Annotated in this window: 61 protein-coding genes (1 of these 61 running past the window's edge); 28 read left to right on the forward strand and 33 right to left on the reverse strand. The window is 73.5% G+C overall.

From position 1 onward, the window contains the following. Positions 1–224, forward strand: the end of a protein-coding gene (locus tag ACN27B_RS23250; protein WP_422746047.1) for a cupin domain-containing protein. It extends 1,048 nt beyond the left edge of the window; the window shows 224 of its 1,272 coding nt (coding positions 1,049–1,272); its start codon lies beyond the left edge, outside the window; its stop codon occupies positions 222–224. Positions 225–234: 10 nt separating this feature from the next. On the opposite strand, the gene ACN27B_RS23255 is transcribed toward ACN27B_RS23250, so the two are convergent. The 5 genes from ACN27B_RS23255 to ACN27B_RS23275 form a co-directional block, all read right to left on the reverse strand. Next, positions 235–900 (reverse strand): hypothetical protein, encoded by a 666-nt coding sequence (locus ACN27B_RS23255; protein ID WP_091575303.1) that lies wholly within the window; start codon positions 898–900, stop codon positions 235–237. Beyond that, positions 897–3,569, reverse strand: coding sequence for an FtsK/SpoIIIE domain-containing protein (locus tag ACN27B_RS23260; protein ID WP_422741521.1), 2,673 nt, complete (start codon positions 3,567–3,569; stop codon positions 897–899). The genes ACN27B_RS23255 and ACN27B_RS23260 overlap by 4 nt, the downstream gene beginning before the upstream one ends. Further along, a complete protein-coding gene (locus tag ACN27B_RS23265; RefSeq protein WP_422741522.1) occupies positions 3,562–4,440 on the reverse strand; it encodes a hypothetical protein in 879 nt (292 codons plus the stop codon). The genes ACN27B_RS23260 and ACN27B_RS23265 overlap by 8 nt, the downstream gene beginning before the upstream one ends. 9 nt (positions 4,441–4,449) lie before the next feature. Beyond that, positions 4,450–4,710 carry a hypothetical protein gene (locus ACN27B_RS23270; RefSeq protein ID WP_091575295.1) on the reverse strand — a complete coding sequence of 87 codons (261 nt, stop codon included), beginning with the start codon at positions 4,708–4,710 and terminating at the stop codon, positions 4,450–4,452. Positions 4,711–4,900: 190 nt separating this feature from the next. Continuing rightward, a complete protein-coding gene (locus ACN27B_RS23275) occupies positions 4,901–5,278 on the reverse strand; it encodes a hypothetical protein (protein WP_098745057.1) in 378 nt (125 codons plus the stop codon). Positions 5,279–5,391: 113 nt separating this feature from the next. Here ACN27B_RS23275 and ACN27B_RS23280 point away from each other — a divergent pair, with 113 nt between their 5' ends. The 3 genes from ACN27B_RS23280 to ACN27B_RS23290 all read left to right on the forward strand — a co-directional run bounded on the left by ACN27B_RS23280 (position 5,392) and on the right by ACN27B_RS23290 (position 8,527). After that, positions 5,392–7,941, forward strand: a complete 2,550-nt coding sequence (locus tag ACN27B_RS23280) for an ATP-dependent Clp protease ATP-binding subunit (protein WP_422741523.1) — start codon at positions 5,392–5,394, stop codon at positions 7,939–7,941. Between the two features lie 62 nt (positions 7,942–8,003). Continuing rightward, positions 8,004–8,177: a hypothetical protein gene (locus ACN27B_RS23285; protein WP_157779062.1), complete on the forward strand. Its 174-nt coding sequence runs from the start codon at positions 8,004–8,006 to the stop codon at positions 8,175–8,177. After that, the gene (locus ACN27B_RS23290; RefSeq protein ID WP_091575288.1) at positions 8,177–8,527 is read left to right on the forward strand and encodes a DUF3140 domain-containing protein; all 351 of its coding nucleotides are present in this window, start codon (positions 8,177–8,179) and stop codon (positions 8,525–8,527) included. The genes ACN27B_RS23285 and ACN27B_RS23290 overlap by 1 nt, the downstream gene beginning before the upstream one ends. A 46-nt stretch (positions 8,528–8,573) precedes the next feature. Here the strand turns inward: ACN27B_RS23290 and ACN27B_RS23295 are convergent, their stop codons facing one another. From ACN27B_RS23295 to ACN27B_RS23305, 3 genes are read right to left on the reverse strand one after another with little or no spacing between them, the layout of a single operon-like run. Next, positions 8,574–8,810 (reverse strand): hypothetical protein, encoded by a 237-nt coding sequence (locus tag ACN27B_RS23295; RefSeq protein ID WP_091575286.1) that lies wholly within the window; start codon positions 8,808–8,810, stop codon positions 8,574–8,576. Positions 8,811–8,830: 20 nt separating this feature from the next. Continuing rightward, positions 8,831–9,817: a LysR family transcriptional regulator gene (locus tag ACN27B_RS23300; protein WP_099161251.1), complete on the reverse strand. Its 987-nt coding sequence runs from the start codon at positions 9,815–9,817 to the stop codon at positions 8,831–8,833. A 47-nt stretch (positions 9,818–9,864) separates the two neighbouring features. After that, positions 9,865–10,482 (reverse strand): hemerythrin domain-containing protein, encoded by a 618-nt coding sequence (locus ACN27B_RS23305; protein ID WP_099161250.1) that lies wholly within the window; start codon positions 10,480–10,482, stop codon positions 9,865–9,867. A 114-nt stretch (positions 10,483–10,596) separates the two neighbouring features. Here ACN27B_RS23305 and ACN27B_RS23310 point away from each other — a divergent pair, with 114 nt between their 5' ends. Then, positions 10,597–11,916 (forward strand): M20/M25/M40 family metallo-hydrolase, encoded by a 1,320-nt coding sequence (locus ACN27B_RS23310; RefSeq protein ID WP_099161249.1) that lies wholly within the window; start codon positions 10,597–10,599, stop codon positions 11,914–11,916. Positions 11,917–11,977: 61 nt separating this feature from the next. Beyond that, positions 11,978–12,631: a hypothetical protein gene (locus tag ACN27B_RS23315; RefSeq protein ID WP_091575275.1), complete on the forward strand. Its 654-nt coding sequence runs from the start codon at positions 11,978–11,980 to the stop codon at positions 12,629–12,631. A 55-nt stretch (positions 12,632–12,686) separates the two neighbouring features. Here the strand turns inward: ACN27B_RS23315 and ACN27B_RS23320 are convergent, their stop codons facing one another. Both ACN27B_RS23320 and ACN27B_RS23325 read right to left on the reverse strand, forming a co-directional pair. After that, on the reverse strand, positions 12,687–12,878 hold the full coding sequence (locus ACN27B_RS23320) for a DUF5703 family protein (protein ID WP_091575272.1): 192 nt from the start codon (positions 12,876–12,878) through the stop codon (positions 12,687–12,689). A gap of 104 nt (positions 12,879–12,982) precedes the next feature. After that, a complete protein-coding gene (locus tag ACN27B_RS23325) occupies positions 12,983–13,954 on the reverse strand; it encodes an aldo/keto reductase (protein ID WP_091575269.1) in 972 nt (323 codons plus the stop codon). 164 nt (positions 13,955–14,118) lie between these two features. On the opposite strand from ACN27B_RS23325, the gene ACN27B_RS23330 reads away from it, so the two are divergent. After that, on the forward strand, positions 14,119–15,171 hold the full coding sequence (locus tag ACN27B_RS23330) for an LLM class F420-dependent oxidoreductase (RefSeq protein WP_099161248.1): 1,053 nt from the start codon (positions 14,119–14,121) through the stop codon (positions 15,169–15,171). Then, entirely contained in the window at positions 15,168–16,004 is an 837-nt protein-coding gene (locus ACN27B_RS23335; RefSeq protein WP_099161247.1) for an undecaprenyl-diphosphate phosphatase, read from the forward strand. Before ACN27B_RS23330 ends, ACN27B_RS23335 begins: the two co-directional genes overlap by 4 nt. A 61-nt stretch (positions 16,005–16,065) precedes the next feature. Here the strand turns inward: ACN27B_RS23335 and ACN27B_RS23340 are convergent, their stop codons facing one another. Continuing rightward, complete coding sequence (locus ACN27B_RS23340) at positions 16,066–16,647, reverse strand: hypothetical protein (protein WP_422741524.1); 582 nt, start codon at positions 16,645–16,647, stop codon at positions 16,066–16,068. Positions 16,648–17,054: 407 nt separating this feature from the next. On the opposite strand from ACN27B_RS23340, the gene ACN27B_RS23345 reads away from it, so the two are divergent. The 4 genes from ACN27B_RS23345 (at position 17,055) to mshC (ending at position 20,570) form a co-directional block, all read left to right on the forward strand. Next, the gene (locus tag ACN27B_RS23345; protein WP_099161245.1) at positions 17,055–17,765 is read left to right on the forward strand and encodes a histidine phosphatase family protein; all 711 of its coding nucleotides are present in this window, start codon (positions 17,055–17,057) and stop codon (positions 17,763–17,765) included. A gap of 103 nt (positions 17,766–17,868) precedes the next feature. Then, positions 17,869–18,450 (forward strand): DUF3090 domain-containing protein, encoded by a 582-nt coding sequence (locus tag ACN27B_RS23350; protein ID WP_091575261.1) that lies wholly within the window; start codon positions 17,869–17,871, stop codon positions 18,448–18,450. Next, a complete protein-coding gene (locus tag ACN27B_RS23355) occupies positions 18,447–19,265 on the forward strand; it encodes an SCO1664 family protein (protein ID WP_422741525.1) in 819 nt (272 codons plus the stop codon). The genes ACN27B_RS23350 and ACN27B_RS23355 overlap by 4 nt, the downstream gene beginning before the upstream one ends. Positions 19,266–19,331: 66 nt before the next feature. Next, positions 19,332–20,570, forward strand: coding sequence for a cysteine--1-D-myo-inosityl 2-amino-2-deoxy-alpha-D-glucopyranoside ligase (gene mshC / locus ACN27B_RS23360; protein WP_422741526.1), 1,239 nt, complete (start codon positions 19,332–19,334; stop codon positions 20,568–20,570). 102 nt (positions 20,571–20,672) lie between these two features. On the opposite strand, the gene ACN27B_RS23365 is transcribed toward mshC, so the two are convergent. Together ACN27B_RS23365 and ACN27B_RS23370 are read right to left on the reverse strand one after the other, a co-directional pair. Then, positions 20,673–21,464 carry a GntR family transcriptional regulator gene (locus ACN27B_RS23365; RefSeq protein WP_098745051.1) on the reverse strand — a complete coding sequence of 264 codons (792 nt, stop codon included), beginning with the start codon at positions 21,462–21,464 and terminating at the stop codon, positions 20,673–20,675. Positions 21,465–21,578: 114 nt separating this feature from the next. Continuing rightward, on the reverse strand, positions 21,579–22,448 hold the full coding sequence (locus tag ACN27B_RS23370; RefSeq protein ID WP_091575251.1) for a PAC2 family protein: 870 nt from the start codon (positions 22,446–22,448) through the stop codon (positions 21,579–21,581). Positions 22,449–22,700: 252 nt separating this feature from the next. Between ACN27B_RS23370 and metH the strand changes: the two genes are divergently transcribed. After that, complete coding sequence (gene metH / locus ACN27B_RS23375) at positions 22,701–26,204, forward strand: methionine synthase (protein WP_422746050.1); 3,504 nt, start codon at positions 22,701–22,703, stop codon at positions 26,202–26,204. A 230-nt stretch (positions 26,205–26,434) separates the two neighbouring features. On the opposite strand, the gene ACN27B_RS23380 is transcribed toward metH, so the two are convergent. Beyond that, on the reverse strand, positions 26,435–26,932 hold the full coding sequence (locus ACN27B_RS23380) for a HEAT repeat domain-containing protein (protein ID WP_422741527.1): 498 nt from the start codon (positions 26,930–26,932) through the stop codon (positions 26,435–26,437). Positions 26,933–27,005: 73 nt separating this feature from the next. Next, positions 27,006–27,455, reverse strand: coding sequence for a hypothetical protein (locus tag ACN27B_RS23385; protein WP_422741528.1), 450 nt, complete (start codon positions 27,453–27,455; stop codon positions 27,006–27,008). A 268-nt stretch (positions 27,456–27,723) separates the two neighbouring features. Between ACN27B_RS23385 and ACN27B_RS23390 the strand changes: the two genes are divergently transcribed. Next, a complete protein-coding gene (locus ACN27B_RS23390) occupies positions 27,724–28,155 on the forward strand; it encodes a CPCC family cysteine-rich protein (protein ID WP_422741529.1) in 432 nt (143 codons plus the stop codon). A 104-nt stretch (positions 28,156–28,259) separates the two neighbouring features. Here the strand turns inward: ACN27B_RS23390 and ACN27B_RS23395 are convergent, their stop codons facing one another. Beyond that, complete coding sequence (locus ACN27B_RS23395; RefSeq protein ID WP_099161239.1) at positions 28,260–28,754, reverse strand: SMI1/KNR4 family protein; 495 nt, start codon at positions 28,752–28,754, stop codon at positions 28,260–28,262. 214 nt (positions 28,755–28,968) lie between these two features. After that, positions 28,969–29,883, reverse strand: a complete 915-nt coding sequence (locus ACN27B_RS23400; protein WP_099161238.1) for an alpha/beta hydrolase — start codon at positions 29,881–29,883, stop codon at positions 28,969–28,971. 109 nt (positions 29,884–29,992) lie between these two features. Here ACN27B_RS23400 and ACN27B_RS23405 point away from each other — a divergent pair, with 109 nt between their 5' ends. Both ACN27B_RS23405 and ACN27B_RS23410 read left to right on the forward strand, forming a co-directional pair. Continuing rightward, positions 29,993–30,406, forward strand: coding sequence for a MarR family winged helix-turn-helix transcriptional regulator (locus ACN27B_RS23405; RefSeq protein ID WP_099161237.1), 414 nt, complete (start codon positions 29,993–29,995; stop codon positions 30,404–30,406). Between the two features lie 162 nt (positions 30,407–30,568). Beyond that, positions 30,569–31,210 carry an adenylate kinase family protein gene (locus tag ACN27B_RS23410; protein ID WP_099161236.1) on the forward strand — a complete coding sequence of 214 codons (642 nt, stop codon included), beginning with the start codon at positions 30,569–30,571 and terminating at the stop codon, positions 31,208–31,210. Positions 31,211–31,278: 68 nt separating this feature from the next. Here ACN27B_RS23410 and ACN27B_RS23415 read toward each other — a convergent pair whose 3' ends face one another. Continuing rightward, a complete protein-coding gene (locus tag ACN27B_RS23415) occupies positions 31,279–31,644 on the reverse strand; it encodes a hypothetical protein (protein WP_157779060.1) in 366 nt (121 codons plus the stop codon). Between the two features lie 83 nt (positions 31,645–31,727). Between ACN27B_RS23415 and ACN27B_RS23420 the strand changes: the two genes are divergently transcribed. After that, the gene (locus ACN27B_RS23420; RefSeq protein ID WP_422741530.1) at positions 31,728–32,231 is read left to right on the forward strand and encodes a hypothetical protein; all 504 of its coding nucleotides are present in this window, start codon (positions 31,728–31,730) and stop codon (positions 32,229–32,231) included. A gap of 285 nt (positions 32,232–32,516) precedes the next feature. On the opposite strand, the gene ACN27B_RS23425 is transcribed toward ACN27B_RS23420, so the two are convergent. Next, positions 32,517–33,908, reverse strand: a complete 1,392-nt coding sequence (locus tag ACN27B_RS23425) for a magnesium transporter MgtE N-terminal domain-containing protein (protein WP_422741531.1) — start codon at positions 33,906–33,908, stop codon at positions 32,517–32,519. Continuing rightward, positions 33,901–34,335: a hypothetical protein gene (locus ACN27B_RS23430; protein ID WP_422741532.1), complete on the reverse strand. Its 435-nt coding sequence runs from the start codon at positions 34,333–34,335 to the stop codon at positions 33,901–33,903. The genes ACN27B_RS23425 and ACN27B_RS23430 overlap by 8 nt, the downstream gene beginning before the upstream one ends. Positions 34,336–34,537: 202 nt before the next feature. Here ACN27B_RS23430 and ACN27B_RS23435 point away from each other — a divergent pair, with 202 nt between their 5' ends. Further along, a complete protein-coding gene (locus ACN27B_RS23435) occupies positions 34,538–35,215 on the forward strand; it encodes a phosphatase PAP2 family protein (protein ID WP_422741533.1) in 678 nt (225 codons plus the stop codon). A gap of 14 nt (positions 35,216–35,229) precedes the next feature. Here ACN27B_RS23435 and ACN27B_RS23440 read toward each other — a convergent pair whose 3' ends face one another. From ACN27B_RS23440 to ACN27B_RS23455, 4 genes are read right to left on the reverse strand one after another with little or no spacing between them, the layout of a single operon-like run. Next, the gene (locus tag ACN27B_RS23440) at positions 35,230–36,135 is read right to left on the reverse strand and encodes an alpha/beta hydrolase family protein (protein ID WP_422741534.1); all 906 of its coding nucleotides are present in this window, start codon (positions 36,133–36,135) and stop codon (positions 35,230–35,232) included. 5 nt (positions 36,136–36,140) lie between these two features. Beyond that, positions 36,141–36,476, reverse strand: a complete 336-nt coding sequence (locus ACN27B_RS23445; protein ID WP_099161229.1) for a YnfA family protein — start codon at positions 36,474–36,476, stop codon at positions 36,141–36,143. Continuing rightward, a complete protein-coding gene (locus ACN27B_RS23450; protein WP_422741535.1) occupies positions 36,473–36,940 on the reverse strand; it encodes a MerR family transcriptional regulator in 468 nt (155 codons plus the stop codon). Before ACN27B_RS23450 ends, ACN27B_RS23445 begins: the two co-directional genes overlap by 4 nt. After that, positions 36,937–37,284, reverse strand: coding sequence for a hypothetical protein (locus tag ACN27B_RS23455; RefSeq protein ID WP_422741536.1), 348 nt, complete (start codon positions 37,282–37,284; stop codon positions 36,937–36,939). Before ACN27B_RS23455 ends, ACN27B_RS23450 begins: the two co-directional genes overlap by 4 nt. A gap of 85 nt (positions 37,285–37,369) precedes the next feature. Here ACN27B_RS23455 and ACN27B_RS23460 point away from each other — a divergent pair, with 85 nt between their 5' ends. Together ACN27B_RS23460 and ACN27B_RS23465 are read left to right on the forward strand one after the other, a co-directional pair. Then, a complete protein-coding gene (locus tag ACN27B_RS23460; RefSeq protein ID WP_422741537.1) occupies positions 37,370–37,696 on the forward strand; it encodes an ArsR/SmtB family transcription factor in 327 nt (108 codons plus the stop codon). Next, a complete protein-coding gene (locus ACN27B_RS23465; RefSeq protein WP_099161225.1) occupies positions 37,687–38,418 on the forward strand; it encodes a cation transporter in 732 nt (243 codons plus the stop codon). The genes ACN27B_RS23460 and ACN27B_RS23465 overlap by 10 nt, the downstream gene beginning before the upstream one ends. A 114-nt stretch (positions 38,419–38,532) precedes the next feature. On the opposite strand, the gene ACN27B_RS23470 is transcribed toward ACN27B_RS23465, so the two are convergent. Continuing rightward, positions 38,533–39,192: an HNH endonuclease family protein gene (locus ACN27B_RS23470; RefSeq protein WP_422741538.1), complete on the reverse strand. Its 660-nt coding sequence runs from the start codon at positions 39,190–39,192 to the stop codon at positions 38,533–38,535. A 273-nt stretch (positions 39,193–39,465) separates the two neighbouring features. Between ACN27B_RS23470 and ACN27B_RS23475 the strand changes: the two genes are divergently transcribed. After that, on the forward strand, positions 39,466–39,645 hold the full coding sequence (locus tag ACN27B_RS23475; protein WP_091575208.1) for a hypothetical protein: 180 nt from the start codon (positions 39,466–39,468) through the stop codon (positions 39,643–39,645). 11 nt (positions 39,646–39,656) lie between these two features. Here ACN27B_RS23475 and ACN27B_RS23480 read toward each other — a convergent pair whose 3' ends face one another. Both ACN27B_RS23480 and ACN27B_RS23485 read right to left on the reverse strand, forming a co-directional pair. Then, positions 39,657–40,472 carry a class I SAM-dependent methyltransferase gene (locus tag ACN27B_RS23480; RefSeq protein WP_422741539.1) on the reverse strand — a complete coding sequence of 272 codons (816 nt, stop codon included), beginning with the start codon at positions 40,470–40,472 and terminating at the stop codon, positions 39,657–39,659. Between the two features lie 50 nt (positions 40,473–40,522). Continuing rightward, a complete protein-coding gene (locus tag ACN27B_RS23485) occupies positions 40,523–40,939 on the reverse strand; it encodes a hypothetical protein (RefSeq protein WP_099161222.1) in 417 nt (138 codons plus the stop codon). A 56-nt stretch (positions 40,940–40,995) separates the two neighbouring features. Here ACN27B_RS23485 and ACN27B_RS23490 point away from each other — a divergent pair, with 56 nt between their 5' ends. From ACN27B_RS23490 to ACN27B_RS23500, 3 genes are all read left to right on the forward strand, one after another. Next, positions 40,996–41,496 (forward strand): hypothetical protein, encoded by a 501-nt coding sequence (locus ACN27B_RS23490; protein ID WP_422741540.1) that lies wholly within the window; start codon positions 40,996–40,998, stop codon positions 41,494–41,496. A 97-nt stretch (positions 41,497–41,593) separates the two neighbouring features. Further along, positions 41,594–42,340 carry a neutral zinc metallopeptidase gene (locus ACN27B_RS23495; protein WP_099161220.1) on the forward strand — a complete coding sequence of 249 codons (747 nt, stop codon included), beginning with the start codon at positions 41,594–41,596 and terminating at the stop codon, positions 42,338–42,340. A gap of 113 nt (positions 42,341–42,453) precedes the next feature. After that, positions 42,454–43,092 (forward strand): HAD family hydrolase, encoded by a 639-nt coding sequence (locus ACN27B_RS23500; protein ID WP_099164608.1) that lies wholly within the window; start codon positions 42,454–42,456, stop codon positions 43,090–43,092. 52 nt (positions 43,093–43,144) lie between these two features. Here the strand turns inward: ACN27B_RS23500 and ACN27B_RS23505 are convergent, their stop codons facing one another. The 5 genes from ACN27B_RS23505 to ACN27B_RS23525 all read right to left on the reverse strand — a co-directional run bounded on the left by ACN27B_RS23505 (position 43,145) and on the right by ACN27B_RS23525 (position 49,187). Continuing rightward, complete coding sequence (locus ACN27B_RS23505) at positions 43,145–45,694, reverse strand: ABC transporter permease (RefSeq protein ID WP_099161219.1); 2,550 nt, start codon at positions 45,692–45,694, stop codon at positions 43,145–43,147. Then, the gene (locus tag ACN27B_RS23510) at positions 45,694–46,461 is read right to left on the reverse strand and encodes an ABC transporter ATP-binding protein (RefSeq protein WP_091575196.1); all 768 of its coding nucleotides are present in this window, start codon (positions 46,459–46,461) and stop codon (positions 45,694–45,696) included. Before ACN27B_RS23510 ends, ACN27B_RS23505 begins: the two co-directional genes overlap by 1 nt. Before the next feature lie 256 nt (positions 46,462–46,717). Beyond that, entirely contained in the window at positions 46,718–47,401 is a 684-nt protein-coding gene (locus tag ACN27B_RS23515) for a response regulator (protein ID WP_091575193.1), read from the reverse strand. A gap of 29 nt (positions 47,402–47,430) precedes the next feature. Next, complete coding sequence (locus ACN27B_RS23520; protein ID WP_422741541.1) at positions 47,431–48,192, reverse strand: sensor histidine kinase; 762 nt, start codon at positions 48,190–48,192, stop codon at positions 47,431–47,433. A gap of 77 nt (positions 48,193–48,269) precedes the next feature. Next, the gene (locus ACN27B_RS23525; RefSeq protein WP_099161217.1) at positions 48,270–49,187 is read right to left on the reverse strand and encodes a RecB family exonuclease; all 918 of its coding nucleotides are present in this window, start codon (positions 49,185–49,187) and stop codon (positions 48,270–48,272) included. An 81-nt stretch (positions 49,188–49,268) separates the two neighbouring features. Here ACN27B_RS23525 and ACN27B_RS23530 point away from each other — a divergent pair, with 81 nt between their 5' ends. The 3 genes from ACN27B_RS23530 to ACN27B_RS23540 all read left to right on the forward strand — a co-directional run bounded on the left by ACN27B_RS23530 (position 49,269) and on the right by ACN27B_RS23540 (position 52,116). Beyond that, positions 49,269–50,411 carry a M50 family metallopeptidase gene (locus ACN27B_RS23530; RefSeq protein WP_371682273.1) on the forward strand — a complete coding sequence of 381 codons (1,143 nt, stop codon included), beginning with the start codon at positions 49,269–49,271 and terminating at the stop codon, positions 50,409–50,411. Next, complete coding sequence (locus ACN27B_RS23535; RefSeq protein WP_099161216.1) at positions 50,408–51,352, forward strand: tRNA (adenine-N1)-methyltransferase; 945 nt, start codon at positions 50,408–50,410, stop codon at positions 51,350–51,352. Before ACN27B_RS23530 ends, ACN27B_RS23535 begins: the two co-directional genes overlap by 4 nt. Positions 51,353–51,543: 191 nt before the next feature. Continuing rightward, entirely contained in the window at positions 51,544–52,116 is a 573-nt protein-coding gene (locus tag ACN27B_RS23540) for a hypothetical protein (protein ID WP_091575184.1), read from the forward strand. Between the two features lie 54 nt (positions 52,117–52,170). Here ACN27B_RS23540 and ACN27B_RS23545 read toward each other — a convergent pair whose 3' ends face one another. Next, complete coding sequence (locus ACN27B_RS23545) at positions 52,171–52,464, reverse strand: ferredoxin (protein ID WP_013286103.1); 294 nt, start codon at positions 52,462–52,464, stop codon at positions 52,171–52,173. A gap of 177 nt (positions 52,465–52,641) precedes the next feature. Here ACN27B_RS23545 and arc point away from each other — a divergent pair, with 177 nt between their 5' ends. Further along, on the forward strand, positions 52,642–54,423 hold the full coding sequence (gene arc / locus ACN27B_RS23550; protein ID WP_091575179.1) for a proteasome ATPase: 1,782 nt from the start codon (positions 52,642–52,644) through the stop codon (positions 54,421–54,423). Positions 54,424–54,428 lie beyond the last annotated feature (5 nt).

Raw genomic sequence — 54,428 nt, forward strand, 5'->3', positions numbered from 1 at the left:
GGGCCGGGCTGCGCTGGCAGCTCACCCCGACCGGCGACGGGACGGTCGTCCTGCGCCTGTTCGACCGGACGCTCACGCTGCCCGGCACGTGCGAGGCGGCGCTGCGCGCGCTGCTGGCCGGCGAGGTGACCCGGGTCGGCGACCTGCCCGGTCTCGACGACGACGCGGACCGGCTGACCCTGACCCGCCGGCTGCTCAAGGAGGCGGTGCTGGTCCCCGCCTGACCACGGTGGGTCAGCGGGTGTACGTGACGGCCAGCAGGAGCAGGGTGGTGGCCAGGCCGCTGGCCGCCACCAGGATCATCGGGCGGGGGGTCAGCACCGCGTGCCGCCGGTCGGCCAGCAGGCGCGCCGGTGCCAGCCCGACCAGCGGGCCGAGCAGCGTCACCACCAGCGCCAGCACCGGCAGCCCGACCGCCAGGTCGCCGCCCGAACCCGCCCCCAGCGCCCGCGCCCCGAGCCCCAGCAGGAACGCCACCAACGCGCCGCCGACGCCGCACGCGATCAACAGCGGGTTCACCGCGCCCGGCAGCTCACCCGGCTGGCCGGTCCGCTCCAGCAGCTCCCGCACGCCGCGCAGCAGCGGCACCGGGTCACCGGCGGCGTCCCGGGCCGGCCCGGGTGGATCGCCCAGGCGCCGGACGCCGAGCCGGGCGCGCAACTGTCCCCACAGGTGGGTGACCTCGCCGTCCACCCGGTCCACCATCCGCCGTGCCTCGGCCACCTCCGCCTCGGCCCGCCGGACCTGCTCGGCCGCGTCGGCCACCGCTCGGTCGGCGGCGGCCACCTGCTCGCCGTACCACGTGTGCGCCTCGGCCCGCTGGGCGGACATCCGGGTGGTCAGCTCGGCGAGCCGGCGGATCTGCGCGCTGTACGTCTCACTGGAGACCGGTTCGTTCATCGGGTGGGACCATAAGGGATGATCACCTGTCCGGTGCGGTGCACCGCGCGGTCGAAGTAGAGACCGCGCCACGGCCGGGGATACCAGTCCGGCCCGCCGCTGCCCGGGTAGAGCGACGCGCTCAGCTCGCCGCCCTGCACGTCGAGCGCCACCCAGGCACCGATCTGGTCGGTGCGGGCGCCGGCGCCGCCCAGGTCGACGCGCATCCGCGCCACGCCCCGCCACCAGGCCAGCACGTGGGTGCGCCGCTCCGGCCCGTCGTGCAGGATCCGCCGCAGCTGCTCCAGGCCGGTCCGGGTGCCGGCCTTGCCGGCCAGCGCGCCGGCCGCCGCGTCCACCGCGAACAGCAGCAGGAAGTGCGGCGTCCGCGCGGCGCCCGGCGCGCCCAGCCCGTCGCCGACCTCGGCCATCAGCTCGGCGACGGTCTCCTCGTCGTACCAGGACGCGTCGCCGGCCAGGTCCTCGTACAGCGCGCGGGCGGCCGGGTCGGCGTCCGGGTCGAGGCAGGCGATGGAGAACCGGGCGGTGCCGGGGCGGTACTGGCGGGCCAGCGAGCGGGCGGCGGCGTCGAGCACCGCGCACGCCTCGTCCACCCGGGTGCCCAGCACGGCCAGGTTCCGCCCGGGGGCCCGGGGCAGCCGCAGCGCCGCCGACCGGGACTGTACGTCGATGATCTCGCCGAGCAGCGCCACCGGGTTGCGGGGCACCCCCTGCTCGGGCGCGGTCAGGGCGCGGAAGTCCGGCGCCTCGGTCAGCCGCGGGATGGCGTCGCCGTCGAAGAGCCGGGCCGGCGAGGCGTCCTGCGGGCGCATCCGCCACAGCCGGTGCTGCAACTCGCTCCACGTCTCCCAGTCGCTGGCCGACGGGATCCGGGCCACCTCGTTCCCCTCGGCCAGCCCCGACTCGGCGTTGACCACCGCGTGGTGGCGGGGCAGCGACTGCGCCGCGTCGTTGCGCTCGGCCAGGATGCGCAACGCCTTCGGCAGCGCGATCCGCAGCGTGAACTGGGCGACCAGGGCGGGGCGGCCCCACAGCGCCTCGATGCCGCGCACGTCCTGCGAGGCGAGCACCAGATGGATGCCCTGCGAGCGGCCCCGGCGGGCCAGGTCCTCCAGCAGGTCGGCGGCCTCCCGAGCGACCACGTCCCGGCCGGCGAGCAGCGCCTGGAACTCGTCGACCACGGCGACGATCCGCGGCCAGTGGCCGGTCGGGTCGACCACGCGCAGCTCGGCCAGCTTGGTGACCTCGTGTTTCTTCGCCGCGTCGGCCCGCCGGCGCAGCTCCTCGGCGAGGAAGCGCAACAGGGCCAGGCCGAACTCCCGGTCGGTGTTGACGTTGATCCCGACCAGCCGCATGTGCGGCAGCCAGCTCGGGTCCCGTCGCCCCTGGGCGAACCGGGCGAAGGACACCCCCTCCTTGAAGTCGAGCAGATAGAACTCCAGCTCGGCGGGGGAGTAGCGGGCGGCGAGCGCGCCGATCCAGGCGAAGATCAGGTTGGTCTTGCCGGTGCCGGACGGGCCGCCGATCAACGCGTGCGGCGGGTAGTCGCCGAGGGTGAGCAGGACCGGCCGCCCGTGCGGGCCCTCCCCGATCGGCGCGCTGAGCCCGTGCGCCGAGTCCTCCCGCCAGTAGTCGTCCGGCGGGGGGAGCAGGTCGGTGAAGGGCGTCGGCGGCGGCCCGGCGGCGACCCGGGAGGCGACCGCGCGGCAGGTCTCGGTGACCAGCGCCGCCGGGGGCGGGGCGTCGAGCACCACCGGCAGCCCGGCGATCCGGGCGTCGTCCGGGTCGACCACGATCCGGGTGACGGTCCGGTCGTCGGGCAGGTCGATGCCCCGGACCACCAGGTGCACGCCGCACGCGGCGCCGGTGCGGACCACCCGGTCGAGCTGGCCGCGTTCGTGGCGGGACAGCTCGTCGCCGCCGAGCAGCACCGCCACCCGCCACGGCTCCGGGCGCCGACCGGTGGCGGCGGCCAGCTCCCGCAGCGAGGCGTACTCCCCGGCGAGCACCGTCGCGTTGATCCGGCGGATCTGCTCCACCAGGTCGTCGAGCAGCCGACTCAGGCCGCCCGGGCCGACGAAGGTGAGCAGGCCGGCGGTGCCGAGCGGGGCGAACCCGGCCAGCCCGCCGCCCAGGTGCTCCGGGTCGTAGCCGTGCAGCCGCACCCCGCCCGGGTCGGCCCGGCCGACCGCGCGCAGCAGCAGCGCGGGCACCACCGCGGCGAGCCCGGCCGGATCGCCGCCGGCCAGGTGCACGTGCCCGGCGTCGAGCAGCGGGACCAGCGCCGGCACCGGGTCCGCGCCGGTGAGGCGTACCGTGCCGATCCGGACCGCGCCGGGCGGCTCGGCGCGCCCGGCGGGCGTCGGCTGCCACCGGTCCCACGGGGCGGACGCCGCTCCGGGTGCCTCCCGCCCGGCCGCGGCGGCGGCGCGGCGGGCCAGCTCGGCCAGGCGGGCGGTGTGCCGGGCGTCGATCTCGGCGAGCCGCCGGTCGCGCGCCGCGCCCACCCGGTCGGGCACGGCCGCGGCGGCGCGGCGGGTCCGGGCCAGCCGGTCCCGCCCGGCGGCCAGCTCGGCCTCGGCGGCGGTGAGCCGGGTCCGGGTGGCGCCCAGGGCGTCGGAGAGCATCCCCCGGACCCGCGTCACCAGTTGCGCGCGGACGTCAGCCACGGGACGGCTCCGGTTCGTCGGTGTCCTTGGGCAGGTCCCGGCCGAGCCGGTCGAGCAGCACGCCGGTGAGCACGCCGGCGGTGACCGCCGGGTCGGCCGCGTGCGGCTGCTCCTGGCCGTCGTCGCGGCGCGGCGGGGGCATCCGGCAGACCCGGGTGAGCAGCGTGTCCAGCACCGGCGGCGGCAGCCCCGGCAGCAGGTCGCGGACCCGCCCGTCCAGCTCGCGCCGCAGCCGGGCCAGGTCGTCGGACCGGGGCGGGTGGCCGAGCAGCTCGCCGGCCAGGTCACGCAGCATCGGCGGGGCGATCGCGGCCAGTCCCAGCCCCACGTCGGCGTGCGCCCGGCGCAGCTCCCGGTGCAGCCGGTCCCGGTCGCCGGAGCGGATCCCGACGACCACCCGGCGCAGCAGCTCGCGGGAGTCGTCGACCCGCTCGTCCGGCTCGTCCGGGGCGCCCTCGCGCCCGCCGGTCAGCTCCGCCACCCGGACCGCCCACCAGCGCCGCACGGCCGGCGGCTCGGCCGGCTCCGCGCCCGCGCCGGGCACCGGCGGCGCCGTGCCGCGCGGCGCGTCGTGCCGGGGCCGCCGCTCACCCGGCGGCGCCGGCGGCGCGCCGTCGGCGGCCAGCCCGATCGCGGCCAGGTACGCGGTGAGCTGCTCCTGCGCCACGCGCAGCGCGTAGCCGGCGGTCTCCGCGTGCTCGGTCGCGGAGGTCAGCTCCGGGACCCCCATCGGGTCGGCCGACTCCTGGCGCACCCAGCGCAGCCGTTCCTCGGCCTGGCCCAGCTTCTCCAGGGCGACGGCGAGCTGGCCCAGCGGCAGCTCCTCGGCGGCGGCGCGGACCTGCGCGCCGATGTCCTCGACGATGGACACGTCCGGCCCTCAGAGCGTCGCGACGTAGAGCTGTGCCTGCTCCACCGCCACCAGCGTCGCGGCGAGGCACTCCTCCAGCTCCTGGCTGGCCTGGGTCAGCGACGACTGGGCCGCCTCGACCGTCTCGTGGCCGCTGCCCTCCAGCGCGCCGGCCAGGGTCTGCTGCGCCTCGGCCAGCTTCTCGCCGGCCGCCTGCACCGCTGTCTGCCCGTCACCGATCTGCTGGAGAGCGACATCGATGGCGGCCTTCAGCTCGGCGACGCTCGCCACGGGGACCTCCTGGGGGCAAGGGAGATCTCCATTACAACTCATCCCGACGGGTGGACGAACATCCACCCTCGCGCCGTTCCTGCCCGAGTGTCCGATTGGGGCCTTGACGTGCGCGAAGACCGCGTCGGGGCGGGGCGTCCGGTCCCGTCGGCGGACGCGCGGGTCCCGACGCCGGGACCGGCGGTGGCGGTCAGCGGCCGAGCCAGCGCGGCCCGCGCACCTCCGCGCCGAGCGCGCTCACCCGCGCGCGCAGCTCCCGGTCGGCGGTGACCACCACCCGCCGGCGCTCCGGCGCGGCGGCCACCAGCTCGACCACCGTGTCGTCGCCGGAACCGGGCGCGGACACCACGTCGACCCCGTCCGTCGGGCCCACGTGCCGGGCCGCGCCCTCCACCACCAGCACCACCTGCACCGGGGGTGGCAGCTCCGGCGGCACCCCGGCGCCGGCCAGCGGCGCCAGCGCGTCGCGCAGCCGCGCCGCCGCGCCGGCCCGGTCCCGCCACCAGCCGTCCGGGCGCGAGCCCACCACGTTCGCGCCGTCCACGACCAGCAGCGGTCTGCTCTCCATGACCCCAGCCTGCCATCCGGTCGCGTTTGTCGCGCCGACCGCCGGGTAGCCACCGCCGACCGTGCCGCGCCCTGTCGCGTCCCGGCCGTGCCGACCGACTGCGGAGGACGAAGATGATGGGACCCGGTGACTTCGGCAACGACCCGTGGGACGAGTTCCTGGCCCGCTACTTCGGGCGGGGCGAGGGGGGACGCCGACCGGCCCACCGGGTGGACATCACCCGCCTGATGACCGCCGACGCGCGGGAGATGCTGGCCGACGCGGCCCGGCGGGCCGCCCAGAAGCACAGCAACGACCTGGACACCGACCACCTGCTGTGGGCGGCGTTGCAGCGCGAGCCGCTGCGGGACCTGGTCCGCCGCGCCGGCGCCGACCCGGACGCGCTGGTGAACGCGCTCGGCGGGCGCGGCGAGGGCGCGCCCGGCGGCGACGTGCCGCCGAACCTGTCGCTCACCCCGGCGGCCAAGCGGGCGCTGCTGGACGCCCACCAGCTCTCCCGGGCCATGGGCGCGAACTACATCGGGCCCGAGCACATCCTGATGGCCCTGCCGCTGAACCCCGAGTCGCCGGCCGGCCGGATGCTCGCCGCCGGCCGGATCCAGCCCGAGTCGTTGCAGGCGGCCAGCGCCGAACGCGGCGCGGCCAACGGCCCCCGCCCGGACCGGGGCACCCCCACGCTCGACCAGTACGGGCAGGACCTCACCGAGCTGGCCCGGATGGACCAGATCGACCCGGTGATCGGCCGCGCCGACGAGATCGAGCAGGCGGTGGAGATCCTGTCCCGGCGGACCAAGAACAACCCGGTGCTCATCGGCGAGGCCGGGGTCGGCAAGACCGCGATCGTCGAAGGGCTGGCCGAGCGGATCTGCGACGGCGACGTGCCGCAGACGCTGATCGGCAAGCGCGTCATCCAGCTCGACCTGGCCGGCCTGGTGGCCGGCACCCGCTACCGGGGCGACTTCGAGGAACGCCTGAAGAAGGTCATCGACGAGATCCGCGCCCACCGCGACGAGCTGATCATCTTCCTGGACGAGATCCACACCCTGGTCGGCGCCGGGGGCGCCGGCAGCGAGGGCGGGACGGACGCGTCCAACATGCTCAAACCGGCGCTCGCCCGCGGGGAGCTGCGGGTGATCGGCGCGACCACGCTGGACGAGTACCGGCGCAGCATCGAGAAGGACGCCGCGCTGGCCCGACGGTTCCAGCCGGTGCTGGTGCCCGAGCCGACCGTCGAGGACACCGTGGCCATCCTGCGCGGCCTGCGCGACCGCTACGAGGCCCACCACCAGGTCCGGTTCACCGACGAGGCGCTGGTCGCCGCCGGGGAGCTGTCCGACCGGTACGTCACCGACCGGTTCCTGCCGGACAAGGCGATCGACCTGATCGACCAGGCCGGCGCCCGGGTCCGGCTGCGCACCCGCACCCCCGCCTCCGACGTGCGCGAGCTGGAGCAGCAGCTCGACGAGGTACGCCGGGACAAGGAGCAGGCCGTCTCCGACGAGCAGTACGAGCGGGCCTCCTCGCTGCGCGACCGGCTCGCCGAGCTGGAGGACCAGATCCGCCGCGCCCGCGGCGACGAGGGACCCAACCACGTGCCCGAGGTGGGGCCGAAGGAGATCGCCGAGGTGGTCTCCCGGGCCACCGGCATCCCGGTCAACCAGCTCACCGAGGAGGAACGCGACCGGTTGCTGCGCCTGGAGGGGCACCTGCACGAGAAGGTGATCGGGCAGGACGACGCGGTCAGCGCGGTGGCCGAGGCGGTGCGCCGCTCCCGTACCGGCCTGGCCGACCCGAACCGGCCGATGGGCAGCTTCCTGTTCCTCGGCCCCACCGGCGTCGGCAAGACCGAGCTGGCCCGCGCGCTCGCCGAGGCGCTGTTCGGCGAGGCGGACCGGATGGTCCGGGTGGACATGAGCGAGTTCCAGGAGCGGCACACGGTCAGCCGGCTGGTCGGCGCCCCGCCCGGGTACGTCGGCTACGAGGAGGCCGGTCAGCTCACCGAGGCGGTCCGCCGCCGCCCGTACGCGGTGGTGCTGCTGGACGAGATCGAGAAGGCGCACCCGGATGTGTTCAACATCCTGCTCCAGGTGCTCGATGACGGGCGGCTCACCGACAGCCAGGGCCGGACGGTGAACTTCAAGAACACCGTGCTGATCATGACGAGCAACCTCGGTTCGGAGCTGATCACCGGCACCCAGCGCACCGTCGGCTTCGCCACCGGCGAGCCCGGCGAGCAGGAGTCCACCGAGCTGCGGGAGCGGCTGATGCGCCGGTTGCAGGAGAACTTCCGGCCGGAGTTCCTCAACCGCATCGACGAGGTCATCATCTTCCAGCGGCTGGAGGCCGAGCAGCTGCGCCAGATCACCGGCCTGCTGCTGGAGGAGACCCGCCGCCGGATGCACGCCCAGGACATCCAGGTCGAGTTCTCCACCGCCGGCGTCGACTGGCTCGCCGAGCACGGCTACCAGCCGGAGTTCGGCGCCCGCCCGCTGCGCCGGGTGATCCAGCGCGAGGTCGACAACCGGCTGTCCCGGATGCTGCTGGAGAACGAGATCTCGCCGGGGCAGAAGGTCACCGTGGACGCCCGGGACGACCGGCTCGTCTTCGAGGTGTCCGCCGGCGAGCGCGGCTACACGGCCGCCACCACGTCCCACCCCCGGTGAGGGGGGACGGCCCATCCCCGACGGGCCGGCGCGGCCCGTCGCCGACGGATCGGAGGGCGGACATGACCGAGCCCGAGGAGACCCGGGAGGACACCGCGGCCGGCGAACCGATCACGGTGGCCCCGACGGCCAACCCGTCCCGGGTCCGGGTGCCGCCGGAGGGACTGACCCAGCAGAGACCGGAGGGCGAGGGCGAGCCGGAGGTGTCCGGGCCGTCGCCGGGAGAGGAGGCGTGATGGTACGCGAGGCGCGACTCGACCCCGAGGTCGAGGTGATCTGGGACGACTTCCACGCCGAGGTGAACGTCCCCTCCGAGCAGCTGCGGCAGTGGCTGCTGACCCGCGGGTCGGGGGAGGAGGCGTTCGGCCCGGACCCGGACCTGGACCTGCCCGAACCGGGCCGGCAGATCCTCGCCGTGCTGCGCAAGCGCAAGGTGGACCTGACGCCGGAGGACATCGAGGTGATGCGCGACGCGATCACCCGGATCCGGGAACTCAGCGAGCAGAAGCCGCGCCGGGGCAACGCCGACGACGAGTGGCGGCACGCGCTTCTCGACCTGGGTCACGACGTGCTGGTCGAACGCTGAGCGGACGTGGCGGTGCCCGGGCGGACGACCGCCCGGGCACCGGCGTCTACTCCGACTCCAGGCTGGGCAGCAGGAGGCCGGCCGCGTCGGCCGCGGCCTGCCGGTCCGCGCGGGCCCGCTCCTCGCGGCTGAGCAGGTTGGCGTACTCGGTGACGTCGGCCGGGTCCGGCACCTCCGGCAGCCGGCGCAGGAACGCCTCCACGTCGGCGGCGGCGGCGGTGTGCGCGGTGGCCGCCTGGCGCAGCAGCTCCCGCTCGTCGGCGGCCGGATACAGATCAGTCATGCCGGCGGTGATACCCGCGTTCAGGCGGTTCGCACCCCGCCCGCCCCGGTCGGCTGCACCCCGAAGTCCGGATGGGCCAGCAGCCAGGTCAGATAGTCCGGATGGTGGGCCAGCGCGTCGGTGTACGCCGCCACCGCGCTCTCCAGCACCGGCTCGGCCACCGCCGCGGCGGGCGCGTCCGGGTGCCACCCGAGCAGCAGCCGCCAGCGCAGCGGCGTACCGGCCAGCCGGCGGGTGACCAGGCCGGCTACCGGCCGGAAGGTGGCCTGGCACAGCGCCACCGCCTCGCCCGCGTCCACCAGGTCCAGGGCGGCCCGCACGTCCGCCTCGTAGACCTTGCGCGGGGTGAAACCGGCGCGGGAGCAGGCGGCGGCGAAGCAGTCGCCGAAGCAGCCGTCGCCCGGCGCCGCCACCCACTGCTCCCGGCGCAGGTCGACCAGGTCGATCTCGCACCGGTCGGCCAGCGGGTGGGTCTGCGGCAGCAGCACGAAGACCGGGTCGACGGCCACCTCCCGCCAGCTCAACCCGAACGTCGCCGACGGCGCCGCATCACCGCACACGCCGGTCAACGCGAAGTCGAGCCGCCCGCCGGCGACCATCTGGGCGAGTTCGTCCACCGACCAGGAGGCGTAGGTGGTGATCTGCACGTCGCGACGCTCGGCGGCGAGCCGGTGCACCAGGCGGCCCAGGATCGGGCTGTTCACCCCGCCGAACCGGTAACGGCGCAGCGGATCACCCGCGCCGGCCAGCCGCGCCGCCTCGTCCTGCAGGCCCTTCATCGCCGGCAGCAGCACCCGGGCCCGGTCCAGCACCAGCTCGCCCAGCGCGGTGGGTCGGGCGCCGCGCCGGTCCCGCTCGAACAGCGGCCCGCCGAGCGCCCGCTCGATCCGCTGGAGCTGGGCGGTCAGCGCCGGCTGGGCCAGGCCGAGCGTGGAGGCGGCTTTGGTGACGCTTCCCGTCTCCGCGATCGCGCAGACCACACGCAGGTGTCGCAGCTCCAGATTCATAGGGTGACGGTAGGACCACGAACCGGTGTGCGGAAGGGGCGATCGGCTCAGGCGTCGCGGCGGTGCTCCAGGTCGGCCAGCCGGGTACGCCGACCGCTCACCGCGTCGCGCACCTTGTCCAGCACGCCCACCGCCGGCTCGACGATCTTGTTCCAGGGCGGGGTGGCCGGCGTACCCGGGTGCGGCCGGGTCGGCGCGGCCTCCTCGGCGATCTCCCACCGGTTGCCCAGCCGGATCAGCTCGGCGTCGCTGGCCACCTCGCGCAGCGGCGTGACCAGGGCGGCGACCCGGCTGACGTGCCGGCGTACCCGCTCGGCCACCTCGGCGACCGTCGGGTCGTCCGGACCGGACAGTGCCTTCAACGCGGTGAGCAGGGCGGCGTCGGCCTCGATCTCCCGCGCGACCAGCTCCGCGCTTTCCGGCACCGCGGCGCGGGCCGCCGGGAACAGGTACTGCTCCTCGGCGGACAGGTGCCGGGACACCGCGGCGGTGAGCACGTCGAGCACGGCGCGGCGGCCGGCCGGGTCCAGCGTCGGATCGGTGACCTGGTCGGCCAGCCCGAGCAGCGCGCGGTGCTCGGCGTCCACGAGGTCGGCCAGGCTCCGCCCACCCGGCCGGTACGCGTCGTCGGCGGCCGGCGGCAACGGCGGCAGGGGGACGGTCATGGTGCCCTCCTCGGGACGGGGAATCGATGTTCGGCGTTACCCGGTCGCGCGTGGCGCGAAACCGGCGCGCACCGCGCCGGCCGTCGGGTCCCGCCCGGCTGGTATAAGGAAGCGATGACGACCTCCGCCCGACCCGAGCCCACCGACGAGGTCGTGGACCTCTGCCGCGACCTGCTGCGCATCGACACCACCAACACCGGGGACAACGACACCAGCGCGGGGGAGCGGCGCGCCGCGGAGTACGTCGCGGAGAAGCTCGCCGAGGTCGGTGTGGACGCCGAGATCCACGAGTCCGCGCCCGGGCGGGCCAACCTGGTCGCCCGGATCGCCGGCACCGAGCCCGGGCGGGACGCGCTGCTGGTGCACGGCCACCTCGACGTGGTGCCCGCCGACCCCGACGAGTGGTCGGTGCACCCGTTCTCCGGCGAGATCCGCGACGGCTACCTGTGGGGCCGGGGCGCGATCGACATGAAGGACTTCGACGCCATGGTGCTGGCCGTGGTGCGCGACTGGCAGCGCACCGGCGTACGGCCCCGGCGCGACGTGGTGCTCGCCTTCACCGCCGACGAGGAGGCCGGCAGCGACTACGGCGCGCACTTCCTGACCCAGCGGCACCGCGGGCTCTTCGACGGCTGCACCGAGGCGATCGGCGAGGTCGGCGGTTTCTCCTACTCCGTGGACGAGCAGCGCCGGCTCTACCTGATCGAGACCGCCGAGAAGGGCATCGACTGGCTGCGCCTGCACGCCAGGGGGCGGCCCGGCCACGGCTCGATGGTGCACGACGACAACGCGGTGACCGCGCTCGCCGAGGCGGTCGCCCGGATCGGCCGACACCGCTTCCCGGTGGTGATGACCGACACCGTGCGGGCGTTCCTGGCCGAGGTCTCCGACGTCCTCGGCATCGAGATCGACCCGGACGACCCGGAGACGGCGATCGCGAAGCTCGGCCCGATCGCCAACATCATCGGCGCCACGATCCGCAACACCGCCAACCCGACCCGGCTCGCCGCCGGCTACAAGGACAACGTCATCCCCGGCCGGGCCACCGCCACCATCGACTGCCGCAGCCTGCCCGGGCAGAGCGAGGAGCTGGAGCGGCAGCTGCGCGAGCTGGTCGGGCCGGACATCGCCATCGAGTACGTCCAGCGCCAGCCGGCCCTGGAGACCACGTTCGACGGCGACCTGGTGGCGCAGATGTCGGCCGCGTTGCGCGCCGAGGACCCGGGCGCCCACCCGGTGCCGTACATGCTCTCCGGCGGCACCGACGCCAAGGCGTTCTCCCAGCTCGGCATCCGCTGCTTCGGCTTCGCGCCGCTGCGGCTGCCCGCCGATCTCAATTTCTCCGGCCTGTTCCACGGCATCGACGAGCGGGTTCCGCTGGACGGACTACAGTTCGGCGTGCGGGTTCTCGACCGCTTCCTCCGCAACTGCTGACCGCGCCCACCGCGGCGCCGCCGGCGCGGAACCTCCCCCCATCGCGAAGGGACTGCCTCACATGACCGACCAGCACGGTGAGCTGGACGCCGCCCTCGAGCGCGTGATCGACGCCGCCCGCGCCCACCTGGCCGCCGTCCGGGCCGCCCAGGGCCGGATCGACGACGACGCCGTCTGGCAGGCGTACGTGGCGTTGAACAACGCCTCGTTCGCCTACGACGAGCAGCTGCTCGACGCGTTCGGCGAGGTGACGCCCTGGGACGTGGAGTCGATCGACCCGGACGAGGCGGACGAGCGCTTCGGCGCCGTCGAGGGTGGCGAGCCCACCGACCCGCACCCGCGGGTGATCTCGGTGCGGCAGCGCCGCGACTACCGGGTGCCCAGCGTCGCCGCGCTGCTGCGGGCGGCCGAGGCGGCCCGCCGGGAGGGCACCCCGGAGGAGGACGAGCCGGCGCCGGTCGAGGGCGTCGGCGAGGCGGTGCTGGAGCTGCTGCAGAGCGGCGACGGCTCGCTGTCCGCGCTCGACGTGCCGGAGCTGGAGCCGCTCGACGGCGTGGTCATGGTCAGCGAGGTCGGCACCCCGGTCGACCTGGAGTCGTTCGACGACGACGACCCGGTCGGCCCGTTCCAGCCGGCCGCCGACGACCGGCTGGTCGGCCGGCTCGACGAGCACCCGTTCCTGGAACTCGACGAGGAGCACGACCACGCCCACTAGGCCGTGGCCGTCCCGGGGCCGCACCGCGCGGCGCGGCCCCGGGACGACGCCGGCGTCAGTACGACAGGCCCGGCTGCGGCTGGTTCACCCGGCGGCGCCGCAACAGCACCTGCCGCGTGCCGTCCCGGTAGAGCTGCACCCGGGCCAACTCCCAGCCGGAGAACTCCGCCTGGATCGCCAGCTGCGCCGCGGCGGTCAGCCGATCGACGTTCGACGGCAACCGCAGCGGCGCGTATTCGTAGTCCATGCCCCCTATGCTGCCCAGCTCGCGGGCCCTCCGCCACCCCCTGACGGTGACCCGGGCCGCACCGGTGCGGGCACCCGCCGCACGCCGCATCGGCGGGTCGCCGGTCAGCCGTCGCGCTCGGGGTAGCCCACCGGCACGGCCGAGACGTCGTCCAGCGCGGTGACGATCTCGTCCGGCAGCGTCACCCGCTCCACCTGCAGCGCGCCGAGCAGCTGCCCGACCGTGCGGGCGCCGAGGATCGGCGCGGTCACCCCCGGCCGGTCCCGGACCCAGGCCAGCGCCACCTCCAGCGGCGACACGCCGAGGCCGCCGGCCGCGATCGCCACCGCCTCCACGATGCTGGAGCAGCGCGGCTCCAGGTAGGTGGCCACGAAGCGCTCGAAGTGCGGCGACACCGCGCGGGAGTCCGCCGGGCGGCCGTTGCGGTACTTGCCGGTGAGCACCCCCCGACCCAGCGGCGACCAGGGCAGCACGCCCAGCCCCATCCCGGCGCAGGCCGGCAGCACCTCACGCTCGACGCCGCGCTCCAGCAGCGAGTACTCCACCTGCGCGGCGACCACCGGGGCGCGCCCCGGCCAGGCGGCCTGCCAGGCGGCGGCGCGGGCGGTCTGCCAGCCGGAGAAGTTCGACACGCCGACGTACCGGGCCTTCCCGCTGGACACGGCGTGGTCCAACGCGGTGAGCGTCTCCTCCAGCGGCGTGTCCGGGTCGTACCCGTGGACCTGCCACAGGTCGACGTGGTCGGTGCCGAGACGGCGCAGCGAGGCGTCCAGCGTCCGCAGCAGGTGCCCGCGCGACCCGTCGCGGCGGCGGCCGCTGCCCGGGCGCAGCCCGGCCTTGGTGGCGATGAGCAGCTCGTCGCGGTCCACCAGGCTGCCCAGCAGGGAGCCGATCACCGACTCGGCGTCGCCGTCGGCGTACACGTCGGCGGTGTCGACGAGGTTGCCGCCCGCGTCGAGGTAGCTCTTCAGCTGGGCGGCCGCGTCGTCGGCGTCGGTGTCCCGTCCCCAGGTCATGGTGCCGAGCGCGAGCCGCGAAACCGCCAGCCCGCTTCGGCCGAGCGGTCGCTGTTGCATGCGTGAACCTTATTTCGAACCCGGCGTCACGGATATCCTCGCCGCAGTCAACTTCCCGCGCGACCGCAGACCGGTGTGACGTGTTCGGGGCGAGCCGGTGGTCGGGGGTGCCACCCTCATTGCGTAACCTGATGCGACCTGTGGTGCGGACGGTGGGAGGACCAGTGCGACTCGGGCTCAGCCTCGGATACCAGACGGCGTGGAGCACGCCGGCCGACCACCTGGCGCTCGCCCAGGAGGCGGACCGTCTCGGCTACTCGGTGGTGTGGGCCGCCGAGGCCTACGGCTCCGACTCGCCGAGCATGCTGGCCTGGATGGCGGGGCAGACCGAACGGATCGACGTCGGGTCCGCGGTCATGCAGATCCCGGCCCGTACGCCGGCGATGACCGCGATGACCGCCGCGACCATCGACGCCCTCTCCGGCGGCCGGTTCCGCCTCGGCCTGGGCGTCTCCGGCCCGCAGGTCTCCGAGGGCTGGCACGGCGTCCGGTTCGCCAAGCCGCTGGCCCGCACCCGGGAGTACGTCGACATCGTCAAGCTCGCGGTGGCCCGCAAGGAGGTCGCGTACGACGGCGAGCACTACACGCTGCCGCTGCCCGACGGGCCGGGCAAGGCGCTGCGGCTGGGCTTCCACCCGCCGCGCGAGCACATCCCGATCTACCTGGCCGCCGTCGGCCCGAAGAACCTGGAACTGGCCGGCGAGATCGCCGACGGCTGGCTGGCCGTCTTCTACGCCCCCGAGTTCGCCGAGGAGCAGCTCGCCTCCGTCCGGGCCGGTCGGGCCAGGGCCGGCAAGGAGCTGGCCGGCTTCGACGTGGTCCCGTCCGTGCCGGTGGTGGTCGGTGACGACATCGCCACCTGCGCCGAGCTGGTCCGCTGGTACGCCGCGCTCTACGTGGGCGGCATGGGCAGCCGGCAGCAGAACTTCTACAACCAGCTCGCCACCCGGATGGGCTACGGCGACGCGGCCCGTGAGGTGCAGGACCTCTACCTGGCCAAGCGGCAGCGCGACGCCGCCGCCGCGGTGCCGATGGAGTTCATCGACCGCACCTCGCTGCTCGGCCCGAAGGAGCGCATCGCCGAGCGGATGCGGGAGTACGCCGCCGCCGGCGTCACCACCCTGTCGGTGACGCTGTTCGTGGCCGACCGGGACAGCGGCGTGCAGACGCTGCGCACCGTCGCCGAGGCCCTCGACCTGTCCGGGGTCGGCGAGTGACCTGGGTCGAGGCCATCGTCCTGGGCATCGTCCAGGGGCTCACCGAGTTCCTGCCGGTGTCGTCGTCGGGGCACCTGCGGATCACCTCGGCGATCTTCTTCGGCCGGGACGCGGGCGCGTCGTTCACCGCGGTGACCCAGCTCGGCACCGAGGCCGCCGTGCTCATCTACTTCTTCAAGGACATCTGGCGGATCGTCCGCACCTGGTGCCTCGGCCTGGTCGACCGCTCGGTGCGCTCCAGCCTCGACTACCGGATGGGCTGGTACGTCATCATCGGCACCATCCCGATCGGCATCTTCGGGCTGCTCTTCAAGGACCAGATCCGCACCGCCGGTCGTGACCTGCGGTTGGTGTCGACCACGCTGATCCTCGGCGCGATCGCGCTGGCCTTCGCGGAGTACTGGGGCCGGCAGACCCGTACGCTGGAGAACTTCCGGATGCGCGACGGCGTGGTGATGGGCTTCGCCCAGGCCGCGGCGCTCATCCCGGGTGTGTCCCGCTCCGGCGGCACCCTCACCGCCGGCCTGCTGCTCAACCTCACCCGGGAGACCGCGGCCCGGTACTCGTTCCTGCTGGCCATTCCCGCCGTGGTGATCTCCGGCCTGTTCAGCCTGCCGGACGTGTTCGAACCCTCCGCGCCGGGCACCGCCGCGCCGAGCGTGGCGCAGATGGTGGTCGCGACGGTCATCGCGTTCGCCATCGGATACGCGGCCATCGCCTGGCTGCTGCGCTACGTCGCCCACCACACGCTGTACGTCTTCGTGCTCTACCGGGTGGCGCTCGGCAGTCTGCTCATCTGCCTGCTGGCCACCGGCACCATCAGCGCCACCTGAGGGCGCCCGGACACGACGAAGGCCGGCACCCCGCTCGGGGTGCCGGCCTTCGTGGTCGGTCTCACGCGTTCCAGTGCTGGGCGACGATGTCGGCGGCCTGCTGCTCCCACTGGGCGTAGTGGTCGGGGTAGGCCGAGACCTGGACGGTCTGCGCGGCGACGGTCAGCGGCATGTCCTGCCAGCCGTCGACCTGCTTGAGGGCCTTGAGGAAGGCGGTGGTCGAGTACTCGGGGTCGGTGATCTGCTCGACCGTGCCCCAGCCACTGGAGGGGCGCTGCTGGAACAGGCCCTGGGAGTCGTGGTCGTTGCGGTCGCCGAGGTGCCCGAGGTTCTCCAGCTTCGACTCCTGCAGGCTGGTCGCGATCGAGATGACCGCGGCGCGCTCGTCCATGCCGGCCTTCTTCGTGGCGGCGATGATCGCCTTGGCGTTGGCGGTCTGCTCGTCGGTGAGGTCGATGTGGGACTGGGCGCCCTGCACGCCGTGCGGGATCAGCGTCGCGGTGTCGAGGCGGCTCTGCACGGCCACGGCGCTCTCGCGCGGCGCGGGGGTGCCGTCGGAGTGGTTGAGCGGGCCGGCGGCGAGGCCACCGGCGACGGTCAGACCGGCGATACCGAGGATGCTCTTGCGCAGCATGGTGTTCATGGGGGGCTCCGTTCGGGGGTCGACGCGCCCGGGGGTGGGCACGCGAGCAGCCGTCAGGCGCTCAGAGAAGTCTTCGGGGGAAGGATCCGACCGACTCACCGGGCCGAGGGCCTCGTGGTGGCGGCGGAACCCTGTGCAACGACCGGCGACCCGCCGTCATTCCGCGGGGTGGTGGGCGTTTCCGCTGCTCAGCCGTACACCCCGTACAACGCCTCGGCCCGCGGACCCATTCCGCCCGGCCGGTGTCCCCGACCACCCCGAACCGGACACGCCGCCCAGTCCCGACGGGATCCCGGTTCCCGTGATGTGGGACGAATGTCCCATCTTTGGCGTGCTGTGCGGTCTGCGAAGTGTGGGGGCGCCCGTCGCCGTGGCGGGGGACGGGGGCCGGGGTGGCACCGCCTAGGGTGGTCAGCGTGGCGACCCTTCTGCTTCTGCGACACGGCCGGACCACCGCGAACGCCGACGGCGGCCTGGCCGGCCGGCAACCGGTCGAGCTGGACGACACCGGGCGGGCCCAGGCCACGGCGGTCGGCGGACGGCTCGCCGGACTGCCGCTCGCGGCGGTGGTGAGCAGTCCGCTGATCCGGTGCCGACAGACCCTCGACCTGGCGCTGCCCGGCGTCGAGCCGACGGTCGAGGACGGGTTGATCGAGTGCGGCTACGGCGCCTGGGAGGGGCAGTCGCTGAAGAAGCTGGCGAAGGAGCCGCTCTGGCCGGTGGTCCAGCAGCACCCGAGCGCCGCGGCCTTCCCCGAGGGCGAGTCGATGGCGGCGATGTCCGCGCGCGCGGTCGCCGCGGTGCGGGCGTGGGACGCGCGGGTCACCGCCGAGCACGGGCCCGAGGCGGTCTGGCTGGCGTGCAGCCACGGCGACGTGATCAAGGCGATCGTGGCGGACGCGCTCGGCGTACACCTGGATCTCTTTCAGCGGATCGTGGCCGACCCGGCGTCGGTGACGGCGATCCGGTACACGCCGCTGCGGCCGTTCCTGGTCCGGCTCAACGACACCGGCGGCGACCTGTCGTCGCTGGTCCCGCCGCGCCGGCGGCGTCGGCGGACGGCCCGGCCCGCCACCTCGGACGCGGCGGTCGGCGGCGGCGCCGGGGCGGCCGGGTGAGCCGGAGGCGGCGGGAGCGGGCGCGACCGGGGCGTTGCGCTCTGGGCGGATTCGGCGTCGGTGGGCTGCGCGGTGCTTCCGCGCGCCGGATAGGGTCGTGGGTATGACGCACCAGGTGCACGCCTTCGAGCCGCCGGAGCGGTTCGTCGCCGGAACGGTCGGCCCGCCGGGGGAGCGTACGTTCTTCCTCCAGGCGCGGGGCGGCGGCCGGCTGGTCAGCGTCGCGCTGGAGAAGGTCCAGGTGTCGCTGCTCGCCGAGAAGCTCGAGGAACTGCTCTCCGAGGCGCAACGCCGGTTCGGCGTGCAGCTGCCGGAGGCGGCCCCGCCGGTGGGCGGCGACAACGAGCCGCTGGACACCCCGGTCGACGAGGAGTTCCGGGTCGGCACGCTGGGGTTGGCCTTCGACGTGGACACCGCCACCGTGGTGATCGAGGCGATCGCCGTCGGTGAGGCCGAGGTCGAGGTCGAGTTGGGCGACGCGGACGACGACGTCGAGGACGAGCCGGAGGAGCCGGACGACGACCTCGACCGGCTCCGGGTGCGGCTGACGCCCGAGGCGACCCGCGAGTTCATCGAACGGGCCAAGCGTGTGGTCAACGCCGGCCGGCCCCCCTGCCCGCTCTGCGGGCAACCGCTCGACCCGGCCGGTCACCTCTGCCCCCGGCACAACGGCTATCACCGGTGACCTCGTCGGAACTGCAGCCCCGCCAGGACGGCGCCGAGGCGCTGCGGTTGCTCGCCGACGGTGAGCTGACCCTGGAGGGGCGGCTGGTCGACGCCTCCAACGCCACGCTGCGCGGTGTCCTCGCCCTCGGCGGGCTCACCGCCCACTGCGTCTACAAGCCGGTACGCGGTGAGCGCCCGCTCTGGGACTTCCCGGACGGCACGCTCGCCGGCCGGGAGGTCGCCGCCTACCTGGTCTCGCACGCCACCGGATGGGACCTGGTGCCGCCGACCGTGCTGCGCGACGGCCCCTTCGGGCCCGGCTCGTGCCAGCTCTGGATCGACGAGCCGTCCGACGCCGAGCCGCTGGTCGGGTTCGTCCCGGCCGAGTCGGTGCCGCCGCGCTGGTTCCCGATTGCCGCGGCCCGCGACGACGACGGGACGCCGTACGCGCTGGCGCACGCCGACGATCCCCGGCTGGCCCGGCTGGCCGTCCTCGACGCGGTGATCAACAACGCCGACCGCAAGGGCGGCCACGTGCTCGTCGGGCCGGACGACCGGGTCTACGGCGTCGACCACGGCGTGACCTTCCACGTGGAGGAGAAGCTGCGCACGGTGCTCTGGGGCTGGGCCGGCCGCCAATTGCCGCCGGACGCGGTCGAGATGCTCGACGGCCTCACCGGTCAGCTCGGCGGCGCGTTGGGCGAGGAGTTGTCCGAGCACCTCACCATCGGCGAGGTGACGGCGCTGGCCGCCCGGGTGCGGCGGTTGCGCGACACCGGCCGCTTCCCGCAGCCGCCGGAGGAGTGGCCGGCGATGCCCTGGCCGCCGATGTGAGCCGCTGTCGCGTTGATCACCCGTGGGCCGGCTCCTGAGCGTCCGCGCGGTCGTTAGGCTGGCGTTATGGAGTCTTGGGTAGGGCACGAGGTGCCACGGCTGCCAGGTGAGGCCGCACCGCTGAGGTTGTACGACTCGGCGCGACAGGGGCCCCACGTCAGCCGGCCCGACAGCGCCGCCTCGATGTACGTCTGCGGCATCACCCCGTACGACGCCACCCACCTCGGGCACGCCGCCACCATGATCACGTTCGACCTGGTGCAGCGGATGTGGCGCGACGCCGGCCTGACCGTGAGCTACGTGCAGAACGTCACCGACATCGACGATCCGCTGCTGGAGCGGGCCGAGCGCGACGGTGAGGACTGGAAGGTCCTGGCCATGCGGGAGACCGCGTTGTTCCGCGAGGACATGGAGGCGTTGCGGATCATCCCGCCGGCGCACTACGTGGGCGCGGTCGAGTCCATCCCGGACATCGCCGAGAAGGTGCTCGTGCTGCTCAAGGACGGCGCGGCGTACCGGCTCGACGACGGCACCGGCGACGTCTACTTCGACATCTCCGCCGCCCCGGAGTTCGGCTACGAGTCGAACCTGTCTCGGGAGCAGATGCTGGAGATCTTCCCGGAGCGCGGTGGCGACCCCGACCGCGCCGGCAAGCGGGACCCGCTCGACCCGCTGCTGTGGCGCGGCGCCCGCGAGGGCGAGCCGTCCTGGCCCGGCGGCGACCTGGGCGCCGGCCGCCCCGGCTGGCACATCGAGTGCGCGGTCATCGCACTCAACCTGCTCGGCGACCGGATCGACGTGCAGGGCGGCGGCAACGACCTGCTCTTCCCGCACCACGAGTGCTCCGCGGCGCACGCCGAGCGGCTGACCGGCGAGGCGCCGTTCGCCGACCACTACGTGCACGCCGGCATGATCGGCCTGGACGGCGAGAAGATGTCGAAGTCCAAGGGCAACCTGGTCTTCGTGTCGCGACTGCGGGCCGACCGGGTCGACCCGATGGCGGTGCGCCTGGCGCTGATCAGCGGCCACTACCGCAGCGACCGCTCCTGGACCGACGAGCTGCTCGTCGAGGCGCAGGAGCGGCTGGCTCGGTGGCGACGGGCCGCCGCCGCGCCGGCCGGACCGTCGGGCGCGGCGCTGCTGGCCGGGGTGCGCGAGCGCCTCGCCGACGACCTGGACACGCCGGGCGCCCTGGCGGTGGCCGACGCCTGGGCCGCCCAGACCCTCGCCGGGGTGGCCGACGACAAGGACGCCCCGAAGCTGTTCGCCGACACCGTCGACGCCCTGCTCGGCATCCGGCTGTAAGGAAGGGCCCCTTCTTAACGCCTGCGGTAGAGGAGGGGCCCCCGCTTAACACCTGCCGCTCGCGCGCCGGTCCGGCTGTCGTCGGGGTGCCGCGGTTGCGGATCAGCCCAGCACGAGGCCGGGGTCCGGGTCCTGCTCGGGCGCCGGGGCGGGAATCCTGTACTCCTCGGTGAGCGTGGTCATCGGGCCGGGCCAGGTGGCCTGGGCGACCTCGATCGGCTTGTGCCGCTCGTCGAAGGCGACGTGAAGCAGGTGCAGCACCGGCGTGTCCGGGCGGATCTGCAGGATCTCCGCCTCCTCCCGGCTCGGCTGCCGGGCGCTGATCGTGTCCGTCGCGGTGACGTACCGGCGGCCGGTGGCCTCCTCGGCCTCCTGGTAGAGCGGCCGGCCGAACGCCTCGGCGCGTTCCAGCGAGGTGCCGGCGGTGTCGGCGGGCAGGAACCAGGACGCGCCGACCTCGACCGGGGAGTCGTCCGTGCGGACCAGGTGCCGCCGGCAGAGCAGGTCGGTGCCGTCGGCGACGCCGAACGCGTCGGCCACCTCCGCCGGGGCGGGGGAGCGGCCGACCGAGACCAGTTGCTGGCGGTACCGCGCGGCCAGGTCGGTGTGGTAGCCGCGGAAGCCGCCGTACCGGCCCCGGGCCAGGCGGTTGAGGCGGCGCCGGGTGCCCCGGACGTACGTACCCGAGCCGGGTTTGGTGATCAGGACGCCCTCGACCCGCAGCTGGTCGACGGCGCGCTGCACGGTCTGCTTGGCCACGCCGAACATCTCGGCGATGGCCGGGATGGACGGCAGCCGCTCGCCCGGCGCCCAGTCGCCGCGGCGCACCTGCGCCTTGAGCTGCGCGGCGATCTGCCGGTGCGGGAACTCGGCCGCGCCCGGGTTGATCTGCATGCCCGCCTCCTCAGAACAGCTAGGTTCCTAGGATGCCCTAGAGGGTGTGACCGCGCCACCCCGGACACGTCGAAGCCGGGCCCCGGCAGGAGGGCCCGGCTTCGACGGAAAGAGCTACCAGGAGCCCGCGGTCGGGCCGGCGGAACCGCCGCGGCGGCGCAGGTACTTCTCGAACTCCTGGGCGATCTCGTCCCCGGTCAACGGGGTGATGCCGGCGTCGCCGACCCGTTCCTCCAGCTCCCGCACGTACTCACCGAGCTCGGCGTCCTGCTCGGCGGCGCTGCGCACCCGCTGCTCCCACTCGGCGGCCTCCTCGGCCAGGTCGGCCATCGGCACCGGCAGGTCGAGCACCTCCTCGACCCGGTGCAGAAGCGCGAGCGTCGCCTTCGGGCAGGGCGGGTTGTTGGCGTAGTGCGGCACGTGCACCCAGAACGACACGGCGTCGACCTCGGCCCGGGTGCAGGCGTCGTGCAGCACGCCGACGATGCCGGTCGGGCCGTCGTACCGGGTCGGGGTGAGCTGGTATCGCTTGGCCGCGTCGGCGTCCGACGCGCTGCCGCTGATCGGCAGCGGCCGGGTGTACGGCACGTCGGCCAGCAACGCGCCGAGCAGCACCACCCGCTCGACCTCCAGGCTGTGGCAGATCTCCAGCACCTGCTCGCAGAAGGTGCGCCAACGCATGCTCGGCTCGATGCCCCGGATCAGCACCACGTCGCGCTCGGTGCCGTCCGGGCTGGCCACCATGAAGCGGGTGGTCGGCCACTCGACCCGGCGCGTCTCCCCGTCGGCCATGGTGATGGTCGGCCGGCTGACCTGGAAGTCGTAGAAGTCCTCCGGGTCCAGCTCGGTGACCTGCCGGGCCTGCCAGACCTGCTCCAGATGCTCCACGGCGGCGGTCGAGGCGTCCGCGGCGTCGTTCCAGCCCTCGAAGGCCGCGATGGCGACCGGGGAGCGCAGAACCGGCAGCCCGTCGAACTCGGTCACGCCGTCACCTCACCCTGCTCGTCGGGAGCGGCGCCGCGTGATCGACCCGTCGCGTCCCTGATGTCCTTCACGTCCGTCAGCCTACGTGCCGCCGCGGGAGCCGGCCCGTCGGCCGCGCCGGTCGCCCGGCCGGACCACCCGGGCGAACCGGACGAAGGGTACGCGGTGATCCGCCTGACACTATGTGGGATGCCCCCGTTGGTGTGACCGGGCCGTCCCCGCGCGCACTAACCTGGCCCTGTGCCTACTTCGTTGCGTGACCTGCTGGCGGACCGGATCCTGATCGCCGACGGCGCGATGGGGACGATGCTCCAGGCAGCCGACCTCACCCTGGACGACTTCGACGGCCTCGAGGGCTGCAACGAGATCCTCAACGTCACCCGGCCGGACGTGGTCCGCGGCGTGCACGAGGCCTACCTGGCCGCCGGCGCGGACTGCGTGGAGACCAACACGTTCGGGGCCAACCTGCCCAACCTCGCCGAGTACGGCATCGCCGAGCGGATCCGGGAGCTCTCCGAGGCGGGGGCGCGGATCGCCCGGGAGGCCGCCGACGCCTTCGCCACGCCGGAGCAGCCGCGTTTCGTGCTCGGCTCGATGGGGCCGGGCACCAAGCTGCCCACCCTGGGGCACGCGAGCTACGCCTCGCTGCGCGACGCGTACCAGGAGAACGCCGCCGGCCTGATCGCCGGCGGGGCGGACGCGCTGATCATCGAGACCTGCCAGGACCTGCTCCAGGTCAAGGCCGCGGTGGTCGGGTCGAAGCGGGCCCGGGACGCGGCGGGCCGGGACGTGCCGATCATCTGCCAGGTGGCGGTCGAGACCACCGGCACCATGCTGCTGGGCAGCGAGATCGGGGCGGCGCTGACCGCGATCGAGCCGCTCGGGGTCGACCTGATCGGGCTCAACTGCTCCACCGGCCCGGCCGAGATGGGCGAGCACCTGCGCTACCTGGCGCAGCACTCGCGTATCCCGGTGTCGGTGATGCCGAACGCCGGCCTGCCGGTGCTGACGGCCGACGGCGCCTACTTCCCGCTCGACCCGGAGGAGATGGCCGACGCGCTGGAGCGGTTCGTCGACGACTACGGCGTCGGGCTGATCGGCGGCTGCTGCGGCACCACGCCGGAGCACATCCGGATGCTGGTGGAGCGCCTGGGTGGGCGCCGGCCGGCGGCCCGGGAGCCCCAGCCGGAGGCCGGCGTCTCCTCGATCTACCACCACGTGCCGTTCGCCCAGGACGCCAGCATCCTGATGGTGGGGGAGCGGACCAACGCCAACGGTTCGAAGGCGTTCCGCGAGGCGATGCTCGCCGGCGACTGGCAGGCCTGCGTGGAGATCGCCCGCAGCCAGGCCCGGGACGGCTCGCACCTGCTCGACCTCTGCGTCGACTACGTCGGGCGCGACGGCACGCAGGACATGCGGGAGCTGGCCGGTCGGTTCGCCACCGCGTCCACCCTGCCGATCATGCTGGACTCCACCGAGCCGGCGGTCATCGAGGCCGGGCTGGAGATGCTCGGCGGCCGGTGCGTGGTCAACTCGGTCAACTTCGAGGACGGCGACGGCCCCGACTCCCGCTACGCGCGGGTCATGCCGGTGGTCCGGGAGCACGGCGCCGCCGTCGTGGCGCTGCTCATCGACGAGGAGGGCCAGGCCCGTACGCGGGAGTGGAAGGTGCGGGTGGCCGCCCGCCTGATCGACGACCTGACCGGTCGGTGGGGGCTGCGCCGGGAGGACATCCTCATCGACGCGCTGACCTTCCCGATCGCCACCGGGCAGGAGGAGACCCGGCGCGACGGCATCGAGACGATCGAGGCGATCCGGGAGATCGCCGCCCGCTACCCGGGTGTCAACTTCACCGCCGGCATCTCCAACGTGTCGTTCGGTCTGAACCCGGCGGCCCGGCAGGTGCTCAACTCGGTGTTCCTGCACGAGTGCGCTCAGGCGGGCCTCAGCTCCGCGATCGTGCACGCCAGCAAGATCCTGCCGATGTCGAAGATCCCGGACGAGCAGCGGGAGGTGGCGCTGGACCTGGTCTACGACCGCCGCCGTGAGGGCTACGACCCGGTGCAGCGGTTCATCGAGGTCTTCGAGGGCGTGGACGCCTCGTCGGCGCGGGCCACCCGGGCCGAGGAGTTGGCCGCGCTGCCGCTGGACGAGCGACTCAAGCGGCGGATCGTCGACGGCGAGCGCAACGGCCTGGAGGCCGACCTGGACACCGCGATGGCCGAGGGGCGAACGCCGCTGTCCATCATCAACGACCTGCTGCTGGACGGCATGAAGGTGGTCGGCGAGCTGTTCGGCTCCGGGCAGATGCAGCTGCCGTTCGTGCTCCAGTCCGCCGAGGTGATGAAGACCGCGGTGGCGTATCTGGAGCCGCACATGGAGAAGACCGACGACGACGGCAAGGGTCGGATCGTGCTCGCCACCGTGAAGGGCGACGTGCACGACATCGGCAAGAACCTGGTCGACATCATCCTGTCCAACAACGGCTACGACGTGGTCAACATCGGCATCAAGCAGCCGATCGCCGCGATCCTCGACGCGGCCGAGGAGCACCGCGCCGACGCCATCGGCATGTCCGGGCTGCTGGTCAAGAGCACGGTCATCATGAAGGAGAACCTGGCCGAGATGGCCGAGCGGGGCGTCGCCGAGCGCTGGCCGGTGCTGCTCGGCGGGGCGGCGCTGACCCGGGCGTACGTCGAGGACGACCTGCGTTCGGTCTACCCGGGCCAGGTGCACTACGCGCGGGACGCGTTCGAGGGGCTGTCCCTGATGGACCGGGTGATGGCGGCCAAGCGGGGCGGCGCGCCGATGGTCGACCCGGAGCGGGAGGCCGCGCTGGCGGCCCGCCGGGAACGGCGCGAGCGGCAGCGGGCCATGGTCCGCGAGGCGCTGCCCGAGCTGGACGACGCCTCCGTGCGGTCCGACGTGGCCGTGGGGGTGGGCGTGCCCACCCCGCCGTTCTTCGGCACCCGGGTGGTCAAGGGTGTGCCGCTGGCCGACTACGCGGCGCTGCTCGACGAGCGGGCCACGTTCCTGGGCCAGTGGGGGCTGCGCGGCGCCCGGGGCGGCAAGGGCCCGTCGTACGAGGAGCTGGTGGAGACCGAGGGGCGGCCCCGGCTGCGCTACTGGCTGGACCGGCTCATCTCCGACCAGGTGCTGGAGGCGGCCGTGGTGTACGGCTACTTCCCGGCGTACTCCGAGGGCAACGACCTGGTGGTGCTGGACGAGAACGGGCACAGCGAGCGGGCCCGGTTCTCGTTCCCCCGGCAGCGGCAGGAACGCCGGCTGTGCCTGGCCGACTTCTTCCGGCCGCGGGGCGAGCAGCTCGACGTGGTGGCGTTGCAGCTGGTCACGGTCGGGCAGCCGATCAGCGAGTACACGGCGAAGATGTTCGCCGCCAACGAGTACCGCGACTACCTGGAGGTGCACGGCCTGTCAGTCCAGCTCACCGAGGCGCTCGCCGAGTACTGGCACCGGCGGATCCGGGCCGAGCTGGTGCTGCCCGGCGGCGGCACGGTCGCCGACGACGACCCGGCCGACCTGGCGGGTCTGCTGCGCACCGACTACCGGGGCTGCCGGTACGCGTTCGGCTATCCGGCCTGTCCGGACCTGGAGGACCGGGCGAAGATCGTGGAGCTGTTGGGCGCGGAGCGGATCGGGGTGCAGCTGTCGGAGGAGTTCCAGCTGGTGCCGGAGCAGGCCACCGACGCGATCGTCGTCCACCACCCGGAGGCGAGCTACTTTAACGCCAAGTGACGCCGTCACCCGGCTTGAGCTGCGCAAACACTTTCTCGATGGGCGTTCAGGCCGTGGCCAGGCCGTCGGGGCCGTGGGGCCCCGCCCGAAGCAGTGTCGATCGCCCAGCGGGTACGGTCCTCGCTGGTGGGCAGCAGGTGGGTGTAGACCCGCAGCGTGAAGCCGGGGTCGGCGTGGCCGAGGTGCAGGGACAGCGCCTCGGGTCTCAGGACGTGCGTGACAGATCAGGCTCAGGACGTGGGTGACACGTCGGGATGGATGATCGTCGGCCTCCGCGCTGACAGCTCCGTCAACGCATCGCTGGCCTCCAACCGAACAGGCGCCTCTGGATGGTTGAGGTACGGCGTGATGATCGGCCGGGCGGCCGGGTCGTGTGTCAGGCCAAGGATGAGCAGCACATACCCGGTGAGTTCTGCCGACAGGTTGGGCAACAGCGGCGCCAGCGGCTGGAACACCGCCAGCGGTATCACGTACGTGGTGGCCGCGTGGGCGCAGGCGTTCAACGCTGACTCGCGCACACGCTCATCCGTCTCGGCGACGGTCAGCGCGACCAGCCGTGCCGTGGCGACCTCCGTGTCGTCCTGGTCGCCGGCGCAGCGTCGAAGGCAGTCGCCGACTTCATCGGCGCCGTGCTCACGGACCCGCGGATCGAGGTCGGTGAGGAGCGCCAGCGCCCTTCTCAGCGCCTCGCGCCCTGTGTCCCGGTCCTCATACTCGTACGGCACCATCTCATGATCCTGGGTGGAGCCGGCCCCAGGCATCGACTATCCGGGTCTGTTCGGCACATGGCTTGACGGAATGTCACGCAGGGTCGAAGTTCCAGTGAGGTGGCAGGGCACCATCGCAGAGAGCGCAGGCGAAGTCGTCGTCTCGCACGATGTTGCGTTGCCCGCAGGCTGTGCAACGTCTGAAGGTCAGTGCGGCGGTGAAGCCGCCTGGATGTGGGATGCCGAGACGATCGAGTGCTGCGGCGACTGCCGGCCAGCAGTCAGGGTCTGGGCAGTAGCCGGTCGACTGGTTACTGACCGCCTGGACGACGTATCCGGTGTTGCTCGCGGCGAAGGTGATCTCTCCGGCGGCCAGGACGTCCTGCCCGGCAGCACAGGCAACGTGCTCGCTTTGGCGGGGCGCGACCCGGAGCGTGCCATGACGGTCGACGACGAAGGTGGCAGGCTCGTCGAGCCCAGTCGCCCGCCGATCATCGAGCCACATATCGAGCGCGCTTGGTGTGTCGGCGACGACGATCCCCACCGGACCGACCTGTTGGGCCAAGATCTCTGGTGGTCCGACGTACCGATACCGCTTGAGCCGCCTCACGGCGCGAAGCTACCCACGCTGGCTCTTGGCCGTCTATCGAGATTGGTCCGCGGGTCTCAGGACGTGCGTGTCACGTCCGGCTAGACGATCTTGTCTGCCTCGGGCAGTTCATGTCGACAGAGTTTCGAACGGTACGTTTCAGCGAACGCGGTAGCACCACCCTCCCTGCGGCGGTGGAGCCCTTCTGTGCTGAGCTCGATACGTGAACTGGATCGACACGCGAGAGGTGCAGATGACGGACGAGCATGCCGGTCAGCAGGAGGGGCCGTCCGCGGAAGAACTCGCGAGCCGCACCAGGTGGTTTGAGCAGTACGTCGAGGCGTTGAACCAGCGATCTGTAGTGGCTGAAGCGGGGGGCGAACCGTACGCGTGTCCCTGCTGTCGGCACCCGACGCTTGAGGGGCGAGGTCAGTTCGAGATTTGCTTCGCCTGCGGCTGGGAGGACGACGGGCAGGATGACGAAGACGCTGACACGGTGCGAGGCGGCCCCAACGGTTCGCTCAGTCTGACGGATGCCCGGCGTACCTACGCCGAACGGCCGGTCAGCCTGGCGGATGCGCGGCGTGCCTATGCCGAGCGACAAGCCCGTTGGGAAGAGCGCAGACGCCGCCGATCGGCGCCCAAGACGACGTGACGTGATTGGATCGCGGGCGGTTCGCTACGCTGGTAGCGGGACAGTCGCCCGAAGTTCCGCTTCGACGTCTGGCCGGCTGAACTACACCGTCGCGGATCGGACGATCAGTCGTCCACGTCGTACTCGGACTCCTCGACGAGACCTGCCACGAAGGTTTCGAAGTCGGGGGCGAGGACCGCGATCTGGTAGTTCCGCTCCTGGTCGACGTGTACGACGGCCGGCTCTCCTGGCGAGCGGTAGTCGAGGGCGATCATGTCGTGACCCGCCGATGGGCAGTCGGCCATGTAGATGCCGATGGCGGGGTAGCCCCATTCGGCTACCCAGAACGCACTGCCGAGCTCGCCGCAGAGGCTGAAGTCAGCAGTTCGACCGATCGCCGCGAGCGTGTACACGCCGACGTGGTCCCGAGCCCATGAGGTCCGGCTGGGTGCAGGATGGGCGTCACGGGCGAAGGCGCCGCCGTTGTGTCGACGAGCGAGGTCCACGTACGCGGCCGGCAACTGGTATCCAAGCTGCGCTTCCACCGCCCGTAGAGTCTCGTCGGTGAGCGGATCCTCAAAGGGACCGGATCCGTCGAAGACAGTTGCGGGATCGAGCACGGGTCGACGGTAGTCGGTTGGAGCCAGTCCCGCGGGCCCCGGTATGCCTTTGATGTTCGCGCAGCTCAAACGGGGGTTGGGTGCCCTTTGCCCGGCCGGCCTGGCACCCGGCGACAGGTCAACGCCAAGTGACGCCGTCACCGCGCCTGATCTGCGGGAACGTTGCCTCGATGCTCTGGTGCCGGGACCGCACAGGGTCGCCCGGTTGGATGCCTCACAGGTTGTTGACGTAGAAGGTGGTGAGCCTTTCGACGGCGGCGTCGACGTATGCGGGCTCGTCGTACATCTCGTAGTGGCCGGCGCCGTCGATCACCATGAGGTCGACCGGGTTGGGGGCCAGTTTCCACAGCTGCATGCCGGTGTCGTAGGAGCCGGTGTTGCCGAGGCGTCCGGCGAGGATGACCTGCAGTGGCTGGGTCATGAGCTGATCGGCCAGGTGGAAGGCGTCATAGCCCAGCAGGAGGGAGTCGCTGCGCAGGAGGCGCCGGTTCGTGGAGTGTTCGTTACCGCCGCGCGCGGTGCGGTAGTAGGTGACGGCCTGAGTGGTGTCGATGTCGGTCAGGCCCGCTGCCGTGGCGTCCGCAAGGGTGTCGGGCAGCCAGTTCACGCGGGTCGTCTCGCCGGAGCGGGCCTCTTCGGTCCGTGCGTCCGCGAGGGCGTCGAGTGCTGCGGCCGGACCGTCGGGGGAGGAGCTGCGGAACGCGGCGCCGATGTCGACGGGGACGACCGTGCCGACCGCCTTGATGCGGTGATCAGTGCGGGCGGTGTGCACGGCGTAGCCCCCACCGGCGCAGATGCCGAGGACGCCGATGCGCCGCGGGTCGATGCCGGGGGTCGCGGTGAGCGTGTCGATGGCGTAGGAGATGTCCTCACCTCGGCGGTAGGGGTCTTCGAGGTCGCGGGGCTCGCCCTCGCTCTGGCCCTGATGGGCGGGGTCGAGGACGAGCGCGGCGATGCCCCGGGCGGCGAGACGGGAGGCGTAGTTGGCGCCGATCTGCTCCTTCACGCTGCTGCCCGGGGTGGAGAGCACCACGGCGCGCAGCGGTGCGCTGCCGTCGGCGCTGTCGGGCAGGTGGAGATCCGCGGCGAGGCTGATGGGACCGCGCCGGATCGTGAGGTGCTGAATCATGCTCGGCTTCCTTCGTGAGACTGTTGTTCCATAGAAGTCCAGTACAATGTCAATCTTGTACGATCTGAAACTAATACGAAACTGTACCACAGGGGGATGGAGGGACCGCATGCCGGTCGACGGGGCGCAGCTGTGGACGCTGAACCAGCGGCTGCTGGCAGTCGTGATGGACGCCTGCACGGAGGAGCTGGCCGAGCTCGGGCTGGAGACGAAGGAGTTCTTCGTCCTGGCCGAGGTGGAGGCATCGCCGTACCCGGCCGAGATCGCCACGGCACTGCTGCTGCCCAAGGCGAGCGTGACGGTCTACGTGCGCAATCTCGTCGCCAAGGGCTTCATCCGCCGCGAGATCGACGAGGCGGACCTGCGGCGTCACCGGCTCGTACTGACCGGCGAGGGCACGAAAGCACGCGATCGAGCACTTGCAGCCCTCGCAGCGGAGTACGACCGCAGGTTGGCGAGGGTCACCCCCCAGGACCGCACGGAGTTGCAGCGCATCCTCAAGGAGATGCTCTCGCCCGCATGAGTCCATGGTCACGAGCGGTTCGTCTGCCCGGTGAGCCCCTGCTCGCCGGTGCGGTGACCGCGTAGATTCGTCGGCCCGGACGACCGCCCCGGCGAACCTTCCCGGTCAGAGCACCAGCCCACGTCGCAGGGCGTCGTCGACTCCGGACAATAGGATCCGGATGTGGCGACGGCGGTGGCGAGGCTGGCCCTTATCGGGCCACCCGGCGCGGAGACGGCCGAGGTGGCGTACCGCCTCGCCGGCCGGCTCGGCGTCCCCTCGATCTCCATGGTGGACGCGGTGCAGTCAGCGGTGCGTACGGGATCGGCGCTGGGCGACGAGCTGCGTCGATTCATGAACGCCGGGCAGGCGCCACCGCTCGAGCTGGTCGTCGCGATCGTACGGCGCCGGCTCGGCGAGCCTGACGCGGTCGACGGCTTCGTCTTCTGGACGGAGTCTCCGGTGCTGGCGGTGTTGCGGGCGCTGGAGACGTCGGGGTTCCACGTGGTCGAGCTGGTCCTGGCCGATGCCGAGGCGGCCCGGCGGTTGACGGGGCGCCGCCTGTGCCGGGGCTGCGGCAGGGTCTGGCACGTCAAGTCGGCGCCGACGCAGGTCGACGGTGTCTGCGACCGCTGCGGTAGCGGGTTGGTCCATCGCGAGGACGATCGCCCTGCGGCCGTCGCCCGCCAACTGGGCGTCCACCACCTGCACAGCGCTCCCGTGCTGGCCCGCTACCGCTTCGCGGGTTCCCTGATCAGCGTCGACGCCGCCCGGCCGGCGGAGGAGATCACCACCGAACTGGCCGGTCGACTCGCGCGGAGTTGACCGAACGCGTGGGTCGGGCCGAGACGGTGCCAGCCCTCTGCTGACGATCGGTGTCCACGCCGCGTCCGCTAGAAGATCTCGAGCTGGCCGGGGTACGGAGTGGGCGGATCCGGTTCCGGCAGGAGCTCCGCGGCCTCGGCGGCGAGACGGTCGATCGTCTCGACGGGCATGGAGAAGGCGATGTGCCAGGTCTCGTCGTCGTGGCCGATCAGGGCGGTGACGGTGTCGTCGTTGATGGCCCAGTGCACTGGTATGCCGGCGGCGTCGCCGATCTGCAGTGCGCGTCGAGCGGACCAGTCGGCCTGGCGGATGGACCGCAGGCGCGCGAGTTCGCTGAGGTGGGCCCAGAAGTGGAACTCCCACGTGGGCGTCTGCAGCATCACCACCACGACGGCGGGATCGTCACCGCTGCGATCTATCGACACGCCGGCCATCGGGCAAGGATGACAGACCGGCCGACGGGCTGGTGGCGGGGCGAGGGTCGGGCGTGGCCCCGCCGGATGGCACGATGCGTATGGTGAGTTGGGCTTTGCAGGTCATGCCGCTGCACCTCGCGGCCGCAGACGGCGTAATCGACTGGGCCGCCGACATCGATCCGTCCCTCGCGCTGCCCGAGGAGCCCTCGGTGGCCCGCGAGCTGCCGACGGTGGCGCAGGTCCTGTCCGCGTTCCGGGAGGCCGGCTGTCACGGCGTGTCGTGGTTCCGGGTCGCCGGACACGATCCGGTCCGTGATCTTCCGGGCTGCCCGGCCCCTGCCACCTGTGCGTCGACGGGGGGCCCGGACCTCGGCGAGGTCAGTCTGGGCGTCGACGGCGCGGACGGTGACGAACCGGTGGGGTTGGACCGCCCCGTGCGTGACGTCAGGTTCCGCAAGCCGTCCGGCACCGCGGTGCTGGCCGCGGCGGTGGCGCTGGCGGCGCGGGCGGGCCCGCTGCTGGTGTTCGACGACGGCATGGAGCACCTGTTCGTGGTGTCGCCCGGCGACGAACCGGCCGACCTGGCTCGACGCTGGCCCTGGTAACCGCGCGACGGAGGTCCGGCCGGCTGCTCTCGCAGAGGCTGTGGTCGACGGCGAAGCGGGCGCCGACCGGCCCGTACGGCGCGACCACCTCGTCGCCGTCGGCTGTCCGCAGGTAGTAGGTCAGGGTGTCGACGGCACCCGCCGGCAGGATCGCGCCCACGCCGACGGCGAGGTTGCCGGCGAGCCAGACCGACGCGACCGACAGCGGGTGGCGGTCGAACGCGCGTCGCGTCGGGCCGGCTGTTGCGCCGGTGGCGTTCGCGCGGAATGGAGGCGGTCTACCGCTCACAGCGTCGTGCCGCGGGCCCGGGCGGCGTCCGTCAGCGGTTGGCGGACCTGCCTCGGCAGGCCGTCCAGGATGTGCCGGCGGCGCTCGACGGGCATCCCCGCCGCGAGCACGGCCCCCCATTGTGCGGGCATCTCGGTCAGCAGGCGCCGTACCTGTTCGTCGCCGAGGCGGGCGACCACGGCGGCGGCCCGCGCCGGTGGCAGCCAGGCCAGCACCGTCGCCTGGCGGGGCGTCGGCATCGCCTCGACGAAGACCTGCACGTCGGCGGGTACGTGGTCGAAGAGCATCTTGTCGCTGAGGATCGCGGCCACCCGGGCGGGCTCCATGGCGGACAGCGTGGCGTAGAGCCAGGCGCTGCCGAGGTGGGCCTCCAGCTGAACGACGTCGTCGGCAGTGGCCGTGGCCAGCTCGGCGGCGGCGTCCTTCGGGGACAGGCGGCCGATCCGCAGGGGCCGGTGCAGGAGGTCCGCCCGTCGCGGCGACATCGCCGCCAGCACCGCCTCGGCCCGCTCCGGCGGCATCCGCACCAGGAACTTAACCCCCTGCGACAGGCCGTGGTCGAGCAACCCGGCCACCCAGGGCTGGAGGGCTCGGGACAGCAGGTCGCTGGCCCGGGTCTCGTCGAGCTGGTTGACCACCAGGACGGCGGCCCCGGCCGGAAGCGCGGACACCTCGGCGAGTGCCCGGTCGTCCGGCACGGCGGCCAGGTCAGCGGCCATCCGGCGCGCGGCGTGACTGCGCGCGGCTCCGACGCGCCTGGCCCACAACTCCCGGTTGCGCCGGGGCAGGTGGTCCGTGTCGGCCGGAGAAGGCCACGACAGGGCGAGCACCCGCGCGGCGGGAAGACACCGCAGCACGGTGTCCGCCGTCGTCCAGGACTCGAGGTGCAGGACCCCGGAGAGCCGGTCGTCCGACATCTCGCCCAACAGCGCGGCCGCCCGGTCCGGCGGCATCCCGTCGAGCAGCCCCGGTACCCGGTCCAGCGGGATCTCCACCAGCAGGTCGGCGGCCCGTGCGGCCGGCATCGCGCCGAGGACGTGGACCGCCAGCTCCTGGGGGAGCAGGACCAGCCGCTTCGCGGCCAGCCCTTCGTCCATGCCGGCCAACAGCGCCGCGCACCGGTCGCGGGGCAGCGCGGCGAGACGCCGTGCGGCGGACGCCTCGTCCATCTCCGCGAGGACCCAGCAGGCGTCGTCCTGGCTCATCGTCATGAGCTGGTCGACCGACTGCTGGACCGGCATGGTCGCCAGCCGCTGCGCGGCCGAGCGCGCCTGCCCGGCGTCGACGTAGATGGTGCCCTGCGCCACCTGGTAGATCCGCGCGCCGTCCTGCGCGGCGGCGTTCATCTCGACCCGGTCGGCGCCGGTCGGGCCCGTCTCGTCAGCCATCGCCCCGCACGTGGAGGTCGCCCTGCCCCACCTGGTAGATCCGGCTGTGGTCGCTGGCCGTGGCCCGCTGGGTCACGTCGCCCCGCCACGTCCGGCCGGTCGCCCGCAGGGCGGGAACGAGGTCGTCGTCCAGGAGGCGCCGCAGGGCGACGGCGGCCTCCGGGTCGTGCGTCAGAAGACGGCGGAGTCGATGCTGCCACTGCTGGGCCAGCTCTGCCTCCAGGGCGGAGCGGTCCTCTTCGGAGGCGGCGACGAGATCCGCGCGGGTGTCCACCAGTTCGGCCTCGACGACCTCGGCGCGTTCCGGATGGAAGCGGCGCCAGACGGTGTCGACAGCCGACTTCGCCGCCGACCACGCGTCGGTGGCCAGCAGCGCGACGACGGTCGTGCCCGCGGTGTTGGCCAGGGCCCACAGCTGCGGATCCACGCGGAGACTCCCCACTGTCGACGACGGTCGTCGATCCAGCGTAGAGGACCCACGCCGCACCGGTGGGGCAGCGGACCCGGCAAGCCGACGTAAGGGGGTGCGCGACGTGCCGGTTCCGGACCTCGGACCCTGACGAAAGTGAGGGTGCGAGCCTGCCGTCCGGGCGGTGCGCCGGAGCGTTGACCGTCCCTACCGTCTCCCGATGACCTCTTCTCGCAGGCTGATGCTGGCCGTGCTGATCCTCACCGCCGGCACCGGGGCCGTCGCGGCGCTCGCTCCGGGTGGCCTCGGCGACCCCCAGCCGGAGGTGGTGACCGAAGGCGTCTCGGCCGACCTGTACCGCGCCGTCGTCGGGGTGCCGGCGGGGGTCGTCCGCCCCGGTGAGCACGCGGCGCTCGGCGCGCCGCTGCTCCTCCTCGCCGCGCTCGCGTGGGTCGGCTGGGCCGGACGGCGGCGGCGCACCGGAGCGACCGCCGTCGTCGCGCTCACGGGCGCGGGTGCCGTCCTGGCGTACGTCACGAGCGAGGCGCTCAAGCTCGTCGTGGATCAGGAGCGGCCCTGTCGGGCCATCGCCGACGTACCGGGCTGGGTGCCGTGTCCGCCGGCCGGGGACTGGTCGTTCCCCAGCAACCACTCGACCGTCGCCGGCGCCCTCGCGACCGGGTTGGTGCTGGCAGCGCCCCGGCTGGCCGGGTTCGCGGTGCCGGCCGGCCTGCTCGCCGCGGCGGCGCGCGTGGTCGCCGGAGTGCACTACCCGCACGACGTCGTCGCCGGGCTGCTCCTGGGCACGGCGGTCACCGCGGCGGTCGTGGTGCTGCTCACGCCCGCCGTGCGTCGACCGGTCGGCTCCACCCGTGACCGATGCGCTCCGGCGCGGTGACGGCGGACGCCGGGCTAGCGCAGCCGACGGTGCAGCCAGGTAACCACCAGTTCGTCGAAGCCGGGCGCCCGCGTGCCCCGTACCCGGATGCCGTGGTCGGCGTCAGGGAAGACCACGACCGTGTGGTCGGCGTGACCGGTCCCGCCGAGGATGCGCTCCAGGGCCCGTACGCTCGCCTCGACCGGCACCTGCACGTCGTCCGCGCCGAAGATCGCCAGCACCGGGCAGCGCAGGGCGGCCAGCGCCGGCTCCGGGTCGTGGTCGGCGATGCCGGCGAGGAAGCCGATCGTCGCGGGCGAGGCACCGGCGAGCAGTGGGTACCAGGGTGCGTCGTGCCAGCTCGCCTGTGCGGTGTGGACGTCGGCCGGGTCGTCGCCGGCGCGGACCCGGTGCACCTGCTCGCGCAGCAGCACCGTCGCCTGTCGCACGTCGTCGTCGGAGAAGCCCGCCGCGGGCAGTTGGTGCCGGAGCCGGTACTCCTCCTGCGGCACCAGCCCCACCGCCGGGCCGGACACGATCACCACGGCGGCGACGGCGGCGGGGGAGAGGGACGCGGCGAGCGGCGCGACCCAGCCGCCCTGGCTGCCGCCGACCAGCGCGACGGCGTGCGGAAGCACCTGCGCCCGCGTCCGCAGCGCGCCCACCGCGGCCAGCGTCTCGCCGGCCCGGTCGGTCAGCGTCTGCCGGGTCCAGTCCCCGGTGGAGGCCCCGGAGCCGGGCTTGTCGTAGGCGAGGCTCGCGAAGCCGGCGGCGGCCAGCCGGGTCTGCCAGTCGCGTTGGTCGCGCCCGCCGGGCCCGGAGCCCTCGACGAACACGACCGCCGGGTACGGCCCGGGCCAGGGCGGCCGGACCAGGTCGCCGACCAGGGTGTCGTCGCCGTGGCGGAACGTCAGTTCCTCCACCTCGGGTAGGAACAGCATCGCGGTCAGCTCGCTCGCGGCGCGTACATGATGACGGCGACGCCGACCAGGCAGATGGCCGCGCCGACCAGGTCGTAACGGTCGGGGCGGAACCTGTCGACCAGCATGCCCCAGGCCAGCGAGCCGGCGACGAAGATGCCGCCGTAGGCGGCGAGGATCCGGCCGAAGTTCGGGTCGGGTTGGAAGGTGGCCACGAATCCGTAGAGGCCGAGCGCGATCACCCCGGCGGCGATCCAGAGCAGCCCCCGGTTCTCCCGCCAGCCCTGCCAGACCAGCCAGGCGCCGCCGATCTCGGCCAGCGCGGCGATCAGGAACAGCAGGATGGAACGCGCGACCGTCATGCGTCCGACCGTAGCGTGACGGTCGCGCGGCGCAGGTCAGCGGGCTTGGCGAGCTCGTCGAAGGGCAGCGGACAGCGGGGACTGGCGGCGCAGGCGACCAGGTCGTCGCAGCCGGCCGCGACGGCGGCGCGGAGCGTGTCGCGCACGACCGTGAGGTCGGCGAGCCGCTGCTCCGCCTCGGCGAGCTTGTCCCGGGCGCGGGCCGGTAGGCCGCTGTCGGCGCGGGGCGTGCGCCGGGCCGCCGTGATCAGGTCGGTGACCTCGGCGAGGGTGAAGCCGAGGCGTTGCGCGGCCTTGACCACCCGCAGCAGGGTGACGGCCTCGGCGGGGTAGAGGCGGTGTCCGCCCGGCGAACGGCGGGGTGCGGCGAGCAGCCCGCGCCGCTCGTAGTAGCGCAACGTCTGCACGTTGACCCCCACCGCGGCGGCGAGCTGGCCGCTGCGCAGTTCGGGCCCGGCGGTCATCGGTCGTGGCGGGACGCGGCCCGGGCGGCGAGGGCGTCGAGGACGTCGGTGTGGGCCGCCGGCACCCGGATGTCGAGGGTCAGCGGCCCGTCGTCCGGCCGGGTGAGGTCGAAGGTGAAGAACGAGCAGCACGCCGATTCGCGCGCGGCGAGGTCGTGAGCCGTGCGTTCGACCTGGTCGGCCCCGTCGAGGCGCAGCCGCAGGTGCCGGGCCGACGGCCGGTCGACGGCGCGGACGGCGGCGCGGAACAGCGTGTCGAACTCGGCCAGTCGCAGCGGCCGTTCGGTGGTCGGCAGGGTGCAGGCGTCGGGCACCCAGGAGGATCCGTGTTCGTCGTCGCTCACTCCTCGACGGTAAGCCCGTACCCGGGTACCGGATGCAAGTCGGTACATGGACAGGTGAATACAGCGGACGCTGTACAGTGGGCGCATGCGGACGCTGCCCTGTCACCAGGTGCTGGCCCGGTTCGGTCACGCGCTGTCCGAGCCGTTGCGCGCCCGGCTACTGCTGGCGCTGCGCGACGGGCCGGGCTACCCGGCGGAGCTGGCCGACCTGCTCGGCACCAGCCGGCAGAACCTCTCCAACCACCTGGCCTGCCTGCGCGGCTGCGGGCTCGTCGTGGCCGTGCCCGAGGGGCGTCGCACCCGTTACGAGCTGGCCGACCCCCGCCTCGCCCACGCGCTGGGCGACCTGCTCGGGGTGGTGCTCGCGGTCGATCCGGCAGCCTGCTACGACGCCGGAACCGGATGCTGCTGATGGCCGGCCTGCCCCTGCTCCCTGCGGCGCTCGCCGGCCCCACTCCGGCGCGCCGTGCCGTGCTCGCGCGGCGGGTGCGGCTGCTGGTGGCCGCGACGATCACCTACAACGTGGTCGAGGCGGTGGTGGCGATCGGCGCCGGCACCGTCGCGTCGTCGACCGCGCTGATCGGTTTCGGTCTGGACTCAGTCATCGAGGTGGCCTCGGCGAGCGCCGTGGCGTGGCAGTTCGCCGGCCGGGACCCGCAGTCCCGGGAGCGGGTCGCGCTGCGGCTGATCGCGGTCTCCTTTTACGCCCTCGCCGGGTACGTGAGCGTCGAGGCGGTCCGGGCGCTGCTGGGCGGCGCCCAGGCCGCCCCCTCCACGGTCGGCCTGGTGCTGGCCGGCCTGTCGGTGATCGTGATGCCGGTGCTCTCGACGGCGCAGCGGCGCGCCGGACGGGAACTGGGTTCCCGGTCGGCCGTGGCCGACTCGAAGCAGACGCTGCTGTGCACGTACCTGTCCGTGGTCCTGCTCGTCGGGCTGGCGGTCAACGGCCTGTTCGGCTGGTCCTGGGCCGACCCGGTCGCGGCCCTGGTGATCGCCGTCGTCGCGGTGCGGGAGGGGCGGGCGGCCTGGCGCGGCGAGGCCTGTTGCGCGCTCCCGCACACGCCGGCCGGGTGCGCGTGCTGCCCGGCCGACGGGTCACGGCCGGCCGTCGACGAGGACCAGGACGACCGGTAGCGCGGGGTCGTGCGCGCCGGCCCACCGCACGACCGCGCGCTCCGCGTTCATGTTGCACCATGATGCCGGTCGCCCGCCGACGAGCCGGCCGGCCCGGGGGCGGGCGTGGCAGGGTCAGTACGCGTAGGTGACCGAGATCGTCGCCGCCGGGCAGTTGTTCGCCCAACTGGTCAGCGCGCTCTTCTCCGTGCTGTCCACGGTGAGCCGCCACCGGATCTTCACCGCCACCCACTCGCCGACGTAGCGGCAGCGGGCCGAGGCGTACGGCGGCAGCCACGTCGCCGGGTCCTGGTCGCCCTTGGCCTGGTTGACGTTGTCGGTGACCGCCGCCAGCGCGCGGGCGTCACCCAGGTCGTTCGCGTACGCCTGGCGGCGGCTGGTGGTCCAGCCCCGCGCGCCGGAGTCCCACGCCTCGGCCAACGGCACCATGTGGTCGATGTCCAGGTCGCCGGTGGCCGTCCAGGTCGCGGCGTCGTAGTAGGAGTACCAACGTCCGCCGGAGAGCGTGCAGGTGCCGCTGACCGTCGGTGTGGTGGTGGCCTCGGCGTAGAGCACCTCGTTGCGGGTGTGGCAGCCGTCGCCGTCGGCGTCGATCCAGTGCGGGAACAGGTCGCGGCTGTATCCGGTGCGGACCTCGGCGGCGACGGTGAGGCCGGCGACGGCGGTGGTGAGCGGCGCCGAGTAGCCGGCGGCCGGGGCGGGGGCGGTGAGGCCGAGGGTGGCGGCCACGATCGCGGCCAGGCTGATGGCCGCGGCGCGCAGGGTGCGGGACATGGGAACTCCGTCCGACGGGATGGCGAATACCTGCACCCATATAGACAGACGTTGAAGTAATGAGCCAGATCAACTTCCGTGAACTTCGGATGACGATCGGCCGCCACCTGCTCTGACGTCGGGAATACGGCTGTGCCGGCCGGCCCGGCGGGCTACCGTCACCGGAGTACGGGCCGGCGCCCGGGTCAGGAGCGCCGCGTCCACGCCCGCGCCGTCCGGTTGATGCGGCGGAGACGCCCGAGGGCGAGCATGGGTACGACGAAAGGGGCGGAGATGACCGACGAGGTGACGTCGAAGGTTCCGCCGGACCCGGCCCCCGTGCTGAGCGCGCCGGCCGGGCCACCGCCGGTCGGGCCGCCCAGCAGCCTCGACCTGTGGGCCCGCGCCCAGGTGCTGCACCGCTGCTTCGGCGACGACGACGGCGAGCCGCACATCATGCGCGGCCTGGACTGACCGCGCCGGGATCAGGCGACCGAGGCCGAACCGAGCAGCGCGGCCGTCGGCAGCGCCAACCGCCCGTCGGCGTCCCGGAACCCGGCGGTGAGCCGGTCGTACTCCCGGCGGATGCGCTCCCGCGCCGCCGGCTCCTGCCGTTGCACGACGAGGCCGACCGTGCTGATGCCGGCCGCCGGCCCGGCCCACCAGTCCTCCGGATCCGTGCGATGGGTCCAGGTCAGGGTCGTGCACGCGACGTCGGTCAGCCCGGCGGCGCTCAGCAGGCCGGTCACGCCGGCCTCGGTGCGCGGGAAGTCCCGCCCGGGCGCCAGTCGAGGCAGGTCCGCCGGCGGGGTGACACCGGCGGCGCTGATCGCCTCGCCCCACAGGCGTTGCAGCGGCGGATGCGGCGACGGCCAGAGCGTCACCGCCACCCGCCCGCCGGGGCGTACCACCCGGCGCAGCTCCACCAGCGCTGCGGCCGGGTCGCCGACGTGGTTGAGCACGAAGTTGGCCACCGCCGCGTCGAACCGGTCGTCGGGGAGGGGCAACCGCGGCAGCGCGGCGCCGACCAGGCCGGCGCCGGCCGCGGTCGCCCGGGCCTCCGCCAGCATGCTGGCCTCCGCGTCGACCGCGACAACGGCGGCGCCACGGCCGAGCGCGGCCGCCGCGACGGTGCCGGGCCCGGTGCCGACGTCGAGCACCCGCCGCCCGGCCCGCACCCGCGCCGCGTCCAGCAGCGCCGCCGTCGGGTACGCGCAGAGCCCGCCGAAGCTGCGCCGGTAGGCCCGCGCCCGCCCGGCCCAGCGGGTGCGCTCGTGGGCGTCGTAGTCGAACTCGATCATGTGCCGGAGCCTACGGCCCGTGGCCGTGGGGCGGTGCCCTGCCGGACCGGTCAGCGCAGCGGCGCGCCGGCGCGCACCAGCGCGTCCCGCCAGGACCGGGTGTGGAACGCCGCCGCGCCGTTGAAGACCTGGTCGAGGACGCCCGGGCCGTCCCCGGTCGGCGGGGTGTGTCGGGCCCGGAAGTCGGCGCACCCGCGCTCCTGGTCGGCGCTGGGTCGGGGTGAGACGTCGGACCCGCGACCCACCAGGGCGTACCGGCGCCCGCCGACGTCCAGCAGCAGCGTGCCCAGGCGGGTCAACCGGCCGCCCACCTGACCGGCGGGCACGGCGAACACCTCCACGCCGCGCCGGTCCCGGGCGCGCAGCCACCCCTGGTCGAGGGTCATCAGCACCGGCACGCACCGCATGCCGTTCCAGAGACTGCGTCGCCAGTAGACGATGCCGGCGTGGGCCACCTGCGGATGCACGGCGGCGACTGTACCGGGGGCGGTCCACGGTGGCCGGCGGTGGCTACCCTGCCCGGGTGACCCGACGTTCCTGGCTGTTGGCCGCGTCCACCGTGCTCGGCGTCGTCCTGCTGACCGGCGGCGCGGGAGCGCTCTGGCTGACCCGGACCGACAACGCCGAGGAGCGGGACTGCGTGACCCGGGTCGCCGCCGAGGAGTCGACGGTCCGCACCGACCGGCGCTGGACCGACCGGGACGTGCCCGGCGTCGGGGCGTACCCGGAGATCCACTGGCAGGTCGACTACCCGAGCTTCGCCTGCTCCCGGGCCCCCGGCCCCACCGACCTGCGCTACCAGGGCGTGGTGCGGCTCGCGCCGGCCGACGCGCGCGCCCTGGCCGCCACGTACGCCTGGACGCCGGTGACCGGCGCGGCGCCCGAGGTCTGGCCCGGCCTGACCGGACACGTGCCGGACGGCGTGCGCTGGCGGCGCAGCGCCGACCACGACGCCGCCGGCGCCGCCGAGGCGTGGTTCGCCCCCGAGCGGTCGCTGCTGCTGTTCACCGCCGTCGACACGTGAACGTTTCCCGGCTCCGGTACGTGAGAGCCGGTGGGCATCACCGGCGCCGGCCGGGGGTACTGCTGCGGGACACGGGTTCGACAGCCGGGAGGTAGCCGTGGGGGACAGGGCACGACGGCGGCGGCTCGGGCCGCTCGCCGGGCTGGTGGTGGCCGTGGTGGTGGCCGCCGGCTGCATGGGCGGCGGGCTCGACCAGGGTGAGCCGCAGCAGCCCGCCCCGCGCGAGAGCGGCCGGTCGGAGCCGGAAGCGCGGACCACCCGGGCCGACGGCACCACCAGCGTCGCCGAGTTCAAGCAGGACTTCGAGGACGCCGTCGCGCTGGCCGAGAAGTACTGGACGGCGCAGTTCCGCGCCTCCGGGGAACGGTTCCGGCCGATCCGGCGGGTGGTGTCGTACAGCCGGGCCGGCGAGGTGTCCTGCGGCGGGCAGGCACTGCCCCGCAACAACGCGGTCTACTGCTCGGCCGGCGACTTCATCGCCTACGACGTGAACTGGTCCGTCTCGGCGTTCCGGGAGATCGGCGACGCGTTCCTGTTCTACCTGCTCGGCCACGAGTACGCCCACGGGGTGCAGGTCCGCCTCGGCATCCGCTACGACTTCACCATCCAGCAGGAGTTGCAGGCCGACTGCATGGCCGGGGCGTACCTCGGCGACAGCGTGCGCTCCGGGGCGCTGACCCTGGCCGACGGTGACCTGGACGAGTTCCGGGAAGGGCTGCTCGCCGTCGGCGACGACCCCGACCAGCCCTGGTTCGCCGAGGGCGCGCACGGCACCGCCGAGCAGCGCAGCGAGAAGTTCTTCAGCGGCTACGAGAATTCGCTGAAGGCGTGCGATCTCGGTTGATGCCGCAGGTCACCTCGATCGGGGACGGTGCCGGCCGGGCCCGGGTGGGCTGGCAGGATCGGCGGGTACGCGTACCGAAGGAGGCCCCGCTGAACAGCCCACGCCCCGCCGCCGTGCTCTTCGACATGGACGGCACCCTGGTCGACAGCGAGAAGCTGTGGGACGTCGCGTTGCAGGAACTGGCCGCCGTCTACGGCGGCACGTTGTCCGACGCGGCGCGCCGCGCGATCGTCGGCACCGGGATGGCCGACGCCATGCGGATCGTGCACGACGACCTGGGCCAACCGGAGCGGGACCCGCAGGCCAGCGCCGACTGGATCAGCGCGCGCATCCTCGACCTGTTCCGCACCGGGTTGCGGTGGCGGCCCGGCGCGCTCGCGCTGCTGCGGGCCGTCCGGACCGCCGGGATCCCCACCGCGCTGGTCACCTCCAGCGGGCGGCCCCTGGTCGAGGTCGCCCTGGACACGCTGGGCCGGGACAGCTTCGACGCGGTGGTCTGCGGCGACGAGGTGGGCGACCCGAAGCCGCACCCGGAGCCCTACCTGACCGCCGCGCGGCTGCTCGACGTGCCGATCGAGCGGTGCGTGGCGATCGAGGACTCGCCGACCGGCGTGGCGAGCGCGCTCGCCGCCGGGGCCGCCGTACTCGCCGTGCCGGCCGAGGTGCCGCTGCCGGCGACCGACGGCGTGCACCAGGTGGAGAGCCTGACGTCGGCGGACCTGGAGCTGCTCGCGGCCCTGCTCAACCGTTAGGAAGGGGCCCTTCCTATCGCTCAGGCGATAAGAAGGGCCCCTTCCTTGCACCTCAGTCGTGGGCGATGGCGCCGAGCACGTTGATCCGCGCGGCGCGGATCGCCGGCAGCACCGCCGCCACCACGCCGATGATCGCGGCCAGCACCAGGAACGTCACCATCTGACCCCAGGGCAGGACCAGGTCGGTGATGCCCTCGTCCTTGAGCGCCCGGACCACCGCCGCGCCGAGGCCGGTGCCGACCACGACGCCGAGCAGCGCGCCGAAGATCGAGATCACCACCGCCTCGACGGTGATCATCCGCATGGTCTGCGCCCGGCGCAGGCCGATCGCCCGCAGCAGGCCCAACTCCCGGGTCCGCTCCAGCACCGACAGGGCGAGCGTGTTGATGATGCCCAGCACCGCGATCACGATGGCCAGCGCCAACAGGATCTGGATCATCCGCAGCGGCGTGTCCAGCTGACTGGTCTGCTGCTTGATGAACGCGGCCCGGTCCGCCACCGACACCTCGGGGCTGTCCGCCAGCAGCCGCTCGACCTGCGGCTGCACCGCGCCGACCGACGTGCCCGGGGCGAGCTGCACGAAACCCTGGATGGGCTGCGGGATGGCGAAGTCGGCGGCCGCCTGCGGCGGCAGCACCACCGGGTTGGTCAACTGCGAGCTCTCGTAGATGCCGCTGACCGTGTAGGTGCGGGCGTCGCCGCGGGACAGCTGCACCGGCACGGTCGAGCCGACCGACAGGTTGCGGTCCTTCGCGGTGTCGGAGCTGAGCAGCATCTGGTCGGGGGCCAGCCGGCTGATGTCACCGGCGGTGGCCTTCGCCCCGAAGATCCGCTCCAGCGCCGCCACGTTGCTCGACGCCGCCACCCAGGTCCGCTTGCCGCCGACCGTGGCCATGTCGCCGTACTCGCCGTCGACCAGCTGCACCCCGGGGATCGCGGCGGTCTTGTCCAGCACCGCCGGGTCGAAGCTCGGCGGGCGGGGCCCGGACGCGGATCCGGAGATCACCAGCTCGGCCTTGATCGTGTCCTCGGCCAGCGCGCTGATGCTGCCCTTGGCCGAGTCGAGGATCACGGTCACCCCGGTCACCAGCGCGATGCCCACCATCAGTGCGGCGGCGGTGATCGCCGTCCGGCGGGGGTTACGACCCGAGTTGAGCCGGCCCAGCTTGCCCGGGACCGACCAGGAGAAGATCGCGCCGAGCAACGAGACCACCGGCCGGCTGATCACCGGCGTCAGCAGCGCCACCCCGATGAACGCGAAGAGCACCCCACCGAGGATGGTCGCGAGGGTGTTGTCGCCGGCGTTGCCGCTGAGGCCGAGGAAGAGCAGCACCGCCCCGATGGTGGTGACCACCGCGCCGCCGACGGTCACCTTGGTCAGCGGACGGTCCGGCGTGGCCACGTCCTGCATCGCCGCGATCGGCGGGATACGCGCGGCGCGCAGCGCCGGCAACAGCGCCGCGACCACCGTGATCACCAGACCGACCGCGAACGCGCCGATCACCGCCGCCGGCGGCACGCCCAGCCCGGCCAGGCTCAGACCGCCGGCGAGCTTGCCGAACAGGTACGCCAGCAGCGCGCCCACACCGATGCCGGCGGCCAGCCCGAGCACCGAGGCGATCAGACCGACCGCGACCGCCTCCAGCACCACCGAGCCGATGACCTGCCGGCCGCTGGCGCCGATGGCCCGCATCAGGGCCAGCTCGCGGGTGCGCTGGGCCACGATGATCGAGAAGGTGTTGAGGATCAGGAACGTGCCGACCAGCAGCGCCACCGCGGCGAAGCCCAGCAGGATCTTGTTGAAGAAGGACAGCCCCTCCTTCAGCCCGGCCGACGCGTCGTCGGCGAGCTGCTCACCGGTCTTCACGTCGTAGCCGGCCCCCACCGCGCGGGACACCTCGTCGCGCAGCGCCTCCGGGGTGGTGCCGTCGGCGGCCCGCGCGGTGATGTTGCTGAACACGTCCGGCTTGCCGAGCATCAGCTGCTGCGCCACCGGGGTGGTGAAGGCGACCTCGTTCGCGCCGCCCACGGAGTCCCGGCCGCCGCTGTAGCCGAACACGCCGACCAGCGTGAACTCCTTCTTCGGCGCCAGGGTCAGCACGCCGACCCGGTCGCCGACCGTCACGTTCGCGGCCTTGGCCAGCGCGGCGTTGACCACGATCTCGTCATCCGCGCGCGGCTCCCGGCCCTCGCGCAGCTTCACCAGGTCGCTCTCGCCGAGCCAGTTCTCGCCCAGCTGCGGCGGGCCGAACGAGGTGACCACCTTGCCGTTGGCGCCGATCAGACGGGCGCCGTCGGTGGCGACCACGCCCTGCACGTCCGCCGCGCCGGGCGCCGCCTTCACCCGCTCGACCAGCGACGCCGGCACCGGGGCGGCCACCTGCTCGCCCTCGGTCTCGGACAGCTCCACCTTCGGCTTCGCCGCGACGTTCACGTCGACCTCGGCGTACGCGTCGGCGAAGACCGCGTCGAAGGACCGGCCGAGGGTGTCGGTGAGCACGAACGCGCCCGAGACGAACATGACGCCGAGCACCACCGCCAGGCCGGACAGCAGCAGGCGCAGCTTGCGCGCCAGCAGGCTCTTCAGCGTTGCCCGCAACATCAGTTGCCCACCTCGACCGGAGCGTCCAGCTTCTTCATGGTGTCCAGCACCGTGTCGGCGGTCGGCTCGATCAGCTCCGAGACGATCTGGCCGTCGGCGAGGAAGACCACCCGGTCGGCGTACGCGGCGGCGGTCGGGTCGTGGGTGACCATGACGATGGTCTGGCCGTGCTCGCGCACCGAGTTGCGCAGGAAGTTGAGCACCTCGGCGCCGGAGCGGGAGTCCAGGTTGCCGGTCGGCTCGTCCGCGAAGATCACGTCGGGGCGGGCGACCAGGGCCCGGGCGCACGCCACCCGCTGCTGCTGACCGCCGGAGAGCTGCGCCGGGCGGTGCCCGAGCCGCTCCCGCAGCCCGACCGTGTCGATCACCGTGTCGTACCAGGCCGGGTCGGCCTTGCGCCCGGCGATCGACAGCGGCAGCAGGATGTTCTCCTGCGCGGTGAGCGTGGGCAGCAGGTTGAACTGCTGGAAGATGAAGCCGACCTTGTCCCGGCGCAGCTTCGTCAGGCCCGAGTCGTTGAGCCCGGTCACGGTGGTGTCGCCGATCATCACGGTGCCCCGGGTCACCGAGTCCAGACCGGCGAGGCAGTGCATCAGCGTCGACTTGCCGGAGCCGGACGGCCCCATGATCGCGGTGAACCGGCCGCGTTCGAACTCGGCGCTCACCCCCCGCAGCGCGATGACCTGCGCCTCACCGCTGCCGTACACCTTCCACACGTCGTTCGCCCGGGCCGCGGCCTGCGCTTGCCGGCCTACCGTCGCGGTCACGTCATCTACCTCTTCCGTCTGGCTGCTGATCCGCACCGCCCCCGCTGGTCGGTGCGGCGGTTCCATCCTCGGTGCCACCGGCGGCGGAACCGTCCGACCCCGGGCGGAATCCGTGCCGAATTTCCGGTGGGGGTCGCCCCCCAGGCCGGCTCAGGGTGATCCCTGACCGGCCGGCGGCGCCGACGGTAGGACCTCACGTCGCGTCATGGTCAACCCCGCGTCGCCGCCGTTGGTCACGGTACGTGAGGGCCGCCACCTATTTCCCCGGCCGTACCAGCCCCGTCTCGTAGGCCAGCACCACCGCCTGCACCCGGTCCCGCAGCCGCAGCTTGGTCAGCACGTGCCCGACGTGCGTCTTCACCGTGGTCTCGCTGACCGACAGCTCCCGGGCGATCTCGGCGTTCGACAGCCCGCGCGCCACCTGGGTCAGCACCTCCCGTTCCCGCTCGGTCAGCGGGTCCAGCACCCGCGGCGGGGCGGTCACCGGGTCCGGCAGGACGTCGGCGAAGCGGTCCAGCAGCCGGCGCAGGATCCGCGGCGCCACCACCGCCTCCCCGGCCGCCACCGTGCGGATCGCGGTCACCAGGTCCTCGGCCGGCACGTCCTTGGCCAGGAAGCCGCTCGCCCCGGCGCGCAGCGCCCCGACCACGTACTCGTCCAACTCGAACGTGGTGAGGACGAGCACCCGCACCGGCAGCCGGGCGTCCACGATCGCCCGGGTGGCGGCGACCCCGTCCATCCGCGGCATCCGGATGTCCATCAGCACCACGTCGGGCAGCAGCCGCCGGGCCAGCTCCACCGCCTCCACGCCGTCGCCGGCCTCACCCACGATGTCCAGGTCGTCCTCGACGCCCAGCACCATCCGGAACCCGGTGCGCAGCAACGGCTGGTCGTCGGCGAGCAGGACCCGGACCGGTCGGGGCGCGGCGCCGTCTGTCATCAGATCCCCCTCGTCGTGCCCGGCGGCGGTCAGGCGGGGACCGCACCGGCCGGGTCCAGCGGGATCCGCGCGTACACCCGGAAGCCGCCGCCCGGCGCCGGTCCGGTCCGCAGGATCCCACCGTAGAGGGCCACCCTCTCCCGCATGCCGACCAGTCCGTGCCCGATCCGGTCGGGTGGGCGTCCCGGCCCGCGCCCGGTGTCGACCACCTCGACGGTCAGCACGCCGCCGCCGACGGTGATCCGGACCAGCGCGGTGGCCGGCCCGGCGTGGGCGAGGACGTTGCGCAGCGCCTCGGCGACGATGCGGTGGGCGGTGAGCGCCACCCCCTCGGCCACCGCGGTGGACGTGCCCTCCATCCGCAGCGTGACCGGCAGCCCGGCCCGGCGGGCCCGCTCGACGAGCGCGGGAACGCCGGCCAGGCCGGGTTGCGGCGCCAGCCGCGCCACGCCGGCGTCGGCGTCCAGCACCCGCAACAGCCGGTGCAGCTCACGCAGCGTCTCCCGGCCGGTCTCCTCGACCGCGGCCAGCGCACCGTCCGCCGCGCCGGGATCCCGGCCGAGCACCCGGCGCGCCCCGGTGGCCAGCACACCCATCGCGGCGACCCGGTGGGCCACCAGGTCGTGCAGCTCGCGGGCGATCCGCCGGTGCTCGTCGGTGACCACCGTCGCGCCCGGGTCCCGGCGGGCCTCCCCGGCGGGGCGCCGCCGGGTGAGTCGGCCCAGCGCGTACGCCACGGCGGCGGTGAGCAGCGTGGCGCGCACCCGCCGGGCCGGCAGCCGGTCGGTCATGCCCGAACGTTAGGCCGGCACGGGGCGCGTCTCGTCGTCGCCGGCGCCGAACCCGGTCTCCTCCCCGAGGAGGAGGATCACTCGTCGGCCCCCGGGGTGACCGGGCGGGAACGGGCGTCCACGAGCGGGTCGGGCGCGGCACCGGCCACCGGGAACGGCGGCGGCGTGCCGCCGAAGCTCGGGCAGAGCGCCTGGTGGCTGCACCAGTCGCAGAGCCGGCTCGGCCGGGGCCGGAAGTCCTGCCGCGCGGTGGCCTGCTCGATCGCCCGCCACAACGCCACCACGGTGCGCTCGAAGCGCACCAGCTCCTCGGCGTCGGGGGCGTAGTCGCACACCTCGGCGTCCTTGAGGTAGAGCAGGCGCAGCACCCGCGGCACCACGCCCCGGGTGCGCCACAGCACCAGGGCGTAGAACTTCAGCTGGAACAGCGCCCGCGCCTCGAACGCCTCGCGCGGCGCGCCGCCGGTCTTGTAGTCGACCACCCGCAGCGCGCCGTCCGGGGCCACGTCGAGCCGGTCGAGATAGCCCCGGATCAGCAGCTCGTCGTCGACCACGGCGGAGATCAGCGCCTCCCGCTCGGCGGGCTCCAGCCGCTGCGGGTCCTCCACCGCGAAGTAGCCCTCCAGCAGCGCCGCCGCCGAACGCAGGAACTCCTGCGCGGCCGCCGCGTCGCCGTCGGCGAACAACGTCGCCAGCTCCGGCTCCTCGGTGACCAGGCGGTCCCACTGCGGGGCGACCAGGTCGCCCGCCGACTCCGGGGTGCGCGCCGGGGCCGGCAGGTCGAACAGCCGCTCCAGCACGGCGTGCACCAGCGTGCCCCGGGCCTGCTCGACCGTCGGCCGCTCGGGCAGCCGGTCGATGCTGCGGAACCGGTAGAGCAGCGGGCAGGTCTTGAAGTCGGCCGCCCGCGACGGCGACAGCGACGCCCGCACCGTGACCGGCACCCGTGCCGCCGTCTGGTCGCCCTGCGCGTCGATCACCGGTTCCGCCGTCATGCCCGGAAGGTTAGGCCACCCGTGTGACAGGTCGGTCGTCGCCGCACCGGGCCATGATCGGCGCCGCGTAGCATCGCCGGGGTGGAGCAGCGCACCCGACGACCGCGCCGGCCCGGGCTGAGCCTCGGCCGGGTCCTCGGGGTGCCGCTGCGCGTCGACGCCTCGATGCTGCTGCTCACCGTGGTGGTCACGGTGCTCTACGCGGCGCTGGCCCGGCGCCAGCTCGACCTCGGTCACCTCGCCGGCTACCTGGTCGGCCTCGGGTTCGTCGTCTCGCTGCTCGGCTCGGTGCTGCTGCACGAGCTGGGCCACGCGCTGACCGCCCGCCGCCACGGCATCGGTGTGCGCGGGATCACCCTCGAACTGCTCGGCGGCTACACCGAGATGGACCGGGACGCCCCCAGCCCTCGGGTGGAGCTGCTCATCTCGCTGGCCGGGCCGGCCGTCTCGGCCGTGCTCGGCGCCGGGGCGGTCGCCGCCACCCTGGCGCTGCCCGCCGGCACCCTCGGCCACCAGCTCGCGTTCCAGCTCGCGGTCAGCAACGTCGTGGTGGCGATCTTCAACAGCCTGCCCGGGCTGCCGCTGGACGGCGGACGGGCGCTGCGCGCCGCGGTCTGGGCGCTCACCCGGGACCGGCACCGCGGCACCGAGGTGGCCGGCTGGGTCGGCCGGGCCGTGGCGGTGGCCACGCTCGCCCTGGTGGTGCTGCTCACCCTGCGCCGGGCGCTCGCCCCGCTGGCCCTGCCGCTGCTGCTGCTGGTCGCGGTGACGCTGTGGCGGGGCGCCGGGCAGTCCATCCGGCTGGCCCGCATCGGCCGCCGGCTGCACCTGGTCGACCTGGCCCGGCTGGCCCGGCCACTGCTGCCGGTGCCCACCGGCACCCCGCTGGCCGAGGCGCAACGCCGCCGCGACGAGGCGGGCACACCGGACGCGGCGCTCAGCGTGGTCGACTCCGCCGGCCGTACCGTGTCACTGGTCGACCCGGCCCGCGTCGCCGCCGTACCCCCGGAACGGCGGCCGTGGCTCGCGGTGGACGAGGTGGCCCGCGCCCTGACCGCCCTGCCCACCCTCCCGGTCGACGCGGACGGCGAGCGGGTGCTGGAGACCGTCCGCACCCACCCGGGCGCGCAGTACCTCGTGACGGCAGGCGAAGATGTGGTCGGCGTGCTGCACATCGCGGACCTCGCCCAGCTCCTCGAACCCAAACGGAAGACGAACACGTGACCGCAGAGACCTCCACCGTCCCGGCCCTGCCGCCCGTCCACCGGGGGCCGTTCCGGCCCGGCGACCGGGTCCAGCTGACCGACCCCAAGGGCCGGATGCACACCGTGACGCTGGAGCCCGGCAAGGAGTTTCACACCCACCGGGGGATCCTCAAGCACGACACCCTGATCGGCCTGCCCGACGGCAGCGTGGTCACCACCGCCGGCGGCGGCACCGCCTTCCTCGCGCTGCGGCCCCTGCTGTCGGACTACGTGCTCTCCATGCCGCGCGGCGCCCAGGTGATCTACCCGAAGGACTCGGCGCAGATCGTCGCGATGGGCGACATCTTCCCCGGCGCCAAGGTGCTGGAGGCCGGCGCCGGCTCGGGCGCGCTGTCCTGCTCGCTGCTGCGGGCCGTCGGCACCGAGGGCGAGCTGCACTCGTTCGAGGTGCGCGACGACTTCGCCCAGATCGCCCGGCGCAACGTCGAGGCGTTCTTCAACGGTCCGCACCCGGCCTGGCGGCTGCACGTGGGCGACGTCGCCGACAGCACCGAGACCGGGTTCGACCGGATCATCCTCGACATGCTCACCCCGTGGGAGATGCTCGACATGGTCGAGCGGTCGCTGGTCCCCGGCGGCGTGCTGATCGGCTACGTGGCCACCACCCCGCAGCTGTCGGAGCTGGTCGAGGCGCTGCGCGAGCGCGGCGGCTGGACCGAGCCGCGGGCCTGGGAGTCGCTGGTGCGCGACTGGCACGCCGAGGGTCTTGCCGTGCGACCGGACCACCGGATGATCGCGCACACCGCGTTCCTGGTGTCCGCGCGCAAGCTCGCCCCCGGGGTGACCGCGCCGCCGCGCCGGCGCAAGCCCAGCAAGGGCGCCGAGGCGTACGCGCAGCGCCGGGACGCCCTGCGCGCGGCGGCGGCGGCCCGCGCGGCGGAGGAACCGGAGCAGTCCTGACCCCCGCCGCGCGCACGGCGGCGGGCGGGCGGATCATGTGTGCCCGTGGGGACGACGACACCGAGGTGGGTGGAGACGGTGGGCATGAGCGAGCGGATCGGAGCGCGCGGCGGGCGGCGCGCCCGTCCCGGTCACCGGAGCCGACGGCGGCGCACGGGCGGTGACGGCGGTTCGGGCCGACGGGAGGTGGCGTGAGCAACCCCGGCTACGGCAACGGTGACCTGCCCGCCGTCTTCCCCGACTGGTCGCCCTACACCGACCTGGAGTCGGCGGCCCGCGCCTACCTGCGGGACCCCGACATCGCCCTGGAGGCGCTCGGCGGGGTGCTGCGCGGCGCCTCCGTCCTCGGCTTCACCCTGGAACGCTTCGTCAACGAGGTGAACGGGGTGTGGCAGGAGGTCGTCGTCTGCGACGGCAGCCGGCTGGTGCTCTGGCACGGCGAGGACGTCCCGCCGGGGGAGGGGCCACCCGGCGCGATGACCTCCTCGCTGCGCGTGGTGCCGGTCTCCACCGTCACCGAGGTCGGCTGCCGGCGTCGGCTCACCCGGACCGACGACGGCACCGTCCGGATCGACAGCATCGACGTCTACCTGCTGCTCAGCTCGCTGGACGAGGCGCCGCCCAGCGACGAGGTGGCGGGCACGCCCCGGCACGACGCGCTGCGCTTCGGCAAGACCCTCGACGACGGCGGCGCCGGGCAGATCGCCCGGCTGGAGGAGTTCGCCCGGCTGGTCGCCTCGGTGGTCGGCCGGCCCCTGCTCTGACGGACGCACGACGGGCCGGGGACGTCGTCCCCGGCCCGTCGTGTCCGTCACTGCTCAGTCCTCGGCCTCCGGGCCGGCCACCTCGACGCCGTCGCTGCCCCGCACCACGTGGATGCACTCGCCCGGGCACTCCTTCGCCGAGTCGATCACCTCGAGGCGCAGGTGCTCCGGCACGTCCACCCGGGCGCCGGGGGCCTGCCGCAGCTCGCCGTCCGGGCCCTTGACGTACGCCAGGCCGTCGACGTCGAACTCGAAGACCTCCGGCGCGTACTGCACGCAGAGCCCGTCGCCGGTGCAGAGGTCCTGATCCACCCAGACCTGCAACTGGTCGGTCGCGACGTCGGTCACGAAGCACCCCCCATGTTCTCCCGTCCCACACTCCGACGGTACCCGAACGCCCGTACCCGCCCCGCGACCAGCCCTTGGCGATCAAGCTTCGGTGACGAGCGCGTTGCGGAGGACCGAATCGGGCTCATAGCGGCTAGTGTTAGGTCAGAACGTTCAAGCCCCCCGGGGAGGTGGGACGTGGCACGCAGCGACGACGCGGACTCGCGCGCCGCACGGTGGGAAAAGGAAGCCCACGATCTCTCCACGCAGGTCGCGTTCCTGCAAGAGGAACTCGCTCTGGTGCGGCGCAAGTTGACCGAAAGCCCCCGACACGTCCGGCAGCTCGAAGAGCGGCTGGCGGCCACCCAGGCGCAGTTGGCGCGGCTGACCGAGAACAACGAACGGCTCGTGGGCACCCTCAAGGAGGCCCGCGCGCAGATCGTGACGCTCAAGGAGGAGATCGACCGGCTCGCCCAGCCGCCCAGTGGCTACGGCGTCTTCCTGGCCAGGCACGACGACGGCACGGTGGACGTGTTCACCGGCGGGCGCAAGCTCCGGGTGGCCGTCTCGCCCTCGCTGGAGGTCGACGAGCTGCGCCGGGGCCAGGAGGTCCTGCTCAACGACGCTCTCAACATCGTCGACGCGTTCGGCTACGAGCGGGTCGGCGAGGTGGTGATGCTCAAGGAGATCCTGGCGGGTCCCGACGGCGCGCCGGGTGACCGGGCGCTGGTGGTCTCCCACTCGGACGAGGAGCGCATCGTCCACCTCGCCGAGACCCTGATCGGCAGCGCGATTCGGGCCGGCGACTCGCTCATGATCGAACCCCGCTCGGCGTACGCGTACGAGCGGATTCCCAAGAGCGAGGTCGAGGAACTGGTCCTGGAGGAGGTGCCCGACGTCAACTACGAGGACATCGGTGGCCTCCAGGCGCAGATCGAGCAGATCCGCGACGCGGTGGAGCTGCCCTTCCTGCACGCCGACCTGTTCCGCGAGCACCAGCTCCGGCCGCCGAAGGGCATCCTGCTCTACGGCCCGCCCGGCTGCGGCAAGACGCTGATCGCCAAGGCGGTGGCCAACTCGCTGGCCAAGAAGATCGCCGAGCGGGAGGGCAAGGAGCGGCACACCAGCTTCTTCCTCAACATCAAGGGCCCCGAGCTGCTCAACAAGTACGTCGGTGAGACCGAGCGGCACATCCGGCTGATCTTCCAGCGGGCACGGGAGAAGGCCGGCGAGGGCACGCCGGTGATCGTGTTCTTCGACGAGATGGACTCCGTCTTCCGCACCCGCGGTTCCGGCGTCTCCTCCGACGTGGAGAACACCATCGTCCCGCAGCTGCTCAGCGAGATCGACGGCGTGGAGGGCCTGGAGAACGTCATCGTCATCGGCGCCTCCAACCGGGAAGACATGATCGACCCGGCGATCCTGCGCCCCGGCCGACTCGACGTGAAGATCAAGATCGAGCGTCCGGACGCCGAGGCGGCCAAGGACATCTTCTCCAAGTACATCCTCGCCGGCCTGCCGCTGCACGCCGACGACCTGGCCGAACACGGCAGCGACCCGCAGGCCACGGTGGCTGCCATGATCGACGCGGTGGTCCTGCGGATGTACTCCGAGACCGAGGAGAACCGCTTCCTCGAGGTCACCTACGCCAACGGCGACAAGGAAGTCCTCTACTTCAAGGACTTCAACTCCGGCGCGATGATCCAGAACATCGTCGACCGGGGCAAGAAGATGGCCATCAAGGAGTTCCTCACCTCCGGGCGCAAGGGGCTGCGGCTGCAGCACCTGCTCGACGCCTGCGTCGACGAGTTCCGGGAGAACGAGGACCTGCCCAACACCACCAACCCCGACGACTGGGCGCGCATCTCCGGCAAGAAGGGCGAGCGGATCGTCTACATCCGCACGCTCGTCTCCGGCGGCAAGGGCGCCGAAGCCGGCCGGTCCATCGAAACCGCCAGCAACACCGGTCAATACCTCTGAGATCG

It is taken from the genome of Micromonospora sp. WMMD754, assembly GCF_049315235.1.
Taxonomy (GTDB): Bacteria; Actinomycetota; Actinomycetes; order Mycobacteriales; family Micromonosporaceae; genus Micromonospora; species Micromonospora sediminicola.

Coding starts and splice junctions, on each gene's coding strand:
- ACN27B_RS23255 (WP_091575303.1), bottom strand. CDS start 900: ATGAACGAACCGGTCTCCAGTGAGACGTACAGCGCGCAGATCCGCCGG.
- ACN27B_RS23275 (WP_098745057.1), bottom strand. CDS start 5,278: ATGGAGAGCAGACCGCTGCTGGTCGTGGACGGCGCGAACGTGGTGGGC.
- ACN27B_RS23280 (WP_422741523.1), top strand. CDS start 5,392: ATGATGGGACCCGGTGACTTCGGCAACGACCCGTGGGACGAGTTCCTG.
- ACN27B_RS23285 (WP_157779062.1), top strand. CDS start 8,004: ATGACCGAGCCCGAGGAGACCCGGGAGGACACCGCGGCCGGCGAACCG.
- ACN27B_RS23290 (WP_091575288.1), top strand. CDS start 8,177: ATGGTACGCGAGGCGCGACTCGACCCCGAGGTCGAGGTGATCTGGGAC.
- ACN27B_RS23295 (WP_091575286.1), bottom strand. CDS start 8,810: ATGACTGATCTGTATCCGGCCGCCGACGAGCGGGAGCTGCTGCGCCAG.
- ACN27B_RS23300 (WP_099161251.1), bottom strand. CDS start 9,817: ATGAATCTGGAGCTGCGACACCTGCGTGTGGTCTGCGCGATCGCGGAG.
- ACN27B_RS23305 (WP_099161250.1), bottom strand. CDS start 10,482: ATGACCGTCCCCCTGCCGCCGTTGCCGCCGGCCGCCGACGACGCGTAC.
- ACN27B_RS23310 (WP_099161249.1), top strand. CDS start 10,597: ATGACGACCTCCGCCCGACCCGAGCCCACCGACGAGGTCGTGGACCTC.
- ACN27B_RS23315 (WP_091575275.1), top strand. CDS start 11,978: ATGACCGACCAGCACGGTGAGCTGGACGCCGCCCTCGAGCGCGTGATC.
- ACN27B_RS23320 (WP_091575272.1), bottom strand. CDS start 12,878: ATGGACTACGAATACGCGCCGCTGCGGTTGCCGTCGAACGTCGATCGG.
- ACN27B_RS23325 (WP_091575269.1), bottom strand. CDS start 13,954: ATGCAACAGCGACCGCTCGGCCGAAGCGGGCTGGCGGTTTCGCGGCTC.
- ACN27B_RS23340 (WP_422741524.1), bottom strand. CDS start 16,647: ATGAACACCATGCTGCGCAAGAGCATCCTCGGTATCGCCGGTCTGACC.
- ACN27B_RS23350 (WP_091575261.1), top strand. CDS start 17,869: ATGACGCACCAGGTGCACGCCTTCGAGCCGCCGGAGCGGTTCGTCGCC.
- mshC (WP_422741526.1), top strand. CDS start 19,332: ATGGAGTCTTGGGTAGGGCACGAGGTGCCACGGCTGCCAGGTGAGGCC.
- ACN27B_RS23365 (WP_098745051.1), bottom strand. CDS start 21,464: ATGCAGATCAACCCGGGCGCGGCCGAGTTCCCGCACCGGCAGATCGCC.
- ACN27B_RS23380 (WP_422741527.1), bottom strand. CDS start 26,932: ATGGTGCCGTACGAGTATGAGGACCGGGACACAGGGCGCGAGGCGCTG.
- ACN27B_RS23400 (WP_099161238.1), bottom strand. CDS start 29,883: ATGATTCAGCACCTCACGATCCGGCGCGGTCCCATCAGCCTCGCCGCG.
- ACN27B_RS23405 (WP_099161237.1), top strand. CDS start 29,993: ATGCCGGTCGACGGGGCGCAGCTGTGGACGCTGAACCAGCGGCTGCTG.
- ACN27B_RS23415 (WP_157779060.1), bottom strand. CDS start 31,644: ATGGCCGGCGTGTCGATAGATCGCAGCGGTGACGATCCCGCCGTCGTG.
- ACN27B_RS23425 (WP_422741531.1), bottom strand. CDS start 33,908: ATGGCTGACGAGACGGGCCCGACCGGCGCCGACCGGGTCGAGATGAAC.
- ACN27B_RS23435 (WP_422741533.1), top strand. CDS start 34,538: ATGACCTCTTCTCGCAGGCTGATGCTGGCCGTGCTGATCCTCACCGCC.
- ACN27B_RS23440 (WP_422741534.1), bottom strand. CDS start 36,135: ATGCTGTTCCTACCCGAGGTGGAGGAACTGACGTTCCGCCACGGCGAC.
- ACN27B_RS23445 (WP_099161229.1), bottom strand. CDS start 36,476: ATGACGGTCGCGCGTTCCATCCTGCTGTTCCTGATCGCCGCGCTGGCC.
- ACN27B_RS23450 (WP_422741535.1), bottom strand. CDS start 36,940: ATGACCGCCGGGCCCGAACTGCGCAGCGGCCAGCTCGCCGCCGCGGTG.
- ACN27B_RS23460 (WP_422741537.1), top strand. CDS start 37,370: ATGCGGACGCTGCCCTGTCACCAGGTGCTGGCCCGGTTCGGTCACGCG.
- ACN27B_RS23465 (WP_099161225.1), top strand. CDS start 37,687: ATGCTGCTGATGGCCGGCCTGCCCCTGCTCCCTGCGGCGCTCGCCGGC.
- ACN27B_RS23470 (WP_422741538.1), bottom strand. CDS start 39,192: ATGTCCCGCACCCTGCGCGCCGCGGCCATCAGCCTGGCCGCGATCGTG.
- ACN27B_RS23475 (WP_091575208.1), top strand. CDS start 39,466: ATGACCGACGAGGTGACGTCGAAGGTTCCGCCGGACCCGGCCCCCGTG.
- ACN27B_RS23480 (WP_422741539.1), bottom strand. CDS start 40,472: ATGATCGAGTTCGACTACGACGCCCACGAGCGCACCCGCTGGGCCGGG.
- ACN27B_RS23505 (WP_099161219.1), bottom strand. CDS start 45,694: ATGTTGCGGGCAACGCTGAAGAGCCTGCTGGCGCGCAAGCTGCGCCTG.
- ACN27B_RS23515 (WP_091575193.1), bottom strand. CDS start 47,401: ATGACAGACGGCGCCGCGCCCCGACCGGTCCGGGTCCTGCTCGCCGAC.
- ACN27B_RS23520 (WP_422741541.1), bottom strand. CDS start 48,192: ATGACCGACCGGCTGCCGGCCCGGCGGGTGCGCGCCACGCTGCTCACC.
- ACN27B_RS23525 (WP_099161217.1), bottom strand. CDS start 49,187: ATGACGGCGGAACCGGTGATCGACGCGCAGGGCGACCAGACGGCGGCA.